Below are 57671 nucleotides of genomic sequence, written 5' to 3'. Positions count from 1 at the left end.
CAATGTTGCGGTCGTTGAATTAATATTTTCAACACGCTCAGATAGCTCTTTAGCAAATGTGATTAATGACCGAACACTGGATTCGCTGGTGTAATTTGCTTGCTGAACTTGCCTAATTAAATCGGTTAGCGCATCGACGAGCTCATCAACGCTTCTGGAGATTGCACCAATTTCATCACTCGAATCATCGTTAATTCTCACCGCTAAATCATGGCTGGTAGCAATAGTGCTAATCACATCTCTAACCCTAGTTACTTTTCTCGCCAGCGACTTAATAACGAATAACCCAAACGCAAAGAACAAACCTATAAGAATAATGACAAAGGCACTTGTGGCATAAACCTTAGCATTTGCACTGCTGCGACTTTGCTCAATCAGCGACTCTAAAACTTGCTGCTTTTTTAGAATGTGCTTACGAACCTTGCCAATTAACTCAGTGGACTGAGCAAACCAATCTGATGGTGTTGGGTAGCTTAAAGATAGCTCTCCACTTTCTTGATTAAGCTTTTCAACAATGCTTTTTACATCTTGATAAGTTTGCGAGTTGGTCAATTCTGCTAGCCATTTTTTATCAGCTTCATCTGTAAGTGTTAAAGAAAGCAAAAACAAGGTCTCTTCAATATTGTGAAAGTAGCTACTGACTAAGACTTGATTACTCTCAGAAATCGATTTTGAAGATAAGACACCATTCACTTTACCTCGCACTTGTCCAAGCCTTTCCTTCAATAAAGACATTTCGACTATTGCAAGACCTGAAGCGATTGCCTCACTTTGTTTGACCTGTGAGACTCGTCTGTTGGCAACATCGAGCATAAACTTGTTTGAATCAGAATAAACCACAAACGCTTGCTTACCTTGCTTCTTGTCAACATTTTCTCTCAGCTCTGTGATTTTCTTATGTTTTGCTAACACCGCATTGAATAGTGTTGATGAAACCTTATGCTGTTGAGTGTAAAGGGCAAATTTATCAAATGCTTTGTCGACCACTACACGCTGCTGTGCAACACGTTCTTTATTTTGACTATAGCCAGAGCCAATTAGACCTGCCGTTAATCCTCGTTCAACAGCCGTTTCGTGAGCTATCTCATCAACCATTAAAGCTTCACGTATATATACGGCATCTTTCTCAACAGTGCTTTTTCTAACAAGCGACTCTTTGAGCACAGTATAAGACGCTGCAAACATCACAACCAAAGCAAAAGCGATAACCGCTGCAAGCGCCTGTTGAAAACTTATCTTCCTTAAAAGCTGCATAGTTAATAATAAAGTTGTGGAATTAAGGTTCTATAAACTTAGACTAGGTTTTGAATATAGCCAATTCGGCCTATCAAATTGCTTTTATACCAATCCGCTTAATTAAGTAGTCTATTTTGAGGCAATAAAACCTCGTTGATAACAAGGCAAAAAATTCGTTATTTAGTTGTTCTAAATGAGAAATTTTTAACGCAGTTAGCGACAGGTTTAATCCCTCAAAATGATTAAGTATTATTGCGGGTTGGTATTAGGTTAAGCATTAACTCTCACACATAAAAAAGCCGCTTAATAGCGGCTTTCAAGATTTCTTTTCAACATTTTTATTTTTGTCTTTGTCTAGAACGGAATATCGTCATCAAAGTCGATTGGTGGTTCCATTGGGTTTGATGCGCCGCCTTGTGGTGCATTTTGTGGTTTAGGAGCAAAACCGCCTTGTTGAGGTGCGCTGCTTTGCTGCTGACCATAACCGCCACCATATTGGTTATTGCTTTGTTGTTGTGGTGCAGATTGCTGTTGTGGACGCTGTTGTTGCTGTGCTGGCGCAGACTGTTGCTGTGGAGCATAGCTACTATTACTTTGTGATTGCTGCGCACCACCGCCGTAGCCGCCACCTTGTTGTTGACCACCTTGGTAACCGCTTTGTGATTGACCACCTTGATAGCCACCACCTTGCTGCTCACCACGACCGCCTAACATTTGCATTTGACCGCCCATGTCTACCACGATTTCTGTGGTGTATTTTTCTTGGCCTGATTGATCAGTCCATTTACGCGTTTGTAAACGACCTTCAATGTACACTTGTGAACCTTTACGAAGGTACTCACCAGCAACTTCTGCTAGTTTGCCAAACAACACGACACGGTGCCATTCAGTACGCTCTTGCATTTGCCCTGTGTTTTTATCTTTCCAGCTATCTGTCGTAGCAATGCTGATATTCGCTACGCCATTGCCATTAGGCATATAACGTACTTCTGGATCTTGGCCTAAATTACCAACCAAGATAACTTTGTTCACACCGCGTGCCATGGAACTTCTCCTATAAAACGTTAGATTAAACCAGCCACTTTGCGTGCTTGGTCTAGGTCAAATTCTTTATCATTAATCTTTAAATAGCTGCGATTTTCATCACAGACAACCGTTGCTTCAATTACGCCCGGTAAAGCAACAAGACGAGAAGCAAGCGCTTGTGCCTGCTGCTCTGAACTTAATTCAGTCATTAAGCTAATTATTTTACTTCTTGGTGGGACTTGCATATTCCAAGCAAGGATAAGCCATATTACCCCAACAAGTGCCGCCGCCGCAAACACTGCTTGCGCACTTAATGCTTGAGCAACGTAACCCCCTAATAAACCACCTAAAAAGGCACCAAAAAACTGCGTAGATGAAAATACTCCCATCGCAGAACCTTTCTGGTTTGCAGGGGCAATACGCGAAACAAGTGCAGGCATGGTTGCTTCTAAAAAGTTAAAAGCAATAAAGTAAACCAACATACAAATACCGATGCCAATCACCGAATCAACCCATGACGACATCGCGAGCATACTTAAAACAAGCAGCGCGATTGAGCCAATAAAGGCTTGTTTTTCTTTTTCTTTACGGATCGCCACAATCATCATTGGTGCCATCAAGAAAAACGCTAAAAACAGTACAGGTATATATAAATACCAATGGTGGTCTGCAACTAAGCCATCTTTTATAAGCTGGCCAGGTAAGGCTACAAATACGGTAGTTAATGTAAGATGAAGCAGCATCACGCCAAAATCAAGGCGTGCTAATTGTGGGTGTTTAATCAGTTGTTTAATATCATCAAGGGTAGCAAGTGTGTCACCTTTTGGCGCCTTATTGACAGCATTTGGCACCAAAAACAACACAATTAAAATACCTAAAATGGCCAGTCCTGCGGTAAGCCAAAATACCCCAGCAACTCCCCACGATGCAGCAACAATTGGCCCAAGTAGCATAGCAATGGCAAAGCTCATACCAATACACATACCAATCACGGCCATAACTTTCGGACGTTGTTCATCACGGCTTAAATCAGAAGCAAGCGCCAATAAGGCACTGGCAATCGCCCCCATGCCTTGTAGTGCACGCCCAAGCGTAACCATTTGCACAGACTCAGCGGTTGCAGCAATAACAGAGCCAAGAGCAAACACACAAAGGCCACCAATAATCACTTTTTTACGACCAATTTTATCAGACAACCAACCCATAGGGATTTGCAGCACGGCTTGTGTTAAACCATAAGCACCAATAGCAAAGCCAATCCAAAGCGGCGAAAACCCTTCCAATTGCTGACCATAAATCGCCAATACTGGCATCAGCATAAATAGGCCAAGCATACGGAATGCAAAGACGCTCGCCAACGAAACGGCAGCGCGTTTTTCTCGAGAGTTGAGTGAAGATGCTGTCATGAATTACTGATCTTGCTGTCTATTAAAATTTGAGCGTGGATTCTACCACAAGCGAAAACTAAATAATCACCTGTAAGTGATGATTTTTTCTTTGATCAAGGATTAATCTTATCGCGTATTATGAGATACTGAAAAAATAATTAGGTAATAAAACGAGATAGCATGGAAAACATTGAAGTCCGAGGCGCCCGTACGCACAATTTAAAAGACATCAGCCTAACCATTCCCCGTGATAAGCTGATAGTTATCACTGGCCTATCTGGTTCAGGGAAATCGTCTTTAGCGTTTGATACTTTGTATGCAGAAGGGCAACGTCGTTATGTTGAATCACTGTCAGCGTATGCAAGACAGTTCTTATCGCTAATGGAAAAACCCGATGTTGATCACATCGAAGGTTTATCGCCAGCTATCTCTATCGAACAGAAATCAACGTCACATAACCCGCGTTCAACGGTCGGTACTATTACCGAGATTTACGATTACCTTCGTTTATTATTTGCCCGTGTAGGTGAGCCACGCTGTCCTACTCACGACTTACCGCTAGCAGCACAAACTATCAGCCAAATGGTCGACACGGTTTTAGCTCTACCAGAAGGTAGTAAGCTAATGCTATTAGCACCTGTGGTAAAAGATCGTAAAGGTGAGCATGTTAAGCTGCTTGAGCAACTCGCAAGCCAAGGTTTTATTCGCGCCCGTATCGATGGCGAAGTATGTGACTTATCAGATCCACCGACCCTTGAGCTTCATAAAAAGCATACTATTGAGGTAGTGGTTGACCGCTTTAAAGTAAAAGATGGCCAGCAACAGCGCTTGGCTGAATCATTCGAAACAGCCCTTGAGCTATCAGGTGGTATTGCCCATGTAGCAGCAATGGACGATTCACTCAGCGAAGACATGCTGTTTTCTGCTAATTTTGCCTGCCCTACTTGTGGCTATGCCATGAGTGAACTTGAGCCGCGCTTATTCTCGTTCAATAACCCGGCGGGTGCGTGTCAAAGCTGTGATGGTTTAGGTGTGCGTCAGTATTTTGATCCAAACCGTGTTGTGCAAAATCCTGAGCTAAGCTTATCGGGTGGTGCAATTAAAGGCTGGGACAAACGCAGCTTTTATTATTTCCAAATGCTGCAAGCTGTCGCAGAGCATTATAAGTTTGACCTAGAAGTGCCTTTCCAAGAACTTAGTAAAGATGCGCAAAAGGTGATTCTTGAAGGTTCAGGTAAAACTAAAATTGCCTTTAATTACCGCAATGACCGTGGCGACTTAATTACGCGTAACCATGAGTTTGAAGGCGTTTTAAATAATATGAATCGCCGCTATCGCGAAACTGAGTCAAACTCAGTGCGCGAAGAGCTTGCTAAATACCAAACAAGCCAAGCGTGTCCGAGCTGCCATGGCTCGCGCCTACGTGAAGAAGCTCGCCACGTATTTATTGGCCAAACAAACCTACCAGCTATCACCACGATGAGTATTGGCGAAAGCATGGCATTTTTTGATAGCTTGAATCTAACCGGTCAACGCGCACAAATTGCCGAAAAAATTCTTAAAGAAATACGTGACCGTTTATCTTTCTTAATTAATGTTGGCCTTAATTATTTATCACTTGAGCGAAGTGCCGACACCCTGTCAGGTGGTGAAGCGCAGCGTATTCGTTTAGCAAGCCAGATTGGTGCAGGTCTTGTTGGTGTTATGTACGTATTGGATGAACCATCTATTGGTTTGCACCAACGCGATAACGACCGCCTACTAAAAACCCTTATTCACTTACGCGATTTAGGTAACACCGTCATTGTGGTTGAGCATGACGAAGATGCTATTCGCGCTGCAGACCATATTATCGATATCGGCCCAGGTGCCGGTGTTCATGGCGGCCATGTTATTGCACAAGGTACTCATGACGATATTCTAGCTAGCAAAGATTCAATCACGGGTCAGTACCTCTCTGGCGAAAAGAAAATCGAAGTACCAGAGGCTCGCCATCAAACTACTGACAAATGGCTTGAGTTATTTGGTGCCACAGGTAACAACTTAAAGAACGTTGATTTACGTATTCCATTTGGCTTAATGACCTGTATCACAGGTGTATCAGGCTCAGGTAAATCGACGCTTATCAATGACACTTTATTTAAGCTGGCTCATACAGAATTAAATGGCGCAACTACCGCAGAAGCGGCTCCGTATAAATCAATTCAAGGCCTAGATCATTTTGATAAAGTGATTGATATTGACCAAAGCCCGATTGGCCGTACTCCGCGTTCAAACCCTGCAACTTACACTGGCATTTTTACCGGTATTCGAGAGCTATTTGCGGGTACTCAAGAAGCCCGTTCACGTGGCTATAAGGTCGGTCGCTTTAGCTTTAACGTTAAAGGTGGTCGTTGTGAGGCTTGCCAAGGTGATGGCGTAATCAAGGTAGAAATGCACTTTTTACCTGATGTATATGTACCTTGTGATGTATGTAAAGGTCAGCGCTACAACCGTGAAACCCTCGAAGTACAATACAAAGGTAAAAACATTCACCAAGTACTCGAAATGACCGTAGAAGATGCCCGTGACTACTTTGATAAAATTCCGGCTATTGCACGTAAACTGCAAACCTTAATGGATGTAGGCTTGTCGTATATTCGCTTAGGTCAGGCTGCTACTACCCTCTCCGGTGGTGAAGCACAGCGTGTGAAACTAGCTCGTGAACTTTCAAAACGCGATACCGGTAAAACCTTATATATCCTTGATGAACCAACTACGGGTTTACACTTTGCTGATATTCAGCAATTATTAGTAGTACTTCACCGCTTACGCGATCACGGTAATACCATAGTTGTTATTGAGCATAACCTTGATGTGATCAAAACCGCAGACTGGATTGTCGATTTAGGCCCAGAAGGTGGCTCAGGCGGTGGTGAAATTTTAATTTCAGGTACACCTGAAGACGTTGCCGAGTGTGAGCGCTCGCACACAGGAAGGTACTTAAAACCACTACTATAAAAAGGATATTGCGTGCGTAGGTATTTAAAAATTGCAAAATGGCGCGCTAATAAACAGTTTCAACAACAGCAACGTAGCTGGCAGCCTCATAAAACGAGGCTGGTTGAACGATTACAAGCCATTTGGTTTAACTTAAGTACCGCACAAAAGCTCTATCTTTTAGCATTAAGCAGCCTGATTGTTCTGCAATCGGGCTGGTTAAGTGCCACCATCACCATTATTGCGCTTGTTATTGAGTTTTGGCCCAAGTTTAATCAACTTTGGCACTCGCTTGCCGGCAAAGCACTGATCTTAATCTTCTACGCCAGTATCGCTAATTTTGTGTTGGCCGGTGCAAGCGGCATTGTTAATGATGTAACCCATGTCTCAGCTAGTCATTTTAACTACACTCATAACTTTGCCACCCTGTTATATTTACCACCTTGGGCAATGGGAATAACACTAGGTACTTTACTGTTATTTCAACTTTTTTTACCCTTCTATATCTTTGTTTTATTACTGATAAAACCCTTTGGCTCTGAGCGAATTAAATTTATAAGCCAAAGCTACTCTCCTCTATTAACTGCCATCGTACGCTTTGTTTTAGCATCAGTGGTATTTATTAACCTGATTTCGTTTATCGACGATCAGCCTCCTGAAGAAGTACTCGACAATATGGTTAGCACCTTTTTGGATAGCAAAGTTATTGCCAAAGAATCTGGTGAAGAACAGCAAAAAGCAGTCGAACAACTCGGTGAGAAGCTCGAGCAACAACTTCCTAGTAGTGAAGAAAGCTCAGCCCCAAGCCAAGACGTCAATATAGAAGGTGACAGCGAAACCGCCGAAAACCTTCGTCAGTTTCTAGATACCAAAGGTTACTTTGAGCGTAGCAAACGTTTAATTGCGATGTTTGCTTACAGCTTTGAAGCCGATAGCTATTCACGCTGTTTAAAAGCAAAAAATAGTAAAGCCGTTGAGCTGAATGATTATGAAATAGTGCAAGTGACCCCAGATCACCATGCCGAATATGGCTATCGATTTGAAGTCATTGCGTGTGACTCGCCAGGTGTTACCCCAGTAGAAAAATAGCGTAGCAATCGATACTACTGAATTGGCTTACTGCGTTTTTCTCTTATGAAATGAAATACCGAAAGCCCAATAAAACCAAAGCAAACTAAGGCGATTACTAAATTAGGTATAAAAATAAGTAACATAGCAGCATCATAGCCGATCTTTGCGAATGCAGCACAAAGGCTACCAATAATCAGTTCGGTTAAAATTAGCTCCCATTCCAATGAGCTATTCGCAGCCACTGTTTTAGCCGCATAATGTTTTACTTTAAAGCCCATAACAAAACCTCCAAGTTCCTATTTGCTACATTCAAATTATCATCAATAGGCAAAAACACAAAAATAAAATGATTTAAAACCTTATTTCCTCTCATAAGGATTACACTTAAGGCATTGAAAATAAATAAATTAATATTTTAAAACCTTATATATAAATCGCTTAGAACTAGATAAGCGACTCTATCAACTTTCCTCGCTATTGTAGTTTCCATCAACGGGCTACCAACCAACTTTGCTTCGTTGATATAACCAATAAACCAATTAAGGGAATTACATTATGAGCAATTCAGTTTTAAAAATGATGTCGATACTAGCAGTAAGTGCAATCGTTATTACTGCACCTAATACCTTGCTTAATAGCGAAGAAGGTAATCAAAAACTAAACCAGCAATTAGAGACATCTATCGAAGCCTCTATTGAGCAAATGAACAATAAAATAGATCACCAAATTGAGCTTAAGCTCAACAAGTAATGCTCTGCTTGCCCAGAACATTGGGCAAGCTTTTTCAATTAACTGGCTAAAAGAATGAAACAACTAACTCAATTACTGCTCTCAACAATTGCTGCATCATGCTTGTTAACAACGAGTATTTGTACTGCAAAAAGTGCCGTTTGGCAGGTAAGTAAAGGTGATGAATTTATATACATTGCGGGGTCAATTCATGTTTTACCGCCCAAGGAACTACCGCTACCGGCCGAATTTAATCAAGCTTATAAACAAGCCGATACCCTAGTACTTGAAGCCGATATGCCAGCGCCAAGTAATAGCTCAGCACAACTTACTATGCTTAAAGCACTGAGTTACGAAACTGGTGAAACATTAAGTAGTAAGCTCTCTGCAACAGTAAAAAAACAATTAGAAGCACAGCTTACTCAATACGATATGCAACTTAGCGAACTCGACAGCTTTCGCCCTTTTATGGTGAGCTTGCTGATGATGTCGCTAGAGCTACAAAAACAACAGCTTTTCGGTGAAGGAGTTGATAGCTATTTCGCAAAGCGAGCCCAACAAGACAGCAAAGAATTAGCTTATCTTGAGACCTTGGCATTTCAATTACACCTTTTTAAGCAATTAGGCAGCCAAGACGAAGATGCCTTTATTCAGTCACAGTTAGCTCAAGTATCAAGTTACCAAGCGCTTTACAGTGCAATGCTTGATGCATGGCGCAACGGCGATATGCACGCAATGAATGAGCTAACTATCATGCCATTAAAACAACATGATCCCCTCACCTACCAAATACTCATTAAGCAACGTAATTTGAATTGGCTTAATCATATTGAGGATTACTTTACTGATCAGCAAAAAGAATTGGTACTTGTTGGCGCTGCTCATTTGGCCGGTGAAGATAGCCTATTAGCCTTGTTAGAAAGTAAAGGCTACGTGATTGCACAGTTGAGCGCTGATGAGGAGTAAAAAAATGGAAAAAACAGACAAAACCGCTGCCGCACTTATCTGCTTGTTTACTGTTTTAATTGTGCTGAGTTTTTAATAAAAAAATACCGCTTTATAGCGGTATTTTTATTTCAATAATTTGTGCAAGCTTACGGGCGAGGAATAAAACCTACCGCATCGTAGACTGCTTTTAATGTTTTTCCAGCGCGAATACTCGCCTTTTCAGCACCTGACTTCATAATGCTATCAAGTAGTGACTGATCTTCGCGAATTTCTTTAAAGCGCGTTTGGATTGGCTCAATCATATTAACGACCGCTGCTGCAGTGTCTTTTTTCAGGTGACCATACATTTTGTCTTCATATTCAGGCACTAAGTCTTCAATTGAGCGCTTAGTTGCGACTGATAATAAAGTAAGTAGGTTTGATACACCTGGTTTTTCTTCACGATCAAAGTAGATACGAGCTTGCTCGTCTGAATCGGTTACTGCTTTCTTCAGTTTCTTTTCAATCTTCTTCGGCTCATCTAATAACATGATGTAACCGTTTGGATTTTCATCTGATTTAGACATTTTCTTGAGCGGATCTTGTAAGCTCATTACACGCGCGCCAAACTCAGGAATGTAAGGCTCAGGTAATTTGAACACGTCACCGTATAGGTTGTTAAAACGTGTTGCAATATCACGTGTTAATTCAAGGTGTTGCTTTTGATCTTCACCCACTGGCACTTGATCTGCTTGGTATAACAAGATGTCTGCAGCTTGCAGTACAGGGTAAGAGAATAAGCCCACATTAACATTATTAGCATGCTTAGAAGACTTATCTTTAAACTGCGTCATACGGTTAAGCTCACCCATTTGCGCGTAACAGTTTAAAACCCAACTAAGCTGTGCATGTTCTGGCACTTGAGATTGTACGAATAACGCAGCTTTCTCAGGGTCGATACCGCATGCAGCATAAAGCGCAATACCGTCCAGCACGCGCGAGCGTAGCTGCTCAGGATCTTGGCGTACAGTAATGGCGTGTAAATCTACTAACATAAAGAAACTTTCGTGGTCTTCCTGTAGCTTAAGCCACTGGTTAATAGCGCCAACATAGTTGCCTATTGTCATACCACCGGTTGGCTGAATGCCACTTAACACTACTGGTTTACTCATGATGTTCCTTTATATTTTTACTAAACTAAAAAGACGAAATTAAAATGCACTTACCTTTGGGTAAGAACGGGTATTATATCTAAGAAATTCTCGCAGAGGTACTCTGGATTGAAATCAGCGAGGTTTTCACCTTGGTTATAGCCATAACCGAGTGCGACAACGTCAACCTTAGCAGCTTTTGCTGCCAAAATATCACTTTTTGAGTCGCCTATCATAACCGCTTTGGCTGGGCTGACATCTAATTGCTGACAAGCAAATAGTAAAGGCTCAGGTGATGGTTTCTTTGCCATATCATCACCACATACAATCAACTGAAAATGACTAGTCAGTGAAAGCTTATCAAGTAACTTTTCGGTAAAACGACGTGCCTTATTGGTGATCACCACTTTAGGAATACCAGCAAGTGCAGCAAGCCCAGTTTCTACATGTTGATAAAGCGCACTGTAGTCACCTACAACTTGGTCATAGTGCTGATAAAACAAATTAATTGCACGCTCAGCAAGGGCTTCATCTAAATGCTCACTGATTTGCATATCGCCACTCAAACCACGCTTTACAAGTGTTTCTATGCCATTACCTACCCAGCTCTCAACTAGCTTTTGTGTAACAACCGGAAATGCGAGGTCAGTTAGAGTCAGATTCATCGCAATGTATAAATCGTAAACACTGTCGACTAAGGTGCCATCTAAATCGAAAAATGCCGCATCGTATTTCATGACTCAACCTTTGCAAGCTCGCTGCGCATCGCATCGATAACAGCTTTGTAATCTGGTTGATTGAAAATCGCTGAGCCTGAAACAAACATATCAGCGCCCGCTTCTGCAATTTCAGCAATGTTATCAACACCAACGCCACCATCAACTTCTAAACGAATATTGCGACCTGAGGCATCTATAATTTTACGCGCTTGACGAAGCTTTTCGAGGGTATGAGGAATAAAGCTTTGGCCGCCAAAGCCTGGGTTAACCGACATTAATAGCACTACATCAACTTTATCGAGCACGTGCTCAAGGTAGCTAAGGCTGGTTGCAGGATTAAATACAAGCCCTGCTTGGCAACCACTGTCTTTTATAAGTTGCAAGGTACGGTCAATATGTTCGCTAGCTTCTGGATGAAAGCTAATAATAGAAGCGCCTGCTTCAGCAAAGTCGGGAATTAGGCGATCGACAGGCTTAACCATAAGATGCACATCTATCGGGGCTGTAATACCGTAATCGCGCAGTGCTTTACAAATCATTGGGCCAAAGGTTAGGTTTGGCACATAATGGTTATCCATCACATCAAAATGTACAACATCTGCCCCACTTGCGAGTACACGATCAACATCTTCACCTAAACGGGCAAAGTCAGCTGATAAAATAGAAGGGGCTATTAAATACTTTTGTAATGTTTCCAACATGAGAGATTCCATCATAATTTGCGACTGCAAGAAGAGCGCATAATGTAACTCAATCGACAGCTGATTAAAACACCACAGCTAACTGTTAAAACGCTATTACTCAAGGCTAATCCTTTTAGCTTATTGAATTAATGTAAATTTAATCAAAAATTGAACAATCGTTCTATTCAGCTGCTTGCATAAATGCATTTAAATGAAACAAATTATAAACATAAAATTTACTTTAAAAGACTAATTTTATTAAATTTTTATTTAATTCAGCCGTAATTAAGTTTGTTATTTGAGCAATTGTTATGTATGCTTGTCTAAATAACACAAACAAGGGTTATTCTCATGCGTGCTTTTAAAATAGGGATCTTAATCGCGTCCGCACTTACGGTTGCTGCGTTTGTATCTTTTTCATCTGCTGATGAAGACGACTTTTTAGCAGCGGCGTCTGGCTGCTCATGCAATACGCTTAACGTATCATCATCTTCTGCTCAATGTATGAAAGCAGAACAAGAAACAGGATGGTTTTCTTGGTTAACGGGTGATAGCCGCAGCGCTCAGTTCCATTATCTTGATTTACTTGAGTTATTAACAAGTAGTGAAGAGTCAAAGAAAGTTAGCGGTTTAGGTTCTAAGTTCTAAATCGCATGAACAAATTCATTAGTGCATTACAAAGTGTCTTTGCGGCATTTTTTGGTGTGCAATCAGAAAGTAAGCGTCAAGCTGACTTTAAAGAGCATTCGCTCAGTACTATTATCGTCATTGCCCTCGTTTTATTCAGCCTGTTTGTAGCAGCGATTTATTTCACCGTTTCTTTGGTGCTAAATACATAGCCATTAGCTCATTCACTTTATTGCGTGAACCGCCCTTCGGGCTAATCGTGCGCTTTACCTGAATTTCATCCAGTGATGCTTGGCTGTAGATCTTACGAGTCCACACCGTATCGTGGTTAGAAATAAGTACCGGCGTGTTATTTTCGAATGCAGCCTGCTCAGCTAAATTCGCCAAGTTAGCTTGATCATCTAAATTGAAACCGCCTTTAGCGTAAGAAGTAAATGAAGCTGTTTTACTCAAAGGCACATAAGGTGGATCGCAATACACAACCGCATTATTAGGAATAAGCTTAAAGACTTCGTCATAACCTAAACACGTAAAGGTGGCTTGCTGGGCTTTTTCAGCAAAGAAGTGCATTTCTTTTTCAGGAAAATACGGGCGCTTATATTTACCAAAAGGAACGTTAAAAATACCTTTAAGATTGTAGCGGCACAAACCGTTATAACCATGACGATTCATGTATAAAAATAAAATCGCGCGCTCATACACATCACTGCTCTGATTAAACTGAACACGGTACTCATAATAGGCTTCAGGATGGTTATTGAGCTCTACAAATAGTTTTTTTGCATCGCTAATAAATTCGTCAGGCGTACGCTTTAGCTCGGTGTACAGGTTGATCAGATCAGCATTAATATCATTTAAAATATAATGCTTAAAATCAGTATTGAGAAATACAGAGCCAGCACCAACGAAAGGTTCAACTAAGGTGTCAGCATCCATACTCGCTTGCTTTAAGCGGGTACGAATATCTTCAACTAGGCTGTATTTTCCACCCGCCCATTTAAGGAAGGCTCTGGTCTTTTGCTGCATCTGCTCTTTACTTCAATTCGGTGTTGCGCGATTTTACACTAATCAGTTTTAATTTACTGATTTAGTGAAGCGATTTCTTGTTTAATTTTACTTATTTTTTTATAGAACGGCTGATTTTTACGCACATTATCAGAAAGTGTTGTTACGCCCTTCTTAGCATCATTCAGTGTGGCATAACTGCCATAAGTGACAATCCACCACGGCTTACCGCTCCGTAAGCTTTGGTAAGTATTTACCTGCCCTTGCAAGCCATTTTCATTAATAAACTTATCACTGATCTCTTGCTTAGTGACCGCTAGTAATTGGATTACAAAATTGTCGTCTGGCTGAGACAAATACCACGCATTCCCTGCTAATGGCTGCTCTGCTTCAATTGCAGACTCAGCTTGCTCAGCATCGCTGATAATGGCTGCTACAACTTCATCTGTCGTTGGTTGCTCAGTCTCTTGTATAACTGGCTCTACTGGCAAAAGGCTATTAACAATCGCAGCCACGTTATTGTTATGGTTTTCATTTTCAGGTTTTTTATTGTCAGAGCTATCAACTGGCATCTCGGCAGCCTGAGTCGTGTTGTCATCATTATTAGTAGCAACTGGCTGCTGAACTTGAGGCTCATCTTGAGCTTGCTCTGTAACGAGCTCTTTACTCTCTACAGGGCCATTAACTACTGCTTCTGCAGGTAATGCCGTTGCCACAGAGCTTGTTGTATCTTGTTGGTAATGTGCTTTCCACCACTCGGTCATATCAGCTTTATATAAAAAGCCAATGATCAGCAGCATGGTTGTGATTAAGAGCAAAATTAAATAAAGCAGTTTATAGCTTTTCTCGGGTGCGCGAATATCCGCAGTTTGCTGTTCTGGTTGCCATGCAAGTAATAAGGCTGGGTTACCATGGGCTTCTTGTAAAAAGGTGCGAAAAACTGGGTCTTCTTCAACTGGCAGGTTGTCGAAAAACCAACGCATAAGTTGCTTACTTTCGCTCAAGTTAAGCGCTTCAAGGTGAATTTCGACCGCTTGGCTAAACTGGCCGACCGATTGTGATGCAATTAGTATGTATAACGTGCTCGGGCTTTGCTTGGCAATAATTTCTAATTGCTGAATTAACTCTTCAGATAAATGACGTCCTCCATCAATCACCCATAAACAATCACCACAAGGCTGTTGCTTGTAGAGTTGATAGAAGTTTTCAGACAAACTTAAAGAATGATCAATTAGCGGGTTGCTAAAGCTTTGTTCTAACAGTTCAGTCATAAACTGTTGGTCGGTCATTTTTCCAGACAACTGAACAAACGCTTTATTAAAGTCGAGGTATTTATCAGTAATGAAGGTTTCTAATAAATAGCTTTTACCAAGGCCTGACGGGCCAAGTAAGCAAATTAGATTTTGCCCATATTCAAACTGCAGAGCGATTCGATCAACTAGCGCAGCACGGCTAGGCAATATTTGCGATTGCATTAGCGCGCTATTAAATCACAAACCTGCTGATCAGTAACATCACTTACCAGCGCACATTGACCAAATTGGGTAGGAAGAATAAAGCGAATCGTGCCTTTTTTGTTTTTCTTATCTTTACGCATATGCGTTAAAAACTGCTCGCTTGTCATTTCTGCAGGAATATCGACTGGTAAATCATACTCAGCAATCAATTTAACAATGCGTTCAACTTCTGCAGCAGTTAAGTCATCACGGGTATTTGCAAGGCGTGCTGCCAGCACCATACCTGCGGCAACGGCTTCGCCGTGTAGCCAATTACCGTAACCCATTTGTGCTTCGATAGCATGACCAAAGGTATGCCCTAGGTTAAGTAAAGCGCGTAGACCTGCTTCTTTTTCATCTTGCGCAACAATCAAGGCTTTGATTTCACAACAACGGTAAATCACATGCTGCAATGTTTGCTCATCAAGTGATTTAAGATTAGCGATATTTTGCTCTAGGTAAGCAAATAGCTCTGTGTCGTAAATGAGGCCGTATTTAATTACTTCAGCCATACCTGCTGCGAATTCACGCTCAGGTAAAGTATGCAACGATTGCGTATCGATAAATACTGCTTGTGGTTGGTAAAACGCACCAATCATGTTTTTACCAAGTGGATGGTTTACTGCCGTTTTGCCACCAACCGATGAATCCACTTGCGAAAGCAAGGTAGTTGGTACTTGAATAAAAGGCACGCCACGTTGATAACATGCAGCAACAAAACCAGTTAAGTCACCTACAACACCGCCACCTAAGGCAATAAGGCAAGTATCACGACCACAGTTATGTTCAAGTAAGAACGCCGATATCTTTTCAAACCACTCAAGTGATTTATATTGTTCGCCATCAGGGATGGTAAAAGATAACGGGTTAAGATCAGCCAACGACGTCATTACATCATCAAGATATAAAGGTGCAATGGTGTCGTTGGTGATAATGATAGGTCGACAATCGCCGATGTGCTCGCGTAGCCGACCAGTCTCTTTAAGAGCAGATTGACCAATATAAATAGGATAACTTCGCTCGTCCAAATTAACTGTTAATTCAAGCATAGCTAGTTTCCTTTTTATTATTGGTTTTTAAAAATCTAATTTCTCGATGATTTGATTAGCAACAACTTTCGCGCTTTGCTCATCAGTGCGGACAACAAAATCAGCAACTTCTTTGTATAACGGTTCGCGTTCTTCAGCTAAGCGTTCTAATACATCACGCGGTGCTTCTTCTGTTTGCAATAATGGGCGACGCTTGTCGCGCTGCGTGCGTGCAACTTGCTTTTCGATTGGTGTCTCTAGGTATACAACGATACCGCGAGCAGATAGCTTGTTACGCACTTCTTTACTGATCACAGAACCACCACCAGTTGCAAGAACAATACCTTGCATCTCAGTTAGGTCTGAAATTACAGTTTCTTCACGAAGTCGAAAGCCCTCTTCACCCTCAAGATCGAATACCCAAGCAATGTCTGCTCCAGTACGACGCTCGATCTCTTGATCTGAATCGAAAAATTCAAGGTGTAATTGGTCAGCAATGTGACGACCAATTGTGCTTTTGCCAGCCCCCATAGGGCCCACTAGAAATATATTACGTTTCTCAGCCATATCTTTTTAGTACAAACGAACTCTAAAATTTGAAATAAAACCCCGCCTAACGACCTGGCCCCAAAATTAAGGAGGGGATTATCTCAGTAATTGCTTGGGTATTTCAAGTCAATTAGCATAAAAAGCTAGATAACGAGCAATTAAACATGCTAATTGCTCGTTGCTTAAGAAAAAATCACTTAATCGATTTGAATTTTTGGTGTTACAAAGATTAACAGCTCTTTCTTCTCGTTAAATTCACTCGTACTTTTGAACAATACGCCTAAGTAAGGAATATCGCCTAACAGAGGTACTTTCTTAGTTGAGTTAACGATTTGCTGTTGGAAGATACCACCAAGCACCACAGTTTGGCCGTTTTCTACTAATACCTGAGTTTGAATTTCTTGGGTATTAATTGCTACAGCAGAACCTGTTGGTGTTTGTACTGTATCACCACGCGTATCTTGTGTGATAACGAGATCTAAAATCACTTTGTTATCAGGGGTGATATGTGGCGTTACTTCTAAGCTCAATACTGCTTTTTTAAAGGTTACTGTAGTTGCACCACTTGATGCTGCTTCAACGTAAGGGATCTCAGTACCTTGCTCAATACGGGCTTTTTGTTGGTTAGCCGTCGTAATACGAGGACTTGCGATAATCTCACCACGGTTTTCTTCTTCAAGGGCACTTAGCTCTAAATCTAATATTGTGCCGTTAGCTAATTTAGCTACTTGAACACCAATACTACCCGCAGGGCTAGAAACCGGTAAGTTAACATTTAAGCGGTCAGAAATACTTGGGATATTATCGTAAGAGCCAGCACCAAACATGCCACCAGCGCCCTCTAATGTGCCAGAGATAGCACCGTCGCTACCTACATCGCTGATACCCCAGCGCACACCTAAGTCTTCTTGCACATTATCATTCACTGTTACCATACGTGATTCAATCACCACTTGCTTAACAGGAATATCTAAAGTTTCTACCATACGGCGCACGCTTTCGATGCTTTTCGCTGTATCTTTGATAAGTAAGGTATTAGTACGTTTATCAACAGACACACTGCCTCGCGCAGAAATAATGCTGTTGGTATCTGTTTTCAATAAGTCAGCAAACTCTTCTGCTTTAGCATAGTTAAGGCGGATATATTCACTGTAAAGTGGCTCTAAATCCTCAACTTGCTGTTTTGCCTTAAGCTCTTTTGCTTCACGTGCGGCAAGTTCTTCTGATGGTGCAACCATCAAAATAGTACCGTCCATGCGCTTATCAAGACCTTTAATTTTAAGCACAACATCAAGTGCCTGATCCCAAGGAACTCCATCTAAACGCAATGTGATATTACCTGTAACTGAGTCACTGGTTACTAAGTTAAACTCGTTATAGCCTGCAATAATCTGTAGCACAGAGCGAATTGGAATATCTTGGAAATTAAGGCTCATTGGGCGACCTTGATATTCAATACCGCCTTCGAGGTAGGCACGCTGTGTATCATCTTTTTCAACAGTTAGCGTAAAGATATTTTCAATTTGTTGGTGAGTAAACTTAAATGCTGCATTTGGCTCAACCACAATGCGCGTCATATTACCTTCTTTGAAGGTTTCGATGTTACTTACAACCGTACCAAAATCCATCACATCTAATTGATACAATAAGTCGTCTAAAATATCAGTGTGGTGGAACTCAGCAATAATTTTGCCGCCACTCTCATGAACATCAATTGCTGCTTGCGTATCTTGTAAAAAAACTAACAGGCGAGCTTCGCCTTTCTCACCACGGCGAAAATCAATCGACTGTACTGTATTAATAAAGTTGCTAGACGCTGTCAGTCCATTCGCTGAATCATCCGTTGCGATTGGGTTATCTGAAACATGCAAAGTAACGATATTGTCTTTCGCCATTGTTTTATAAATTTTTAGCTTATCTAACGTTACAACAACTTTTAAACCGTCTGCGGTCAAAGTACTGGTTACATGCTGAATACCTGCTTGGTTAACAGGCACATCACGTACTTCATTATCAACACCTACATTACTGAAAAGCATTTCAATACGAGCTGGGGCGTTATATACCTGAACTTTAGGTTCAAATGTTAGCGCTTCATCAAATACTAGCTGTAATTGTGTTTCACCTTTCATTAGCGGGTTATAACGTACGTCATACAGTAAAGGGGCAGCGATTGCTGTCTGCGTCAAAATTAAGGCTAATGCAGCTAACATGAATTTATGCATGTGTTTTAACCAAGCCATTCCTTTATGCATCTTCTTTTTACCTTTCATAAGATTAACTTGCACCATTTGTTTCCGCCTCTAACATTTCTAGCTTAGTCAGGCGCTCTTTCCAACAACCAGCCCCATCCGGGATTAATTCTAATAATTCTATATAATTGTCGTGCACTTGTTTAATTTCACCGTGATACAAACCAATATAATTACCTACAGTAACTCGATAAAGCGTATCGTCTGCAGCTTTTATCAGCGCCCACGTATTACCAACACGGCCAATAGTTCCTTGCATAACAAGGTTATCTAGCGGGTACTTTTCAAGTGGTTGACGAACACGATCAGGGTCTGGGTGTAAGCAGTTTTTAACTTGCACTAAATTGCTCTGAATAATTTCCGGTTTAGGCGCCACAAATGGACTACGTAATTTTCCGGCATTATAAGCAAAGTGCTCGAATTTAGTGATCTCAGGAATCGGCTCAACTTTAGGTGTTGTACTTGCTTTAACTTGATCAATAAACTCTTTTTGTTCTGAAGTATCATCATTACACGCGCTAAGTACAAGTGTCATCGCAATAATTAAGGGAAGCTTTTTCATTTTTTAGTGCCCCCTTCATAACGATAAGTCTTAGCAACAACACTAAAAGTGAGTTCATTATTGCCGAGAGTTTGAATAGTAAAGTCATGCAAACTTACAATTCGCGGTAACTGAGCAACTTTACCAACAAATTCACCAAATTCATGGTACGTCCCGACGACTTCTATTTTAATTGGCAGCTCTGTATAAAACTCTTTTTCAACTTCAGGTAACCAGCCAATTTTCAAAAACGTCAAACCACTAGTAGTGCCAACGTAAGATAAGTCGTCTAACAAACCCGGTGTCTCGTTCGAGGTTGGTAAGCGCTTTAATAGCTGCGAGAACTTATCTTCCATCTCAACCATTTGCTGGCGATAAATCTCTAAATTACTCGCAATAGCATATTTTGCTTTGTATGTTTGGCGTAGCTCAGTTTCTTTGGCTACGGCACTGTGATAACTGGCGATTTCGTCAGAAACTAATAAGCTGTAACTAAAGTATAAAACCAGCGCAGCCACAAACGCACAGCACAGAGCTTTAACAGCAATAGGCCAATCGCCCATGTTTTCAAGCTCAATTTCATTCCAATCTATGTCTGTTAACGCTTTGATATCAAGGTTCATTGCGTGCCTCACCTATCTGATCAAATGGTTTAACGTAAAAATCCATATTAAAGTCACTCAATAATCTTGAGGTTTGTTCACCTGCGACAATACCTTGCATAATAGGTCGTTCTAATAAATATGAGCTCTGAACTTGACGCAGCATGGTAGATAAACGGTTATTTGATTCACTGCGACCAATTACATGAATGCGGTCATCACGACGTTCAAGTTTCGTTAAATAAACCCCAGCAGGAACAATCTTGGCGACTTCATCCATGATTTGTGTACCTAGGTTACGGTTACTTTGTAGCTCTTCGATTAGACGCATACGCTGTTGTAAGTTTTCTTTTTTCTTATCAAGTTCGTTAATTTCACGGATACGTTGGTTCAATAAAGCTATTTCTGTATTCAAAAAGTTATTTTTTACATTTTGCCCATCGCGTAATCCGCCATAAAAAGAGCTGAGTAAATACATACTTAAGAAGCTAATAACAACAACACCAAACAACACAGTGACGAACTTATTTTGTGAGTCTTTTCTTTGTTGTTCGCGCCAAGGCAGCAGATTTATATGTGGCATGATGAAAAGCTCCTTAATGCCAATCCTGTGGCTATCGCAAATTGAGTGCGGTGACGCTGCAGCATATTGCGATCAATCTTTGGCGAAATTTCAATGTTAGCAAATGGTTCAGCAACAACAGTGTGAATGCCTAGCTCTTCAATTAGGAGCCTATCTAAGCCTTCGATCATAGCTGTGCCGCCAGTCAGAACAATGTAATCAACTTGATCTTTACCACTGGTTGTTAAGAACATCTGCACTGCTCGACGAACTTGTTGTAACAATGAAGTTTGGAATGGGGCTAAAACTTCGAAGGTATAATTTGGTGGTAAGTCACCTGTAGTTTTACCAATTTCAGCTTCATCAAAGCTTTTGTTGTAATACGCAACAATGCTATTGGTATACTGGTCGCCACCAAATACTTGGTCACGGGTGTAAATTGTTTCACCTTCTTGTACAACGCTAACCAGCATCAGCACAGCACCAATATCAACCACAGCGACACATTTATTGTATGCATCACTAGGTAATTGTTGATAATACACATCCATTGCTCGACTTAGCGCATAAGTTTCTACATCGACAACCGCAGCTTTTAAATTGGCTGTTTCAAGAGCACCAACTCGCGCTTGCACACTTTCAGTTCGCGCAGCAGAGAGAAGAACATTCACTTTACTTGGATCAGCTTCATTGATGGCAAGTTTTTCAAAATCGATATTTACTTCATCAAGTGGATATGGGATTAAACTATCAGCTTCGATGGCAATTTGTGACTCTAATTCAGCATCTGTTAATGATACATCCATAAAAATCACTTTCGTAATTACAGTTTGACCTGAAACAGCTACTGCTGCGGTTTGCACTGATTTAGGAATTTTTCTTTTTAGTTTAGCGATAACATTACCTATCGCTTCTATGTCTTGAATAGAACGCTCAGACATAGCGCCTTTAGGCATAGGTTCAATAGCTAACGCTTCAAGCCGCAAACCTGCGTCTGTCTCTTGCAACAACACTGCTTTTATACAGTGCGATCCGATGTCGATTCCTACCATCATAGATGAAGGCTTTTTAAATAGCTGACTTAGCATGTTTGCAACTTGGCCTTTGTTTTAATAATAAACAAGTTATAATTTTTATCTGAAAAAATATTATTCATTTTTTAATCAATATATACTAGCAGTCTCCGATTCTAATTGGGAGTCCATTTAGGGAAAATATAAGTGATTTTATTAAAGCGAACTTTACAATTTATTATCATCTGCTCATTTTTAGGACTAATCACTTTAGTTGGTCTATACTATTACGTTAAACCTGATATTCCTAGCGTACAGGTTCTAAAAGACGTTCAATTACAGACACCTATGCAGGTATTCTCACGTGATGGATTATTGATTAACCAATTCGGTGAAAAACGCCGCATTCCCGTTACAATAGATCAAATCCCCCAACCATTAATCGATGCAATTTTAGCAACAGAAGATAACCGTTTTTACGAGCATATCGGTATCGATCCAATTGGTATCGTACGTTCAGCCATTGTACTCATATCTACAGGCGAAAAGAAACAAGGCGCAAGTACTATAACCATGCAGCTTGCCCGTAACTTCTTCTTAACTAGAGAAAAAGCATACATTCGTAAGGTCAAAGAGATCTTCATCGCTTTACATATCGAAAGTATATTAACTAAAGACGAAATCCTCGAATTATATTTAAATAAAATTGAATTAGGTAACCGCGCTTTTGGTATTGGTGCAGCAGCACAAGTTTACTACGGCAAAGACCTCAATGAGCTTAATTTAGCGCAAATGGCGATGATCGCTGGCTTACCTAAGGCCCCTTCAGCCCTTAACCCTATTCGCAACCCTGTACGCGCAAAGGCACGTCGCAACGTTGTACTAGGCCGTATGTATACCGAAAAGTATATTACACAGGGTGAATACGAAGAGGCTATCAATGCGCCAATTACAGCTAAATTCCATGGTGCAGAAATTGAAGTATATGCCCCTTATATCTCTGAGATGGTGCGTGCTGAAATGGTTGAACGCTATGGTCATGAGCGTGCTTACAATACTGGTTTCAAAGTTTACACCAGTGTTGATTCAAATATTCAGCAAGCTGCACAAGATGCCATTGTTGATAACCTACACGCTTACGACATGCGTCATGGCTACCGTGGTGCGACGGCTCAGTTATGGGACAGTGAAAACGAAAGTCCACTTAGCCAAGAAGAGATCTTATCTAAATTAAAAGATGTCAAAGAGTTTGGTCCACTATTAGCTGGTGTTGTGACGAATGTTGCTGAGCAGTCAATCAATGTATTATTAAAAAGCGGCGAACAAGTGACGGTTGAGTGGGATGGTCTAAAATGGGCACGCAAATATATTACCCGTTACCGTCAAAGTTTCGCACCAAAAACGGCTACTGAAATTTTATCAGCGGGAGCGCAAATTTGGCTTCGTAAAAATGCAGATGAAAGCTACATTCTTAGCCAAGTGCCAGAAGCATCTAGCGCTCTTGTTTCACTCGACCCACAAGATGGTCGTATTAAAGCCATTGTCGGTGGTTACAGCTTTGAACAAAGCCAATACAATCGCGCAGTTCAAGCAAAGCGCCAAGTTGGTTCAAACATCAAGCCATTTATTTATTCAGCAGCACTTGAAAACGGCTACACACTCGCTTCAATTCTTAACGATGCACCAATTAATCAATGGGATAAAAGCCAAGGTGTGGCATGGCGACCTAAGAACAGCCCTGCTGTTTATAATGGCCCAATCCGTATTCGCCGTGCACTCGCTCAATCGAAAAACGTAATTTCTGTGCGTCTGTTACGGGGTGTTGGCCTTGAACGCACTGCAGATCACTTACTTAAGTTTGGCTTTTCAAATAGCGATATTAATCGTAGCGAGTCATTAGCCCTAGGTAGTGCCTCAATCACTCCTCTTGAACTAGCTCGCGGGATGAGTACTTTCGCCAATGGCGGCCACTTAATTACCCCTTACTTTATTTCTGAAATTCAGGATTCTGCTGGTAACGTGTTATTCAAAACAGAGCCTGAACTTGCCTGTGATGAGCCTGAGCAAGTTGTTACACCAGAGTTTGCATCATTAGATGATAACCAATTGGATCAAGCACAAAGTGTGAGCACGCCACGTTGTGCTCCGCGTATCATTTCAAAGCAAAATGCATTCTTAATTTCACAAGCTATGCATAGCGCAATTTGGGGTGGTGGCAGCTGGACTCACAAAACAGGCTGGAGTGGAACAGGCTGGCGTGCACAGGCGCTTGACCGTCGTGATCTAGCAGGTAAAACAGGTACCACCAATGACTCGGTTGATACGTGGTTCAGTGGCTTTAACCGCAATGTGATGACCTCGGTATGGGTTGGTTTTGATAACCCAGGAAAAGCCCTTGGCCGCTCGACCTACAATAGTAACCTTGATAAGTCACAAATCTCTGGTGCAGAATCTGGTGCTAAAACCGCGCAACCTGCATGGGTCGACTTTATGCGTGCAGCCCTTGATGGCATGCCTGAATCACCTATTGAGCCTCCTGAAGGTTTGGTATCGGTTCGTATCGACTTAGCAACAGGTCTTTTAAGCCATAAGAATGACTATACCAGTCGTTTTGAGTACTTCATTAAAGGAACAGCACCAACCAAGTACGTACTTGATCAACCAACAGACGTATTTGAAGAAAAGCTCAGCACAGAGGAAGAGTTGTTCTAAATAAGTGAATTGCTATTTTGAAACAATAAAAAAGCGCCCTTGGGGCGCTTTTTGCTTAGCTATTTAAACTAAGATCAGCAAAATTACTTTAGGTTATTTACCAGCCAATATAGGTCTGAGTGCACCCCAGCGGCAGTGACTTCTTTACCCGCTCCCGGGCCTTGGATCACTAATGCATTATCTGTATACCACTGCGAATTGATCACAAAGATGTTATCGCCCGGTTTAAGGCTTGCTAATACATCATCTTTGCCAACATTGACTAAACCAACTTGAGCCTGAATCTTACCATCAACGAGTGTGATAGCACCGGTGTAGCGCACCACTTTGTCTTCTGCCGCAGCTTGGGCTGCTTTTTCTGTCATAAATTCATCGAGTAGCTGTTTGTTTGCAAGAAAATCTTGCCAGCTTCCTACTGCAAGCTGTTCAGGCATCAGAGGTGTTAAAGCAATATCATCTAGCTCTAAATCAAGGCCTAGATCACGCGCTAAAATTAGCAGTTTACGCTGCATATCACGGCCAGATAAATCTTCACGAGGATCTGGCTCTGTATAGCCCATTTGCTGAGCTTGAAGCACTAAATCTGAAAACGGCACGCTACCATCGTAACTGCTACATAACCACGATAAAGTACCCGAGAATACCCCTTCAATACGGTTAATACTGTCACCACTATTTTGTAAATCAGCTAAAGCAAAGTTAATCGGTAAACCTGCGCCCACACTGGTGTTATAACGCCACAACAAGTTTCGCTCAGCCAAATTAGTGCGTAGGTTTTTATACCAGCTATGCGCGGCAGTACCCGCATATTTGTTTGCACTGATCAAATGACAGTTAAGCTCTACAAAATCAGGATACAACTGACTAAAAGCCTCACTGGCAGTGATATCAATCACCACTTTGTGCTCATAATCTAGCTCATTGATACGTGCTAATAATTCAGCTTTATCGTAGCTTTGCGCTTCATTGTGCCACTGCTCTTGCCATGTTTCGGTATTTAAACCACTGGCACTAAAAAGCATTTGTTTAGAGCGAAAAAGAGCTACTACTTTTACTTTGTACTGAGCAGATAAACGAGCAAACTGAGCTTGTAGTTGCGATAAGAACATTTCGCCTACATTACCTAGGCCAGCAACAATAATAGCCAGCTCTTGACCTTTGTTTACCAGCTTGTCATGTAGAAGGGTTAAAACATCACTATCAATTGCCTGATCGTTTAAGATCAACACATAGTTATCGTCTTGTTGTACAAAACGCGGATGAATGCTTTGCTCTTTTAAAAGCGCTGTTGCTTGCTCTGTCAACGCAATTACATCAGCCGTCGGTGCAACCACTGCACAACCACTTAAATTAGACTCGACAATATTTGCACGGCCCGCTAAATGGCTGACAACTTGGTGAGTGCTTTGACCTGGCACTAACAAGTAAGTATCGCCATCTTTAGTAAAGTGGTGCAGGCTGTGTTGAATTAACTGACTAAGTTCACCAACTTCACCACCGCTTAGTTTATCAACCCGTAATAAATCGATGTTATTTAAAGTAGTAATAAAACGCTTTGCTTTACTGTAGCCTTCTTTTACTACTTCGGTTGGCGTTGCATCACAATCAAAACTACTTCTTACCACCAATTTAATTTCTGTGTCTTTTAACGGCGACAAGGTTTTTGCATGCAATACTGGGTTACCCAAACGCGCTAATAAGTTAGCTTGCTCGCGGCACACCTTGGCATACTTAACTGCATTTTTAACTTTACGAGGGTCTGTACTAAATACACCTTGTGTGTCTGTCCAGATAGACACTTGCTTAGCAAAAGTATAACTCGCTAACAAGGTGGCACTGTAATCACTGCCATTGCGGCCTAATGTCACCGTATTACCTTGGCAATCTGCAGCTATAAAACCCGTTACTACGTTGATATGCGTTCTGCTAATCGCATCACTGCATTGCTGTTGGTTTTTTTGATGTAAAAGCTGACCATCATTTAGAGTAAACAGCTGTCTTGCATCAACATCTTGCGCATCAACACCTAACTGATTTAGGTAAGCGGCCAATAACCGCGCCGACCACACTTCACCATGAGCAAGTAAAGGTGCTTCAAGTAACTGATGCTGACTAATTAATTCATTTAATACGGCAAGTTCATCTTTTAACTGTGCCAAGGCCTGTTGTTTATTCTGACCTGTAAGTAGCTGCTCAATTAAAGCCCGTTGATTGTTATCAATAAGCAATAGAATATCGCTAACAGCCTGGCTATCTTGCTGCTGGTAACTTTGCCAAAGCTTTACTAGGGTATCGGTTGTTTTACCCGATGCCGACACAACTACGCAATCGCCCTGCTCAGTATTCGCAAGAACGATGTTCGCTACCGCATGGTAACGATCTGCCGAGCTTAAGCTTGAACCACCAAATTTATGAACAATATTTACCATTTCTTCTACCACAATGCCGTATGTGCTGGCGTTAACTTAAATGACGCGTTTTGCTGTGTATCTTGCTGTGTTTGCTTAGCTTCAGCGTTTGTAACTTGCTGGCCTTGACCTGGTTTTACTAAATTGAAAACACGGTCTAAATCTGCAATGAGATCTTTTACGTCTTCAATACCTACAGAAATACGGATCAGCGTATCGCCCACACCGGCTTCAAGGCGCGCTTTAGGCTCCATTCCTGCGTGGGTCATTGTTGCAGGGTGACAAATCAAGCTTTCTACCCCACCTAGCGACTCAGCAAGGCTAAAATCTTTAAGACTAGTTAAAAACGCAGCAGCATCGTTAATGTCGCCTTTAATATCAAAGCTCACCATGCCACCAAAACCACGTTGCTGTGCTTTAGCAAGCTCATGTTGTGGGTGAGAAGCAAGGCCTGGGTAGTAAACTTGGCTTACATAAGGTGAACTTTCTAAATACTCAGCAATGGCAAAGGCATTTTCTTGGTGCTGCTTTAGGCGTACATTTAAAGTACGTAAACCACGAAGCGTTAAGTAGCTGTCAAATGGTGCACCAGTAATACCGATATTATTCGCCCACCAAGCAAGCTCATCGCCTAGCTCTTGCGTTGCAGCAATCACTGCACCGCCCACTACATCAGAGTGACCATTGATGTATTTAGTGGTTGAGTGCACAACAATATCAACACCAAACTCAATTGGGTTTTGTAATGCAGGTGATAAGAAGGTGTTGTCAGCCGCAACCAAAGCACCGCACTGCTTAGCAATGCTCGTGATTGCTTTAATATCTGTTAAACGCAAGATTGGATTACTTGGCGTTTCAATCCAAATCAACTTAGGTTTAATCGTTAAAATTTCTTGGAGATTTTCAGTTTTAGTTAAATCCAAAACTTTTAGTTTTAACAGGCCACGTTTTTCAAGCGAGGTGAATAAACGGTAACTACCGCCATAACAGTCATGTGGGATCACTAACGTATCGTCACTGTTTAATAGCTGAGTGGCTAAATGCACTGCAGACATACCTGTTGCAGTTATAATACCTCTAGCACCACCTTCAAGCTCTGCTAAGGTTTCAGCTAAGATATCGCGATTTGGATTACCGCTGCGACCATAGTCATACTGGCGCTTAGTATCAAAATCAGCAAACGAATAGGTGGTTGATAAGTAAATTGGTGGTACAACCGCACCATGATGTTTATCGGCTTCGATGCCGTGACGAACAGCAATCGTCGCTTTATTTTTTTCGCTCATTTCATCACCTATTCTTAAGTTGGATGTTTAGACGTCTAAAAGGTTAGATGATCAAATATGAGAAGTCAAAGCATTTATGGCTTACACATAGAAGTTTATACATTTACACCACTAGATGGCTAAATAACTAGTATTTGACTATCTTTTTTAAAGAGATAGAATTTCCGCATCTTGCGCTGTGAATAAGGCGTAAATCACTGACAACCGAGGCAACGAAACAACTTATGGCTAAATGGAACGGTGAATACATTCACCCATATGCAGAACACGGTAAAAAATCAGAACAAGTAAAAAAGATTACCGTATCGATCCCACTCAACGTATTAAAAGTATTAACTGACGAGCGTACACGCCGCCAGATCAATAACCTGCGTCATGCGACGAACAGTGAGTTATTGTGTGAAGCTTTCTTACATGCTTTTACAGGTCAACCATTACCAAATGATGACGACCTACGTAAAGACAACCCTGAAAAGGTACCTGAAGAAGTTAAAAAAATTATGCAAGAAATGGGATTAGATATCCCAGTGCTTGATTCAGAATAAGTATTTCGGCCATCGGATCACCGCCGATAATCGCAGATATAAAAAAACTCAGCCTAGGCTGAGTTTTTTATTGCGCGATATACCTAATAGCTAATTAAGCTTAACGCATGTAATCTTCTGGCATGTCGATTTGCGCCACACCCGACTCAACTGCTGCTTCAGCAACAGCACGTGCAATACGTGGTAATAAACGCGGGTCCATTGGCTTAGGAATGATGTACTCAGCACCAAACTCAAGTGACTCAACACCAGCCGCTTTTAATACTTCACTTGGTACAGGCTCTTTCGCGATACCACGAATCGCGTGAACTGCAGCAATTTTCATTTCATCATTAATTGCCGTTGCACGAACATCTAACGCACCACGGAAAATAAATGGGAAACAAAGCACGTTATTTACTTGGTTAGGGAAATCAGAACGACCCGTTGCCATAATTAAATCGTTACGTGCACTGTGTGCAACTTCTGGAGCAATCTCAGGATCTGGGTTTGAGCACGCAAACACGACAGGCTTATCTGCCATCAGTTTAAGATCATCTGCTGCTAATAGGTTAGGACCTGATACACCAACAAATACATCAGCATCAGCAATTACATCTTGTAGTGTGCGCTTGTCAGTATTGTTAGCAAATAATTGCTTATACTCGTTTAAGTCATCACGACGTGTATGGATCACACCTTTACGGTCAAGCATATAGATATGCTCACGTAGTGCGCCACACTTAATTAAAAGCTCCATACAAGCAACAGCAGCAGCACCGGCACCTAAACATACAATGATAGCATCTTCGATGTCTTTACCTTGCACTTCAAGGGCATTAAGCATACCAGCAGCAGTAACAATAGCTGTACCATGCTGGTCATCGTGGAAAACTGGAATATCACAACGCTCGATAAGTGCTTTTTCGATTTCAAAACACTCTGGCGCTTTAATATCTTCTAGGTTGATTCCACCAAAGGTATCAGCGATGTTAGCAACCGTATTAATGAAATCTTCTGTTGTGCGGTGTTTAACTTCAATATCAATTGAATCAAGGCCAGCAAAACGTTTGAATAGTAAGGCTTTACCTTCCATTACAGGTTTAGATGCAAGCGGACCTAGATTACCTAAACCTAAAATTGCGGTACCGTTTGAAATAACCGCAACCATGTTACCTTTACCTGTGTACTTATAGGCATTTGCTGGATCAGCAGCAATTTCGCGGACCGGTTCAGCCACACCTGGGCTATAAGCTAAAGCGAGATCGTTAACCGTTTCCGCTGGTTTAGTTAGTTCAACACTAATTTTACCTGGAACGGGGTGAGCGTGGTAATGTAATGCTTGTTCACGAAAATCTGACATAACGCGATAGTATCCTGCAAAAAGTTAAAAAGTGAGAGAGCTTGCATCAGTACGATACCTGTAATGTATAAAAATTCCAAGTATTATCAGGTCTATCCTGTTATATGCTATATCGCTTAATTTTAAAGGATTTCCCAACAATTTCTGCGCATAGTTGCGATTAATCAGACATTAAAATTCACCTATTTATGACCTTTTAAGCACGTGTTTTTGTATTTTATACGCACGAACACTGCAAATAGCCGAAATTAGCCCAAAATAGCCATTTCAACGAAGTTCACAGCATTTACTCACAAAGTTATTTAAATTTATTATTTCTAATAACTTTTAGATACCAATACGCTTAATTAAGTAGTCTATTTTGAGGCAATGAAACCTTGTTGATAGCAAGGCAAAAATTTCGTTATTTAGTTGTGTTCTAAATCAGAAATTTTTAACGCAGGTAGCGACAGGTTTAATCCCTCAAAATGATTAAGTATTATTGCGGATTGGTATACTCATTTATACAAAAGAGAATATAGCCAAGGGGTGGCGCTTTGTCTGCAAAATTAGCGACATAATGGGCATAACAACCAGAAATAGTTATGCAAGATACATAAGTGAAGATGATAAGTAAGTGGCAGTGTTAATAATGAGTTTTGTGAATTTTAGGCATAAAAAAAGCACCCTAAGGTGCTTTTTTTAACTAAACAGCAGAGATTACTTCTTGCTGCTAAGTGCACCGAAGCGCTTGTTGAAACGATCAACACGGCCGCCAGTGTCTAAAATCTTTTGCTTACCAGTGTAAAACGGGTGACACTCAGAACATACGTCTAAGTGGATGTCTTTACAAAGAGTTGAGCTAGTTTCGAATTTGTTACCACATGAACAAGTTGCAGTGATAGCTTCGTACTTAGGGTGAATACCTTCTTTCATAGGGAACCTCTAGTTAAGGCCGTATCGCTCTCCAAACCCGAAGTCTGGCACCATACGCAGTTAATACAATTAATAGGCCGCGTATTTTATAGCTCAAGTGACCTTGCGACAAGCTTTAAATGCATCTTTCGCTAAAAAAATAATCAAGTGGGCTGTTGTTCAGTATTTGTTGGTAGGTTTTTAACAGTAATTTTAGTACATTATCTTTCTATCTTTGTTTCAGTTGAGTTGTTATGCACTTTGTAGAAGTTGCCATAAAAGTCCCTTTACAGCGTACCTTCGATTATAAAGTTGAACAGCTGCTGCATAGCCCTGAGTTAAAGCCAGGTATGCGCGTTCGCGTACCATTTGGTAGTCAAAAAAAGGTTGCCGTGGTCTTGGCTCTTAAAACATCAACCGATGTTCCTGCTGACAAAATCAAGCCGATTATTGATGTTATAGACGACACGCCAGTTTTATCTGAGCAACATTTAGCATTACTCAAATTCACAGCACGCTACTACTGTTACCCATTGGGCGAGACCATTCATACCGCACTTCCGGCTGCATTAAGGCAAGGCGAATGCCCAGATAAAACCAGCATTAACATGGTTGAGCTGACCGATAAAGGTGCAAAGCTGCCGTCGCTGAAAGCAAAAACCCAGTTAAGTTTATTAAAACAGCTAGCTGAATCAGGCAAATCATCGGTTACAGAATTAAAAGCACTCGGGTTTACCAAAAAAACCATCGACAGTCTGCTCGATAAAGAACTGATCACTCAGTTTATTGAACATGATAACCAATGGCAGCAACGCGCGCCGACTGTTGGTAGCAAGCCGGTGCTTAATAAAGAGCAAGCTGTTGCCTGCACCAGCATTAACCAAGCTCGTGGCTTTACCAGCTTTTTGCTTGAAGGAGTTACCGGAAGTGGTAAAACCGAAGTGTATTTGCAATGCCTAGAAGAAGTGCTAAAAAAAGGTCAGCAAGCCTTAGTATTAGTGCCTGAAATTGGCTTAACACCACAAACCGTTAATCGTTTTCGTCGTCGCTTTCCTGATACACCAATTATGCTATGGCACTCAGCACTGACAGATAACGAACGCTTACAGACCTGGCGTTTTTGTGAAAAAGGCAGCTGCGCTATAGTGATCGGCACACGTTCGAGTATTTTCTTACCCTTTTTATCTCTTGGCATGATCATCGTTGATGAAGAGCACGACAGCTCGTTTAAACAACAAGATACACTACGCTATCATGCTAGAGATTTAGCCGCTTATAGGGCATACCAGCATAATATTCCTCTGGTTTTAGGTAGTGCCACACCAGCACTTGAGACCTTACATAAAGCAATTAATAACAAATATCATCTGTTGAGCCTCACTGAACGCGCCCAAACCAGTACTGATAACCAGTTCCAATTAATGGATATGAAAGGTCAGCCTGAGCAAGCAGGGATTGCCCATGCCAGCCTTGCCTATATGCGCCAGCATTTAGAACGTGGTAAGCAAGTGATGGTGTTTTTAAACCGTCGCGGTTTTTCGCCTACCCTTATATGCCATGAGTGCGGTTGGCTAAGTGAGTGCTCACGTTGCAGCACCAGTGCAACCTTTCATAAAGCCATTGGCCAGATGATTTGTCACCACTGTGGTGAACAACATCAGGTGCCCCATCAATGCCCCGATTGCGGCAGCACGCAGATTTTTCCAAATGGCAAAGGCACTGAACAAATCGAAGAGTTTTTAACACAAACCTTCCCTGACATTCCGATTAGTCGTATCGACCGAGATTCAACTCGTCGTAAAGGCAGCTTAGAAAAAGCCCTTGATGATATTAATCAGGGCGGTGCGCGCATCTTAGTTGGCACGCAAATGTTGGCAAAAGGCCACCACTTTGCCGATGTTAGCCTTGTTTTAATCCTAGATGTCGACAGTGGATTATATTCTTGTGACTTTCGTGCCACAGAGCATTTAGCGCAACTTGTTACGCAAGTGGCAGGCCGTGCTGGTCGCAGTGGTGAACCTGGGCAAGTATTATTGCAAACTCACTTTCCTGAGCACCCGCTACTGCAAGACTTAGTTAATAATGGTTACCAAGATTTTGCCCGTTACGCACTGACAGAGCGAGAAGACGCGCAGCTTCCGCCAATCACAAATATGGCTATGGTTCGTGCCGAAGGACATAACATAAATCAAGTGATGGATTTTTTAACTGATTTGGTTCCTGTCCAGAACGTATCTGGTATACAATTGCTCGGTCCGATACCTGCACCACTGGAACGTGTAGCAGGTAAATATCGCTTTCAGTTACATATTCAGGCGCAGGAACGCTCCCACTTACACCAATATTTAGCGCAAATGGTCGACTATATAAGTACCAGTAAATTAGCGCAAAAGGTGCGTTGGAGCTTAGATGTTGATCCTATAGATATGATTTAAAGGCCAATTAAGAGTCATGGCACAACACGATTACATAAATAAAAAACCAGCAAATCGAAATAATAAAAAACAAGCCCCGGCGAAAAAGCCCTTCCCTATTATTCTTGTTTTAATTGCGCTTATCTTAGTAGGCGGGTTTGGTTACGGCCTATGGTATATCAAGCATAATGCTGATCCTGAGTTAGTAGAGCAGCAAGCAAACCCGACTAAAAAAGAAGAAGTAGTTATTCCACCACCTAAGACACCTGAATTTATCAAAGAGATTAAAGAGCACGAAGTTCAGGTTGAAGTAAAAGAGATTGAACAAAAAGGTCCATATGTAATGCAATGCGGCTCTTTTAGAACATTAGAGCAAGCACAAACATTAAAAGCTAAAATCGCTTTTGCCGGCTTAGTGGCCGAAGTTAAGAAAACACAAGGCAGCAATGGTATTTGGTATAAAGTGCGCTTAGGCCCATACGAAACCAAACGTTTAGCCGAAAGTGACAAGAATAAACTTAAACGCATCAAGATAATGGGCTGCGGAATTTGGCTTTGGACTTGATTTTAGTTCATTCACCCATATAAACACCTCATCAATCGCTTTTTACGAGCGGCCTTGCCGCTCGATGATGAGGAATAATCATGACCACTATTGTAAGTGTACGCCGCGACGACAAGGTCGTTATTGGTGGCGACGGCCAAGTTTCACTTGGTAACACCGTAATGAAGGGCAATGCCCGCAAAGTTCGACGTCTTTATAATGGCAAAGTAATCGCTGGTTTCGCTGGCGGTACTGCTGATGCCTTCACCCTTTTCGAACGATTTGAAAGCAAACTAGAAATGCACCAAGGCAACTTAACCAAAGCTGCCGTAGAAATGGCCAAAGATTGGCGTAGTGATCGCGCACTTAGAAAGCTCGAAGCACTATTAGCAGTTGCAGACGAAACTGCTTCATTAATTATCACAGGTAACGGTGATGTTGTGCAGCCAGAAAACGACCTAATTGCGATTGGCAGTGGTGGTAACTTCGCGCAATCAGCAGCCACAGCGCTACTAGAAAACACCGACCTAAGTGCACGTGACATTGTAGAGAAAAGCCTTACTATTGCAGGCAACATCTGCGTATTCACGAATAATTTCCAAACTATTGAAGAATTGTAATAGGAACTGCCATGTCTGAGATGACGCCAAGAGAAATCGTTCACGAGCTTGATCAACATATTATTGGCCAAGCTAAAGCTAAAAAAGCAGTTTCAATCGCGCTACGTAACCGCTGGCGCCGTATGCAACTGAGCGATGATTTACGTAGTGAAGTAACACCAAAAAACATTTTAATGATTGGCCCAACAGGTGTGGGTAAAACTGAAATTGCTCGCCGCCTAGCCAAACTTGCTAATGCGCCTTTTATTAAAGTTGAAGCAACAAAATTCACCGAAGTGGGCTATGTTGGTAAAGAAGTTGAAACGATCATTCGTGATTTAGTTGATATCTCAATTAAAATGACGCGTGAAGAGCAAACCAAAAAATTCAAACATCGCGCTGAAGAAGCGGCAGAAGAGCGTATTTTAGATGCCCTTTTACCACCAGCACGCGATACCTTTGGTGAGTCAAAAACAGAAGAGAATTCTTCTACTCGTCAATCTTTCCGTAAAAAATTACGTGAAGGTCAGTTAGACGATAAAGAAATTGATATCGATGTTGCACAAGCTCAGCCAAATGTTGAGATCATGGCTCCTCCTGGTATGGAAGAAATGACCAACCAGCTTCAGAGCATGTTCCAAAACATGGGTGGCGATAAGCGCAGCAACCGTAAGCTAAAAATCAAAGAAGCGTTTAAGCTATTAGTTGAAGAAGAAGCAGCAAAACTTGTTAACCCTGAAGAGTTAAAAGAGCAAGCTATCTTCGCGGTAGAACAAAACGGTATCGTGTTTATCGATGAGATCGATAAAATCTGTAAACGTGGTGAAGCGTCTGGCCCAGATGTTAGCCGCGAAGGTGTACAGCGCGACTTACTACCACTAATCGAAGGTTCAACAGTAAGCACTAAACATGGCATGGTTAAAACTGACCACATGTTGTTTATCGCATCTGGCGCATTCCAAATGTCTAAACCATCAGACATGATCCCAGAGCTGCAAGGTCGTTTACCAATTCGCGTTGAGCTTGAAGCACTAAGTGCTGATGACTTTAAACGTATCTTAACTGAGCCCCATGCTTCGTTAACTGAGCAACAACGTGAGCTGTTAAAAACAGAGCAAGTTGACGTTGAGTTTACTGATGATGCCCTTGAACGTATCGCGAAAGCGGCTTGGCAAGTAAATGAGAAAACTGAAAACATTGGTGCCCGTCGCTTGCACACAGTGATGGAAAAACTAATGGAAGAAATTTCATTTGATGCCTCAGAAAAAGCAGGTTCAACACTAACAATTGATGCCAATTACGTTGAGCAGCATTTAGGTGCACTTGTTGAAGATGAAGACTTAAGTCGCTTCATTCTTTAATCAACAAATTAGCGTTATAATCAAAAGCCTCCAGTTGGAGGCTTTTTAGTTTATATAAGGTAAGGCTCACATGAAAGAAGTCACTAAAGTGCATTATCACAGCATTAGCAAAGTATTAGATGTTCATTTTGATGATCAGACTATTGCTCAATTTAGTGCTGAATTTTTGCGTGTTCACTCACCTTCTGCTGAAGTACAAGGTCATGGCAATGAACCAATGAAACTCGTACTTGGTAAGCAACAAGTAGGAATTAGCAAAATTGAGCCGGTTGGTCATTATGCGATTCGACTGGTGTTTAGCGATAATCATAATAGCGGTTTATTCAGCTGGCACTATTTAAGTGAGCTGCAAGCTAACCATGATGAGCTTTGGCAGCAATACCAAACAAGAGTCTCTGAACACGAAGCAAGCAAAGACAGCGTGCCTATTAAGTTTGTGCCTTAATACCAACCCGCAATAATACTTAATCATTTTGAGGGATTAAACCTGTCGCTAACTGCTTTAAAAATTTCTCATTTAGAACAACTAAATAACGAAATTTTTGCCTTGTTATCAACGAGGTTTTATTGCCTCAAAATAGACTACTTAATTAAGCGGACTGGTATTAAACCTTGTCGCGGTATACACACCCAAACAACAAAAAAGCGCGATGACGACACCGTCACCGCGCTTTTATTTTTCAACAGACTAATTTATTAAACTTTAAACTTATCGATTGCCTCATTAAACTTTAAACTTATCGATTGCCTGATAGAGCACACGTGCTTGCTCAGATACTTCTTCGCTGGTTTGTGCATTGGTAGCCGCGTGACCCGATGCTTCTTGGGCGATATCACGAATACGTACCACGTTTTTATTCACCTCAGAAGCCACTTGGCTTTGCTCATCAATTGCGGTGGCAATGTGAGTACTCATATCCATAATGGTTTGTACATCTTCGGTGATTGAGCGAAGTAACTCACCGGCTTTACTTGCCTGTGCTGCACTTTCGCCACCTTGCGTACGGCATTGCTGCATAATGCTCACCACTTCTTGCGTACGCCCTTGTAAGGTTGAAATGATGCTCTCGATCTCTTGCGTTGAATCTTGGGTACGCTGCGCAAGTGAGCGAACTTCATCTGCAACTACCGCAAAGCCACGACCTTGTTCACCGGCACGCGCCGCTTCAATAGCCGCATTAAGTGCCAATAAGTTTGTTTGCTCAGCAATGCCACGAATAACATCAAGTACAGAGCCAATGGTTTCAGCGTCTTTTTCTAACTGCGACACCACGCTTGACGCATTACCGAGTGAATCTGATAAGTGGTTTATTTGCACCACAGTAGATTCAACCTCAGAGCGGCCTTGCTGCGCACTTAAGTTAGTCGACTCAGCTTTTTTCGCTGCAGCTTCAGTATTGTGTGAGATATCTTGAATCGTCGCCTGCATTTCGGTGGCAGCTGTGGCAACCATATCAGCTTCGTGAAGCTGCTCTTGCATACCTGAGCTAGTTGCTGCAGTCGTTTCAGATAAATGTTCTGTTGCCACGTTAAGAGTACTTAGCGCTGTATTTACCTCGTAAATCAGCTTTTTAAAATCACTGATCAAGCTATTAAAATCAACCGTCATTGTGGTGATTTCATCTTTACCTAATTGAGTAATCGACATGCTTAAGTCGTTATTGCGACGAATCTCGTTAATCGTGTGGTAAACACGTTCGATAGGCTGAATAATTGAGCGGCTAGTAAAGTAAACTAATAACATCACTAAAATGCTCGCAATTATAAACACAAGAATGGCAATCAACTGTGCACTAGCAGCACTCGATTCTACAAACTCTTTAGTTTGAGTAGTTAACTGATTAACAATAGCATCACTAAGCTCAACACTGCGTTTCATCTCACCGAGAGCCCCTGATTCTAAATCAAGGCCCAAAGCAACTTGTGCATCAACTAAGGCTTTAAATTTACTTTGATAAGTCGCAAGCAAACTAAGCAATTGGTTTTCGTAATTTGCATCGAACCCTGCGTTTTTAATCTCTGATCTAAAGCTAGCAACTAAATCATCAAACTTGCCCATATACTTTAAATCAAAGCGCAGCATAAAGTCTTTTTCTGCACGGCGAAGCTGTAGCATTAAAGTTAGTAATTTATAGTTTTCTCGCTCACTTAATAATGTTTCTACTTGATGCACCGCACCACGTAAATCACCATAAAGTGCATCTTTAGGGTGTAAACCTATTTTCTTTTGTAGTACCACAACTTCATTGAAGTCATCGTAATAAGTTTTCGCAAGACGTCTAAATTCATTTAGCTTAGATGAGTCCATCGACAAATCTTTCACTAACTCATCTAGTCGCGCCATTTTATTTTTTAGCTGCGAATACTCTTTTTCAAAAAGCTCGAGGCTATCGACATCTTTGTAAAACAAAAAGTTTTTTTCATGTTTACGCATCGCAAGTTCATGAATGTCGAGCTCCTCCGCATTTTGAATTGTTTCGTTGAGCTTTAGCATCATGCGCGACTCAAAGATAATTACACACAGCATCACAATCATTGCAAGACCAACAACGAGCGCGTTTAACTGTAAACGACGCTTAATAGTTAAGTTTTGTAATACATTCATTCAAAGTGCCTTATAGAAACATGCATTTAAAGTATAGCTAAACTATTTAAAGCAGCTAATAAAAAGTGGTTAAACTTGCCGCGCATTTTCCAATATAAGGTACTTTTAAACAATCAGTTTTTGTTCTAAATCAACCTGTTGCCATAGATGTTTATGCAATTTATCCAGCTTTTCCCATTGTTTTTTTTGCAACCAATCAACCAAAGGTGCTGGATCACTCGGAAAATTCAGTTTTTTATTCTGTGGCGATTGCAACCAATCATCCATCGCATTGGGGTTTAAATAGCTCATCACATGGGCTGCACCCATCGACAATAGCGTCTGTGCATTAATCCCCTGCTCAAATTGTTTTCCAAGTGGTTTTAGCAATAGCTTTTTACCTAATTGTAACGCTTCACTTGCAAGTTCAAATCCGGCGTTGCCAATTACACCACCAGCATTAGCGAGATCATTTAAAAAGCCAACGCGTGAAGGCGCTCGCAGGTGAATATTTCCGATTGAACAGTCCTGGGCATCTGGGTGATAACAGTAAAACTCACGCTCAGGAAAGTCTTTAAGGTAGTCGACCACACTATCTAGGTTCTCAAAAGGCAAATACACCAACACCTTATTCTCGACCATCACCGGGTTATCATGATGATGACTTGCAATAAATGGCGGAATGATGTTTTCTGCATAAGGCTGCCAATGCACCCCTAAATAAACACTCGCAGGCGCATAATTACGGATTAGGGCACGGCGAAAAAAAGCTCGGCCAAACATCGGCACTTTATCAGATAAAAACGCCGCTTGATGGCTCATGCCTATAACTGGGATACCTTGCTGTTTAGCAGCCCATGCTGTAATTGGCTCAAAGTCATTAAACACCAAGTCATAATGATGTAAATCAAGATTTTTTATATCTTTAATAAGCTGCAATGGGCGCGCATTTTTTAATGTTTTAAAGCTATCAACTTGCCCCGATTTGCTGGTAAACGACAAACCTCGAAAAGCTCGGTAGTCGGCAAAGTCATCCATATCAAAGTAGTCTTGCTCTTTACGACCCGAAAACACATAGTCAACATCGACTCCTAATGCTTTAAAGGTCGTTGCCATAACTCGTGCTCGAGTAATATGGCCGTTACCCGTGCCTTGAATACCGTACAAAATTCTCATATAGATCCCACCACCATTACAGCTAATACTGCACAACTTGAACCCATCACTGCACCAATCACCACATCAGCGGGGTAATGCACACCAATAATCACTCTTGAAGCCGCAACCCCTGATGCCCACATTAGCCACAGCACTGCAAATTCTGGAAAATAGATAGTCAAAATCGTCGCTACCACGAATGCCCCTGCACTATGCCCCGACGGTAAGCTAAATTGGTCGCTCGGCACTAAATAAGCACCTTGCACTAAACAGTCGCAGGGTCTAACCCGCGCGATGCGCTTTTTAGCTAAAAAGTAAATAGGCCGCTCAATGGCAAAGCCCACCAATATACTCATCGCCAGTTGTTGAAAGTGCAGCTGCTCGGTGAACCACCAAAAACCAAGAAACAACACCACGTAAAGTCCGCCATCGCCGCTTTTCGAAAACCCGAGCGCTGATCTTCTAAGCCAAATTGGCGAAGCGTCATTGAATACACTTAAAAACAGCTGTTCATCCACTTTAGCCAATTTAGTAAGTATGTTGTTTGCCATGGTGAGCTCCTTGTCATACTTTGCGTCTAATTTTTATACTCATCTCAGCTTAGGCGCTAAAAATAACAATTAGGTGACGCTTTTGAGACACTAATGTTGCGATGGCGAAATTCCTTTGATTTAAACCAATAATCCGCTATTAAGTCGTTGTTATTGAGTTGTATCAGGGTATACTGAGTACTAAACAGACAGTCTCTTTAGAGGATGAAAAAATGGATTACAGCACTTCTGATTTATGCGACCACTTTGCAGATGTGGTTGATGTGCTCGAACCAATGTTTATCAATTTTGGTGGACGCCCAAGCTTTAGTGGTCGAGTAAAAACCGTTAAATGCTTTGAAAATAACGAGCTGATCCGCGAAATTTTATCAACCGATGGCACCGATAGCGTGTTATTGATTGATGGCGGTGGTTCTACCCGACGCGCCCTTATTGATATTGAGCTGGCTGAAATCGCATTAGAAAACAACTGGCAAGGAATTATCGTTTACGGTGCCATTCGTCATGTTGATGAACTCGAAGAGCTAGACTTAGGCATTCAAGCAATTGCCTCTATTCCTGTTGCTGCCGATAGCGAAGGCGCAGGTGAAGATGGCATTGGCGTTAACTTCGCAGGCGTTTCTTTCTTTGATGACGACTTTGTTTACGCTGATAGCACCGGTATTATATTATCTGCTGAAGAATTAGAGTTAGAAATAATAGAAGACTAATCTCGGTGACAAACTACCTTAAAATTTATGATGAAGCGGCGGTAAAGCACTTATGTGCTCGCCGCGCTAACGAACTCAAAGCTTGGCAAGCCCTTGCCCTTCTCGACACTCAAGTTAACGCCCCACAAGCACTGATCGATGCAAAACACTTCGGTATTCGCTATGTTTTAGTTGGCGTATGTGAAGATATTGGCCCTCGCGCTAACTTAGGTAACGGTGGCTCAGGGCAAGCGTGGCAGGCGTTTTTAAAACGCTTTTTAAACCAAACGCATAACCAATTTTTAAATCACGAGCGTGTGTTGCTACTCGGCGAAGTTGCCCTTGATGACTTAAACCAACAAGCTGCTGACCTTGATAATAAAAACGACGCTGACTTAGGCAAACTACGTGAATTATGCGCTGATATAGATACCCGCGTTGAGCAAGTGCTTGCGATGATTTTTGCAGCTGGCCTTGAGCCAATTGTAATCGGTGGCGGCCATAACAACTGCTTAGGTATTTTACGCGCCCTTAGTAAGCAACATGGCAAACCAGTCAACGCTATCAACTTAGACCCTCATGCTGACTTCAGAGAGTGTGAAGGTCGCCATAGCGGTAATGGTTTTAGATATGCCTACAGTGAAAACCACCTTGCTGACTACCATGTGATGGGTTTACACGAATTTAAAAATAACCAAGCGATTATGGATGCCCTGACAAGCGCAAACTTCACGTTTGATAGTTACCAAGACATTCAAGTACGTCGCAAAGTTGATTTATCTTCAGCGTGTAAACACGCATTAGCACAGTTCGATAATGCACCGCTTGGAGTCGAAGTCGACCTAGACAGCATTTCGTTAATGCCGGTTAGTGCATACACTAACTGTGGCTTTAGTGTAAGTGATGCAGAACATTTTGTGCATTTAGCAGCTAGCCAAACAACAGCTCGCTACCTTCACTTATGCGAAGGCGCCCCGTCGCAACACCCGGTTAGTTTAGAAGCAGGCATGAACGACGCTGGCCAAATAATCACCGCCCTTGTGAATGCGTATTTACAGGCGAGAGAGGCAAGTTAGAAAGTTAGAAAGTTAGAAAGTTAGAAAGTTAGAAAGTTAGAAAGTTAGAAAGTTAGAAAGTTAGAAAGTTAGAAACTCTAAAATACCTAGTATCTAAGTCAAGGAGCTCGCCAACTTTACTCTTGAGACTCGCTAACTTTCCCCCTGAAAGCTGAAAGCTCTAACTTTACTCTTTCCCCTAGTAACTTGCTAACTTTCCCCCTGATGCTCTAACCGCCACTGTTTTAACCACGACATCATGCCTACGCTGCTAAGCGGGTAATTAAAGTAATAACCCTGGGCGGCGTAGGTATTCAACGACTTAACAAATTTAAGTTGCTCTAGGGTTTCGACCCCTTCACAAATCACCTTGGCATTATTTTGATTATGCATATCCACCATGCCAGAAACTAGGCTACGAACTTGGCTTTGATGGGCAAAATCAGCGGTTAGCGATGCAGCTACTTTAATATACTCAACATTAAGATTAGGCAGCTTTGCGAGCCAAATTGGCGTGTCGCCAAAGCCATCAATACACAGCTTAATACCAATGCTATTTAGCCTTGCGACCATGGCTTTACCTTGGTCGTCTAGGCTCATAAATAGATCGAGCGGGCATTCAATGATTAAATCACCCGGCTCTAAACGGTGTTCAGTCATAATGCGGTCAACAAATTCAATGAACTCTTCGTGCAGCATTTCTGGGCCAAACACGTTAATACTGAGTGGTAGTTCAATGCCTTCCATACGCAGTGCCATAGCAAGCTCTGCAGCACGTTCAATAACATACGCTGCTACAGGGTAACTTAGGCCAGCGACACGAATATCATCAATAAATTTGTTAGCCGAAAGAATGCCTTGTTTTGGATGCTGCCAACGTAGCAGCAATTCTAAAAACTCAATTTGCTCGTCGCTATTACGAATAACCGGCTGAAAATAAAGTTCAAGTTCGCTGGCAAAATCTAAGTGAGCTAATTCGCGTAGACGTGCTTGTTGCTCTAGTTGCTCAATCATCATTTGTGGGTGATAAGGCACAATTTCTCGCTCAGGGTTTGAATCAAGGGCAAGGTTGGCAAATGAAATTAAGTTTTCGAAGCTGTATTCTGGTTCGTCACAGTTCACGTAACTGGCACGCACTTTAACTTCAATTGTACAATTAGCAACATTAAATGGCTTTAATGTGACTTGCCTAATTTGACTGATCAGCTGCTCATGAAGATGTTTTTGCTCTTCGAGTGAGCAAATAAACGCAAAGTTTAAGCCCCCCAAATGCGCTAATTTTTCAGCATGTGCGGTGTTACCTGTCATACTCAGCACAGCATCAACACTGAGCTGCTGTTTAATACGCGTAGCCGATTGCGCTAATAATAAATCACCAAAGTCACGACCAATATGCTGGTTAACATCGTTAAAACCTTCAAGGCGGACCATCACTAATGCACAGTTTGTTGAGTGCTCTTCAGTCCATGCAACAAAGCTATTTCTGAGTGCATTACGGTCTGGTAAACCAGTCAGTGGAGCAGCATCTAAATCATCGTTATGGAGCGGTTCTACTTCAACCTGCTCATCTTCTTCAGGCTCTTCGTAATTAAAAAAGCCTGAAATAGATAAAATAACTACCGAGAAAACAAGCCAATATAAGGCTGTGTCGAGTAATAGGTGGGCAGAGTATAAAACCGCGAACGAAATTGCGGCAGAGACACTCAATATTATGGCAAGCCAATTAGTGGTGCGAAATGCTTGCCATAAATGAAAACATAAAGCTAAAGCAAGTAAGATCACCAGCCAAGGTAATCCTAAGCTTAAAATAGCTAAACCTAGTACGCCATTAACGACTAGGCTTAGTCTTAAAATAGGGTTTTGGGTTACGCATAGGGCACAGATCATTGCCATAAAAACGCTACCAGCTAAAAACACTGGCACTACATCACTTGTTAAATTTACGAGTTGCGTGCTACTACTCGCTAAACTAAAAATCAATGACATGTAATCCAAACTGCGTAATAAAACTTATCTAACTAAGTCTACCCAAAATCCACAGATTTAACAGTTTATTTACGCCGAATTGGTAACTTAATTGTGCTGGGTGGGATATTTGCCAATGAGCAATATCAGCACGAGCCCCCACTTTTAACACACCACGATCGTCAAGACCTAACGCACCCGCGGCGTTTCGTGTTACGCCAGCTAATGCTTGCTCTGGTGTCATACGGAAAATAGTGCACGCCATATTCATCATTAAGTGCAATGAACATAATGGTGAAGTTCCAGGGTTGAAGTCAGTTGAAATGGCGATCGGAACTTGGTACTGCTGCAGTAGTTCGATTGGCGGATACTTTGTTTCGCGTAAAAAGTAAAATGCACCAGGCAACAATACCGCTGCAGTGCCCGCTTTGGCCATTGCTTGAATGCCAGCTTCATCTAAGTGTTCAATATGATCTGCCGATAAGCCATTAAATTCTGCAACAAGCTCTGCACCATGTTGATTAGATAACTGCTCAGCATGCAACTTAACTGGTAAGTTGTGCTTTTTAGCCGCTTCAAAAACGCGACGAGTTTGCTCATTGCTAAAGCCTACGTTCTCACAAAATGCATCAACCGCATCAGCTAAATCAGCTTCTACAACACGGTCAAGCATCTCACCGCAAACAAGCTCTATGTATTCATCACTACGGCCTTTATATTCAGGCGGTAATGCATGAGCACCTAAAAACGTGGTTTTAACATCAACCGGGTGGTTCTCACCGAGTAAACGAGCCACTTCGAGTAGTTTAATTTCGTTTTCGCAATCAAGACCATAGCCAGATTTAACCTCTACCGTCGTCACGCCTTCTGCGTATAACGCATTTAAGCGCTCTTTAGCACTAACAAACAGTGTTTCGTGGTCGGCTTCGCGAGTTGCGCGTACGGTGCTTGCAATACCGCCACCGTTTGCAGCGATTTGTTCGTAGCTAACACCTTGCAAACGCTGCTCGAACTCTTCTGCGCGGCTACCGGCAAACACTAAGTGAGTGTGACAATCAATCAACCCAGGTGTTAACCACTGCCCTTTTGCAGATACAGTTGGCGTTGCTAACGCGTCAAATTTAGGTAAATCGTTTTGTGCACCTAACCAGGCAATTTTGCCATCTTTAACGGCAATCGCTGCATTTTCAATGGCGCCGTAGGGTGCATCAACAGCAGGATCCATTGTGGCGATATTGGCATCTGTGATCAGTAAATCCCAGAGCGCTTGATCATTGTTGGTTGTGTGCATTTTTCACCTATCTTGATGCTTGCTAAAGGCTCAGTATGAGCCTAAATTTAAATTTGCTTAAAGTTTATCAACTCACCTTGTATATACAAGGGAATTATGTCACCTTCAAACATACTATTTACTTACTACATATACATCCCAAAATGAGTGTCCCTAAGTTTGCGCAAATTAAAGAGTTTATTCTGAAAAACATTCAATCGGGAGAATGGCAAGAAAACGACCGTGTCCCTTCAGAAAACGCACTCACCAGTCAATTTCAAGTTAGCCGTATGACGGCTAGGCGTGCACTCAGTGAGTTAACCGATGCCGGTATCTTAACCCGCAGCCAAGGCCAAGGTACTTTTGTTGCCAGCTTCAAATCACAATCTTCGTTACTAGAAATCAAAAACATTGCCGATGAAGTTAAAGCGCGAAACAGCAATTATAGTTGTACGATTTTAGTGATGGAATCAATCAGCGCTATTGCCCCCATCGCGATTGCTTTGGGTGTCGAGGTCGACAGCCATGTCTATCGAAGTGTGATTGTGCACAATGAAAACGAGCAACCTCTGCAAGTTGAAGAGCGCTTTGTGAACCCCGCTCTTGCTAAAGACTACTTACAACAAGATTTTCACAGCCTGACACCCCACGAATACTTATCGAAAAACGCTCCGCTCACCGAGGCTCGCCACACGGTCGAAGCGATTATGCCCAATCAAGAAATGTGTGAATGGCTAAACCTTTACAACGAAGAGCCATGCTTACAAGTGATCCGCCGAACCTGGTCATCGCAAGGTATTGTTAGTTTTGCGCGCTTAGTCTCACCGGGCAGTAAATACCGACTAGGCGGCCACCTAACTTTTAAAAAATAGCTAAATAGGCGCTTGATAACGAAAATTCAGTGACTCAATCGCCGAGCCATCAATGATACGCTCGCCTTTATCATGGCTAGTAAATGTCGGTGGCTGATTGCCTTTCTCAGTGCATTTTTGTTGGTAGTAATCCGTTTTTGTTGGATGCGCTGGATTGACCACATTATAAATGCTGCTCGCGCTTGACCAGTTTTCAATTACAGAAAAAATCGCCGTTATCACATCTTGCTGCTGTACCATGTTTACCACTTGCTGACTTGAGCTAGACAGCTCTTTACCTGCAACAAACTTACCTGGGTCGCGCCCAGGGCCAACAAGGCCCGCTAAACGCAATACTTTACCACCGGCATTTAGCACTAACTGCTCAGCATCAAATAGCAGTTGCTGGCGCGCTGATTGGCAATTAATTACTGCACTTTCGTCATAATGACCATTGTCAGTTGGGTAAACACCCGTCGAAGAACATAAAATAAAGCCTTTACAATTTAGTTGCTTAGCAAGCTCAAGTCCTGCTTGCAAAGTGGCTAAATAATTACTTTCTGAGCTGCGACTACGCGGTGGAATTGCACACACCCACCATGCATCTTCAAGTGAAACATCGTGCTTAAGCACTGTACCTTCAAGCGCAAACTGGCGCTGAAAGTCATGTTCGTGTTCGCTACTACGGTGTGTTCCCTGCACTTGCCATGCTAATTCTTTTGCCTCAACACAAAGCGCACTACCAAGCCAACCTGCACCTAAAACAACCAGTTTACAATTTTCAGAACTCATTTATTCAACTACCTCTTAGAATTTATTATTAACGTTCGCTTAACGGTGTAGCGATTTGGGTGCAAATATGATTAGATAGATAACTCTACCCGATAATAAAAACACGTGCATCTATGTTAAATAACCTCTCTTTACGTAAAAAAATATTACTACTCATCGGCGGGACGATAAGTGTACTACTGATCATCGCGTCTAGTTTTTTTGTTAGCCATATTGCTGACCTATCGCGCCAAGCTATTCAACGCGAAGCCGACAGCTATTTACAGAGTGAACGACTTTCAATGCAAGGTTACTTTGCCAAATACGGTAAAGTGGTTCAAACCTTCATTACAAATCCGCATTTAGTGAATTGGTTCGACAATTGGACTGAACGTGACCAAAGCCTTGATAACCAACCTGGATACGACAGCGTTAATCAAGATTTTGTGCGTATCAGTGGCAACGATGACAACATCTTATCTGCCTTCTTTGCATCTGCAACAACAGGTGAGTACTTTAAAGAAAACGAGCGAACCACTCATTATAACGGCCAACCTTACTACGCTTACAAACGTGGTTGGTGGAAAGATGCTTTAAAGATTAACAAACTCTATGTAGGCCCCATTTCTGTAGATTTAACCACAGGTAATGCCTCTGCAGTTGTACAACAGCCTGTTTATAACAAACAAAATAAACTTGTTGGTTTTGGTGGTGTTGATTTACAGCTAAACAACATCAACGACATGGTTGAAGAAATTCGCTTTAATGGCCAAGGCTTTGGTTTCTTACTTGATGGCAATCAAAAGGTTGTGCACTTATCTAAGCGCACTGGCCACAAGCTATCTGTGACTGACGAAGGTCCGAATGGCAAAGAAGGCTTAGATGCCCTCGAAAAACAATTTAGCGACACATCAGGCTTTAGCGAATTAAACCGCGCGATGAAAAGCCAAAAAGATGGCAGCAGCTTTGTTACTTTCAAAGGTGAGCAATATTACGTTGTATATAACCGCCTTGAGCTAGAAACCCCTTATCTTGATTGGTACGTGGGTATTTTAATTCCGACCAGCATGATTGATGAACCAGTAAATGATGCAGTGATGACAACCACAACCTCTGTGATCATCATTCTTGCGATTATCATAGCGATGATCTTCTGGGCCACGCAAATGATCACCAAGCCGCTGACTAAGCTAACTTACATCATGCGTGATATCGCATCAGGTGATGGCGATTTAACACAAAAAATCGAAATCAAGAGTAATGATGAAGTGGGTCAACTTGCTCATCACATGAATACCTTCATCGATAAACTTCGTGCAATGATGCTTAATACTGCTGCGCAGGCTGAGCAACTAAGCCAAGCTGCGAGCCAGTTAAAAATTGTATCGCAAAAAACCAACGATGAAATTCAGCAAGAAAAGCAACAAGTTGATAGTGTAAGTGCGGCAGTAACCGAAATGGCGTCTACTGTAATGGAAATCTCGCGTAATGCCCAGCACACCAATAATGCCGCTGAAGAAGTGCAAACCATTACCGTTGATGGTACAAAACGTTCTACTCAAGCTCAGTCAGTCATGACCGCCCTTGCAAGCCATATTGGTGAAGCATCTAAAGTGGTTGCGGGTCTTGAGCAAGAAAGTGGCAATATCGGTGCGGTAGTTGATGTAATCAACTCAATTGCTGAGCAAACTAACTTACTAGCACTGAATGCGGCAATTGAAGCAGCCCGTGCTGGTGAGCAAGGTCGCGGCTTCGCAGTTGTTGCTGATGAAGTTCGTTCACTGGCAAGCAGAACGCAAGAATCTACTGATGATATTCGCAATATGGTCAGCCGCTTACAGCAAATTGCCCAGCAAGCATCGACTATGATGCAACAAGGTCAAGAGCGTGCTGAAGGCTCAGTAGAGCAAACACAAATTGTATTGCAAGCTCTACAAGATATCGCCCAATCTGTGACAAATGTGCAAGATCAAAGTCATCAAATTGCGACGTCGACAGAGCAGCAAACTGTGGTTGCAGAAGATATCAACAATAGCTTGGCAGCAATTAATCACTTAGTGAATAGCACTGCAGATCATGCCCATGAATTGGCGGATGAAGCACGTGATTTGAATGAATTGGCAGCCGCTTTAAATAAGACGGTGAATCAATTTAAGTTATAAAGGTAAATTGCTGAAGTAGTTAAAAACCCGATGTCACCTGAAGATGACATCGGGTTTTTATCGTCAGCCTTCCCTGTTAGTCGTGGCGCAACCGCTTTCGCGTGTTCCATAAATTCGTGCCACTGTTGCTTGTTCCATAAAGCAACTCCTTTGTCGGTCAATCCTTGTGTTGGTTGCGTTTGTACTTGTTCCATATAGTCTCCTCCTTACGCTAGCTTCATCCTGTTTGGCTCCTGCCTAAGCTTATTCCTTGCTATCATCTCCATTCGCTTTATCCATAAAGCGTTGCCATTGTGCGCTACTCCATAACGCCTTGTTACTTCCTTGTTGTCCTTTGTGCGTAGTTACATTATCCATACTGTAAACTCCTTGCGGTTTATCGTCCGTTACTCCTACAGCAACTCCTTGCTGTGCTCCATTAGCCATCCTTGTAGATTAATGCGGTGATTATCGCTTAGCGATGATATACACAGCATGAATCAAACCTGGAATGTACCCTAATAAGGTCAAAAGAATATTAATCCAGAACTGCGCACCTAAACCTACCTGTAAAAATACGCCAAGAGGTGGAATTAAAACCGATAAAATAATACGTATTAAATCCATGACTCACTCCTTGAAAAAGATAAGCCCAGCCAAAGCTGGGCTATATAGGGCTTGCTATTATTCAGCAACAATCGTTAATTCATCGATTACTTTGCGAACATCTTCAGCATTTTCAGCAATGCTCACTGCTAGTTGCTTTTCTGCATCAGACTCAACAGTACCATTAAGTGTTACTACACCCATGTCAGTATCAACATCGATGTCTGTACCACCTACTTCTGAGTTAAATAAATAACGTGTTGTGATTACAGTACTGATTTTAGCGTCGGTTAAGTCGCTTTCTGCTGAATCATCTTTGTCTGATTTCATGTGCTTAGCTTTCATGTTTTTAACAACAGTTAGTTCGTTATCAACAGAGCTAACACCGTCTAGGCTAAGAACTAGCTCTTCAGCAAGCTCTTTGTCTAATTCGCTATCAACTTTACCTGTAAGTACAACCTTGCCATTCGTTACATCAGTGTTGATGTCAAAGTTGTTAAGGTTTGTGTTCATAAGAAGCACAGTTTCTGCCTTACCATCAATCCAAGCATCTTTACTTTCATTTTCCCAGTTGCTGGCCTGAGCTGACATGCTAGTTGCACCAATTACTAAAGCGGCAATCATTGATTTGTTAAAAGTATTCATAATCTTCTCCTTTTGATTTAAGACACTTTAACTAATGCGACTATGATGCCAACTATTTATTCTTTATTTATCATAAAGTTAAATACTTATTCAGCGACCATTTATATTCATTTAGGTAAAGATTTACAAGCTGCTCGGTAAGAAGTTCACGATGTTGCAAAAATGGCCACTTAGTTGCTGATTTTATTAATCTGTGGTTAATTTAACGAAGTTGTTTATTAGCACAAAAACACAAGCTGTTGATTTATATAAAAATAAACTTTGGCCTAAGCTTTGCTAAGTAATTAATAACTAAAAAATCACCTTTAAAATCACAACAGGGAACTACCATGACCGTTAAACTTGAAGATCGCCCAATCGATCAAGTAAGAGAAGAAGTCATTGATCAACTCATTTATAACTACAGTCATGCTGTTATTTCAGCCGAAGCATTTGAACGCCGACTAGACCAGGCAATGGCAGCCACCAGCAACGAAGTATTGGTTGAACTGGTTGCTGATTTAGATCTGAAGGCGGATATTGATTACAAATCGCATAAGCATGCGCAATTTAAACCTCACTATAGCCACAGCAGCGACAACGAGAGCCTGCAGCTTAGGAGTATTTTGGGTTCAAATGAGCGCAGCGGCCAATGGGTAGTTCCAAAAGAAATTCACCTAACAAACTGCCTAGGTTCAATCGAACTCGACTTTAGCGAAGCAATTTTCCAACATCAGCACGTCACCATTTACGTGAACTGTATTTTAGGTAACGACGAAATCTACGTACCAGAACATGTTAATGTGGTATCTAAATTGTTTAGCGTAATTGGCAGTGTAGAGAATAAATCTGTAGCCTTAAATAAAGGCCAAGGCCCAACCATCACTATTGAAGGTAATGTATGGCTAGGCTCAGTCGAGATTTCAGTTAAACGTACCATGAAAGAAAAGTTCATCAGCTTTGCCAACAGCCTAAAAGCCAGTTGGAAAGAAATGAATAAAGTGCAGTAAAGGTGCGAGTTGCGAGTTGCGAGTTGCGAGTTGCGAGTTGCTAGGTGCTAGGTGCTAGGTGCTAGGTGCTAGGTGCTAGGTGCTAGGTGCTAGTTATCGTAGCCGCAGTTTTACATCGCGCAATATAATAAGATAACGCGCGAAATAAATTTCACGCCTACATCACCGTAGGCGTCACGCTTGCTTGGCGCGTCTTACATACAACGCTATTCCATCAATCAATGCCTGACCAACAAACAACATAATTCTGCTGAAAGCTGATGACTCACTAAACTTCACACCTACATCAAAGACATTTAATCGCACAAAGAGGATATGAGGCGCTTCGCTTTAGAGATAACAAAAATATTATTATCACTTCCTCATTCTTTTCTCATTCACTTCTCTTTGTGAATATATTTTCGCGCGAAATAAATTTCACGCCTACACCGTAGGCGTCACGCTTGCTTGGCGCGTCTTACATACAACACAATTCCATCAATCAATGCCTGACCAACAAACAACACAATTCGGCTCAAAACTGAAAGCTGACAGCTGACAGCTGATGACTCTAGCTACAAGTCATTATTCCTCTCACTCGGGATATCACTAAAATACTCTACAAACTCAACTTCAAAACCTGCGGGGTCGATGAAATATACATTTTTACGATATGGGTTTTCAGGGCCATGTTTATCAATTTCATAACCAGCCGAAACAAGACGCTCAACTACGGCATTAATATCGTTTGTCACATAAGCAAAATGGGCAAGGCCTACTTGGTGGCCTGCTAAATCACGGTTTTCAGCTTCACCGTTATCACTCAGTGCAAGATATTGGTAATCATCACCAAAGTGCAGCCACTTGCGCGGTTTGCCAGACCATTTGCTGTCGCCTTGACTACGCACACGCCAGTGCGGGAATGCCGCTTTATAAAAGTGCAGCATGGCATCAACATTACTAACAACAAGGTTTACGTGCTCTAAATACATGGTAGTTTTCCTTTTTATTTTTAAACTGCCACCAAGATAAAACCTCAAGTTAAGTTTAGGTAAAGTACTTTTTCAAATAAAAAAGCCCCACTAAAGTGAGGCTTTTAAAAAATGATTCGTTATTTATGAATTAACTACCAGCAACCTGCATTTGTTCAATCAATACAGAGCCTGTTTGAATACCGCCACGGCGCTCGATGTCTCCACCTAAGCCAACAACGGCCTTAAACATATCTTTTAAGTTACCAGCAATCGTGATTTCACTTACTGGGTATTGGATTTCGCCATTCTCAACCCAAAAACCCGCCGCACCACGTGAGTAATCACCCGTTACCGTGTTCACACCTTGACCCATAAGTTCAGTTACTAATAAGCCTGTGCCCATGGTTTTTAAAAGTGCTTTTAGATCAGCATGGGTTTGTTCAACTAGCCAGTTATGAATACCACCAGCATGACCCGTTGGTGCCATAGACAGTTTGCGTGCTGCATAGCTTGCTAATAGGTAAGTTTGTAGCTCACCGCCTTGAATAATTTCACGATCTACGGTTTTTAAACCTTCAGCATCAAACGGCGAAGACGCTAAACCCTTTAATAAATGTGGGCGCTCAGAGATATTCACACAATCGCTAAATACTTTTGTACCTAAGCTATCAAGCAAGAAGCTCGACTTACGATAAAGCGCGCCGCCACCAATCGCTGACACTAAATGGCCGAATAATGAGTTAGCAATATCTGCTCTAAAGATCACTGGCACTTTCATGGTACCGAGCTTTTGGCTGTTAAGCTTAGCCAGGGTTTCGGTTGCCGCTTCGAGGCCTACTTTCGTAGCGTCATTTAAGTCATCTTTATGGCGCGCGATGGTATAAGCCGAGTCGCGCTGCATTTGCTCGCCTTCTTTACCAATCACCATCGTACTAATGCTATGACGCGTACGCGGGTAACCTGCAATCATGCCATGGCTGTTACCATAAACACGTAAACCTTGGTGAGATGAAAAACTCGCACCATCTGAATTAACAATGCGCTCATCGGCATTCAGCGCCGCTTGTTCTGCTTGATGACAAAACTCCACACCTTGCTCAGGGCTAACTTCCCACGGGTGGTATAAATCTAAATCTTGCGGTGCAAATTCAAGTAACTCTTTATCGGCGATACCATTAAATGGGTCGTCAGAAGTGAACTTTGCAATATCAATGGCTTTTTCGACCACTGTACGTAATGTTTTAGGGTTTAAATCGGCTGTTGAAGCAGAGCCTTTGTTGTTACCCACATAAACACTGATACCTAAGCCACCGTCTTGGTTAAACTCTATTGTTTCAACTTCGCCCATGCGCGTGCTAACAGACAAACCTGACGTGCTCGACATCGCCGCTTCTGCTGCTGTTGCACCCAATTTTTTTGCATGCTCCAGTACTTCGCTTACAGCGTCTTTCACTTCAGAAATGTGTTGATAAATAGGATCTTTCATCTTGTGTGTCCTAGGTTCTGATATTTTTTATAGTGTAACGAATGCTAACACACTGCGAGACCTGCATCAGCTAATATTAATCATTAACTAAATGGCGTATAATAGCGAATAGTTAAGTTTACTGAATGAGCATCCTTATGGCGAAGAAGAAAAAGCCACTTATCGAAGAAGAAATTATTTACGTATCAAAAAGCGAATTAAAACGTGAAGCCATGCAATATCATGGTCTGGGTGCTGAAATTGCAAAAATGCCGAAAAAGCAGCGCGATCGTTTACCGCTTAATCACGATTTAAAAGAAGCCCTTGTTGTTTCTGATAAAGTAAGTGATAAGAGCGATGCTTACCGTCGTAACTTAAACTACATCGCAAAAGTATTACGTACCACAGAAAACGTTGATGAAATCCAAGCGATGATCGACATCATGCTTAACAAAAACAATCAAGCCGACGTTTTGATGAACAAAATCGAAACCCTGCGCGATGATTTGATTAAACAAGGTGACGACCTGATCAATTCAACAATTGATCAATACCCGTCTCTTGAGCGCCAAAAAATGCGCCAATTAGTGCGCAGCGCCGCAAAAGAAGTAAAAGCAGAAAAGCCAGCCAAGAATTACAAAGAGTTATTCCAGTATCTAAAAGATGCGATTATGCTTTGATTTCCTTCGCGCGAAATAAATTTCACGCCTACATCACCGTAGGCGTCCCCCTTGCTTGGCGCGCCTTGAACATCACACAATACTCAACTATCGCGCGAAATAAATTTCACGCCTACAACCAAATACAATTCCAAAACGGGTAATCGCCAACGTGCTTAACTAATTTTGCGCGTAGAGGGTTTGCAACTACATATCGAGCTTGTTGTATTAGGTCGTTTTCATCTCTGATTTGATGATCATAAAAATTACTTTGCCAGACTACGACTTTGCGTCCCTTTCTCTTGCGAATAGACATAGTCACCATGCTTTTATACAGCTTAATTACTGCTGATAAGTTTTGCTGAGGGCGAAGTTGAAATATCCAATGTAAATGGTCAGGCATGAGGACAAAGCAGATTGTCTCTACTTTATCTTCTAAATAGTATATTGCTTTGGCAGCATCAACTGCATATAAGTAGTTGGCAAATATAGGTACTCGATTCTCACAACAAAGAGTTACTGAATAATAGCAATTTGAATGTGAGTTACGCCCTTTAAGTCTCTTCCTTGACGAAAACATAAACCTATCAATCCTGAAGGTAAAACCTGATCTTAGAACTTAAAAACACACCTAGCCAATTTACACCAAAAATGTTTGAACCTCGCAATACAAAAACATCGCGCGAAATAAATTTCATGCCTACATCACCGTAGGCGTCAGCTTGCTTGGTGCGTCTTGAACACCACACAACACACAACCATCGCGCGAAATAAATTTCACGCCTACCTCTAACGTAGGCGTCACGCTTGCTTGGCGCGTCTTAAACATCACACAACACACAACCACCGCGCGAAATAAATTTCACGCCGACATCAAACGTAGGCGTCACGCTTGCTTGGCGCGTTTTAAACATCACGCAATACTCGACCATCGCGCGAAATAGATTTCACGCCTACATCAAGCCGTAGGTGTCACGCTTGCTTGGCGCGCCTTAAACACCACACAACACGCAACTAACGCGCGAAATAAATTTCACGCCTACATCAAACCGTAGGCGTCACGCTTGCTTGGCGCGTTTTAAACATCACGCAATACTCGACCATCGCGCGAAATAGATTTCACGCCTACATCAAACCGTAGGCGTCACGCTTGCTTGGCGCGTCTTAAACATCACACAACACACAACTATCGCGCGAAATAAATTGCACGTCTACATCAAATGTCGGCTGAAAGCTTACGGCTCTCCAAACAAAAAAGGCTCTGAGCGTTCACTCAGAGCCTTTTTTAAAATCGATAATCAATTACCAGATTTTTACGCGATCTTCTGGTTTGATATACATCTTGTCGCCCTCTTTCACATCAAATGCCTGATAGAATTCTGGCATATTTGAAAGAATACCGATTACACGGTAGTGGCTTGGTGAATGAGGGTCTGTCATTAGGCGGTTACGTAACTCTTCGTCACGATATTTACGACGCCAAATTTGCGACCAACCCATGAAGAAACGCTGATCACCTGTGTAACCATCAATGATTGGCGCTTTTTCATCACCAAGTGATAACTGGTATGCAGTATAAGCAACTGTTAAGCCGCCTAAGTCACCAATGTTCTCACCTAATGTAAGCTGACCATTAACGCTTGCATCTTCAAATGGTTTGTACTCGTTATACTGAGCAACTAGCTGACCTGTGCGCTCTTCAAACTGTTTAAGGTCTGATTCGCTCCACCAGTTACGTAAGTTACCATCACCATCGTACTTCGCACCTTGGTCATCAAAGCCGTGACCTAATTCGTGGCCGATTACCGCACCGATTGCACCGTAGTTAACAGCGTCATCAGCTTCTAGGTTGAAGAATGGCGGTTGTAAGATAGCCGCTGGGAATACAATTTCGTTGTTCACAGGGTTGTAGTAAGCGTTTACTGTTTGTGGTGTCATGTGCCACTCAGAACGGTCAACTGGCTTACCTAGTTTTGCAGTCATATCTGCATATTCCCACTCGCTGTGGCGAATGTAGTTACCCACTAAGTCATCACCTTTAACTTCAAGTGAAGAATAGTCTTTCCATTTATCTGGGTAACCAATTTTTGGTGTGAACTTATCAAGCTTTTCTTTAGCAGCAATTTTTGTTTCTGGGCTCATCCACTCAAGGCTTTCAATCGCAACTGCATAACCTTTGATTACGTTATCAACTAACTCTTCCATGCGCGCTTTCGCTTCAGGCGGGAAGTTTTCTTTAACGTATACTTTACCTAGAATTTCGCCTAATACACCGTTTGATGCATCAACCGCTTTTTTCCAAAGTGGAGATTGCTCTGTTACACCGCGAAGTGTTGTGCTGTAAAAATTAAAGTTAAGGTCTACTAACTCTTTATCTAATAGGCGAGCATAGTTACTAACAAAGTGGAACTTAAGGTAATTTTGCCACGTTGCTAAGTCTGTATCGTTGTAGATACCAGCAAATTTTTCTAGGTAGCTAGGCTGGCGAATAATTACATCTTCAGTTTTGATACCTGATGCATCAAGGTAAGCTGCAAAGTCAAAGTCGCCAGTAAGTTTGTTAGCATCTGCAACGCTCATCTTATTGTAAGATTTAGTTGCATCACGGCTTTCAACACGGCTCCACTGCGCATCAGCAATGCTTGTTTCAAGATCAATAATTGCTTTAGCCGCAGATTCTGCATCAGCTACACCGGCTTTGCTTAAGATAGCTGTTACGTATGCTTGGTAAGCTTCACGAATTTTTGTGAATTTTTCTTCATCTTTTAGGTAGTAATCGCGATCTGGTAAACCTAAACCTGACTGATAAACATACATCGCGTTTTCGCTAGAATTTTTCGCGTCGTTGTTTACGTACCAACCAAACGGTAAGCTACCGCCTTTAATGCGAAGATCAGCCATTAAAGCAACAAGATCTGACTTGTTCTTAACTGCATCAACGCTTTCTAGCACTGGTGTTAATGGCTTGATACCTGCCGCTTCACGGCCTGCTTCGTCCATGTAGCTGTTGTAGAATGCAGCTAGTTTAGCTTCATCAGAGCCTGGCTTAACGTCTTTATTTGCAGCTGCTTTTTCTAATACTTCTTTCATCGCTTTTTGCGAATCATCGTAAAGCTGAGTGAATGAACCGTAGTTTGATTTATCACCTGGAATTTCTGTTTTCTCTAACCATTCGCCGTTTACGTGATAGTAAAAGTCATCTTGTGCGCGAACAGACTTGTCCATGTTCGCCAATTCAATACCTGAATTTAAAGGAGCTTTTGCTTCAGTTACGGCCGCAGTTGCTGGTGCTTTAGTTTCTTGTTCTTTTTCACCACAACCAACAAGACCGAGGGCTAGTGCAATACTTGCCGCGGTAAGTGTTACTTTTTTCATGGGAGTCCCGTACTAATTATTTTTTGATGTATTTATCGAAAAACTAGCAAACATAATTAATCATTAGTTTTTCGCTTTCACCATAATAAACCGCTCAAGCAAAACAATAAAACCGAATATGTAACAATTCTTATCAAAACAAGATAAGCCGCATTTTTGAGCGATGGGAAGGGGAGGTTAAGTAGTTAGTGGTTAGTGGTTAGTGGTTAGTGGTTAGTGGTTAGTGGTTAGTGGTTAGTGGTTAGTGGTTAGTGG

At 41.8% G+C, this 57671-nt stretch carries 54 protein-coding genes (1 of these 54 running past the window's edge); 19 read left to right on the top strand and 35 right to left on the bottom strand.

Annotated features, from left to right (window positions below; translation table 11 throughout):
* From MTF66_RS32635 to MTF66_RS32625, 3 genes are all read right to left on the bottom strand, one after another.
* A protein-coding gene (locus tag MTF66_RS32635; protein ID WP_248529756.1) for a methyl-accepting chemotaxis protein crosses the window boundary here: on the bottom strand, window positions 1-1254 show its 5' portion. The gene continues 726 nt to the left of window position 1, outside the view; only the first 1254 of its 1980 coding nucleotides appear in the window; its start codon is at window positions 1252-1254; its stop codon lies off the left edge, out of view.
* Between the two features lie 336 nt (window positions 1255-1590).
* Window positions 1591-2280, bottom strand: coding sequence for a single-stranded DNA-binding protein (gene ssb / locus MTF66_RS32630; protein WP_248529755.1), 690 nt, complete (start codon window positions 2278-2280; stop codon window positions 1591-1593).
* A gap of 20 nt (window positions 2281-2300) precedes the next feature.
* On the bottom strand, window positions 2301-3668 hold the full coding sequence (locus MTF66_RS32625; protein ID WP_248529753.1) for an MFS transporter: 1368 nt from the start codon (window positions 3666-3668) through the stop codon (window positions 2301-2303).
* Window positions 3669-3830: 162 nt separating this feature from the next.
* Here MTF66_RS32625 and uvrA point away from each other — a divergent pair, with 162 nt between their 5' ends.
* Both uvrA and MTF66_RS32615 read left to right on the top strand, forming a co-directional pair.
* On the top strand, window positions 3831-6650 hold the full coding sequence (uvrA, locus tag MTF66_RS32620; RefSeq protein WP_248529751.1) for an excinuclease ABC subunit UvrA: 2820 nt from the start codon (window positions 3831-3833) through the stop codon (window positions 6648-6650).
* 12 nt (window positions 6651-6662) lie between these two features.
* Complete coding sequence (locus tag MTF66_RS32615; RefSeq protein ID WP_248529749.1) at window positions 6663-7718, top strand: hypothetical protein; 1056 nt, start codon at window positions 6663-6665, stop codon at window positions 7716-7718.
* 14 nt (window positions 7719-7732) lie between these two features.
* On the opposite strand, the gene MTF66_RS32610 is transcribed toward MTF66_RS32615, so the two are convergent.
* Complete coding sequence (locus MTF66_RS32610) at window positions 7733-7978, bottom strand: hypothetical protein (protein ID WP_248529748.1); 246 nt, start codon at window positions 7976-7978, stop codon at window positions 7733-7735.
* Window positions 7979-8255: 277 nt separating this feature from the next.
* Here MTF66_RS32610 and MTF66_RS32605 point away from each other — a divergent pair, with 277 nt between their 5' ends.
* Window positions 8256-8450 (top strand): hypothetical protein, encoded by a 195-nt coding sequence (locus MTF66_RS32605; RefSeq protein ID WP_058583842.1) that lies wholly within the window; start codon window positions 8256-8258, stop codon window positions 8448-8450.
* Between the two features lie 54 nt (window positions 8451-8504).
* A complete protein-coding gene (locus MTF66_RS32600; RefSeq protein WP_248529746.1) occupies window positions 8505-9395 on the top strand; it encodes a TraB/GumN family protein in 891 nt (296 codons plus the stop codon).
* Window positions 9396-9523: 128 nt separating this feature from the next.
* Here the strand turns inward: MTF66_RS32600 and trpS are convergent, their stop codons facing one another.
* The 3 genes from trpS to rpe are packed head-to-tail and all read right to left on the bottom strand — an operon-like array spanning window position 9524 to window position 11927.
* A complete protein-coding gene (trpS, locus tag MTF66_RS32595; protein WP_248529744.1) occupies window positions 9524-10528 on the bottom strand; it encodes a tryptophan--tRNA ligase in 1005 nt (334 codons plus the stop codon).
* Between the two features lie 50 nt (window positions 10529-10578).
* Window positions 10579-11244, bottom strand: coding sequence for a phosphoglycolate phosphatase (locus MTF66_RS32590; RefSeq protein WP_063527519.1), 666 nt, complete (start codon window positions 11242-11244; stop codon window positions 10579-10581).
* A complete protein-coding gene (gene rpe / locus MTF66_RS32585; RefSeq protein ID WP_248529742.1) occupies window positions 11241-11927 on the bottom strand; it encodes a ribulose-phosphate 3-epimerase in 687 nt (228 codons plus the stop codon). The genes MTF66_RS32590 and rpe overlap by 4 nt, the downstream gene beginning before the upstream one ends.
* Before the next feature lie 333 nt (window positions 11928-12260).
* On the opposite strand from rpe, the gene MTF66_RS32580 reads away from it, so the two are divergent.
* A complete protein-coding gene (locus tag MTF66_RS32580) occupies window positions 12261-12557 on the top strand; it encodes a hypothetical protein (protein ID WP_062565999.1) in 297 nt (98 codons plus the stop codon).
* Between the two features lie 5 nt (window positions 12558-12562).
* Window positions 12563-12748 carry a DUF2970 domain-containing protein gene (locus tag MTF66_RS32575; RefSeq protein ID WP_248529741.1) on the top strand — a complete coding sequence of 62 codons (186 nt, stop codon included), beginning with the start codon at window positions 12563-12565 and terminating at the stop codon, window positions 12746-12748.
* Here the strand turns inward: MTF66_RS32575 and MTF66_RS32570 are convergent.
* The 9 genes from MTF66_RS32570 to MTF66_RS32530 all read right to left on the bottom strand — a co-directional run bounded on the left by MTF66_RS32570 (window position 12720) and on the right by MTF66_RS32530 (window position 21659).
* On the bottom strand, window positions 12720-13562 hold the full coding sequence (locus MTF66_RS32570; RefSeq protein WP_054563340.1) for a Dam family site-specific DNA-(adenine-N6)-methyltransferase: 843 nt from the start codon (window positions 13560-13562) through the stop codon (window positions 12720-12722). The two genes, MTF66_RS32575 and MTF66_RS32570, sit on opposite strands and share 29 nt — an antisense overlap.
* A gap of 53 nt (window positions 13563-13615) precedes the next feature.
* On the bottom strand, window positions 13616-15016 hold the full coding sequence (locus MTF66_RS32565) for an AAA family ATPase (RefSeq protein ID WP_248529739.1): 1401 nt from the start codon (window positions 15014-15016) through the stop codon (window positions 13616-13618).
* Window positions 15016-16086: a 3-dehydroquinate synthase gene (gene aroB, locus MTF66_RS32560; RefSeq protein ID WP_248529737.1), complete on the bottom strand. Its 1071-nt coding sequence runs from the start codon at window positions 16084-16086 to the stop codon at window positions 15016-15018. Before aroB ends, MTF66_RS32565 begins: the two co-directional genes overlap by 1 nt.
* A 27-nt stretch (window positions 16087-16113) precedes the next feature.
* Window positions 16114-16632 (bottom strand): shikimate kinase AroK, encoded by a 519-nt coding sequence (gene aroK, locus MTF66_RS32555; protein WP_036973192.1) that lies wholly within the window; start codon window positions 16630-16632, stop codon window positions 16114-16116.
* Window positions 16633-16811: 179 nt separating this feature from the next.
* A complete protein-coding gene (locus MTF66_RS32550) occupies window positions 16812-18905 on the bottom strand; it encodes a type IV pilus secretin PilQ (RefSeq protein WP_248529736.1) in 2094 nt (697 codons plus the stop codon).
* Window positions 18892-19428, bottom strand: a complete 537-nt coding sequence (locus MTF66_RS32545; protein WP_054563337.1) for a pilus assembly protein PilP — start codon at window positions 19426-19428, stop codon at window positions 18892-18894. The genes MTF66_RS32550 and MTF66_RS32545 overlap by 14 nt, the downstream gene beginning before the upstream one ends.
* Entirely contained in the window at window positions 19425-20030 is a 606-nt protein-coding gene (locus MTF66_RS32540) for a type 4a pilus biogenesis protein PilO (RefSeq protein ID WP_054563336.1), read from the bottom strand. Before MTF66_RS32540 ends, MTF66_RS32545 begins: the two co-directional genes overlap by 4 nt.
* Window positions 20020-20592 (bottom strand): PilN domain-containing protein, encoded by a 573-nt coding sequence (locus tag MTF66_RS32535; RefSeq protein WP_055021382.1) that lies wholly within the window; start codon window positions 20590-20592, stop codon window positions 20020-20022. The genes MTF66_RS32540 and MTF66_RS32535 overlap by 11 nt, the downstream gene beginning before the upstream one ends.
* Window positions 20580-21659, bottom strand: coding sequence for a pilus assembly protein PilM (locus tag MTF66_RS32530; protein ID WP_054563334.1), 1080 nt, complete (start codon window positions 21657-21659; stop codon window positions 20580-20582). The genes MTF66_RS32535 and MTF66_RS32530 overlap by 13 nt, the downstream gene beginning before the upstream one ends.
* A gap of 132 nt (window positions 21660-21791) precedes the next feature.
* Between MTF66_RS32530 and MTF66_RS32525 the strand changes: the two genes are divergently transcribed.
* Window positions 21792-24296 (top strand): PBP1A family penicillin-binding protein, encoded by a 2505-nt coding sequence (locus tag MTF66_RS32525; protein WP_248529735.1) that lies wholly within the window; start codon window positions 21792-21794, stop codon window positions 24294-24296.
* 83 nt (window positions 24297-24379) lie between these two features.
* On the opposite strand, the gene metL is transcribed toward MTF66_RS32525, so the two are convergent.
* Complete coding sequence (gene metL, locus MTF66_RS32520; protein ID WP_248529734.1) at window positions 24380-26725, bottom strand: bifunctional aspartate kinase/homoserine dehydrogenase II; 2346 nt, start codon at window positions 26723-26725, stop codon at window positions 24380-24382.
* A 5-nt stretch (window positions 26726-26730) separates the two neighbouring features.
* Entirely contained in the window at window positions 26731-27990 is a 1260-nt protein-coding gene (metB, locus tag MTF66_RS32515; RefSeq protein WP_248529733.1) for a cystathionine gamma-synthase, read from the bottom strand.
* A gap of 224 nt (window positions 27991-28214) precedes the next feature.
* On the opposite strand from metB, the gene metJ reads away from it, so the two are divergent.
* Window positions 28215-28535, top strand: coding sequence for a met regulon transcriptional regulator MetJ (gene metJ, locus MTF66_RS32510; protein WP_054563330.1), 321 nt, complete (start codon window positions 28215-28217; stop codon window positions 28533-28535).
* A 100-nt stretch (window positions 28536-28635) separates the two neighbouring features.
* On the opposite strand, the gene MTF66_RS32505 is transcribed toward metJ, so the two are convergent.
* Both MTF66_RS32505 and rpmE read right to left on the bottom strand, forming a co-directional pair.
* Window positions 28636-29877, bottom strand: coding sequence for a malic enzyme-like NAD(P)-binding protein (locus MTF66_RS32505; RefSeq protein ID WP_248529731.1), 1242 nt, complete (start codon window positions 29875-29877; stop codon window positions 28636-28638).
* Window positions 29878-30576: 699 nt separating this feature from the next.
* A complete protein-coding gene (rpmE, locus tag MTF66_RS32500) occupies window positions 30577-30792 on the bottom strand; it encodes a 50S ribosomal protein L31 (protein ID WP_036973208.1) in 216 nt (71 codons plus the stop codon).
* Between the two features lie 233 nt (window positions 30793-31025).
* Here rpmE and priA point away from each other — a divergent pair, with 233 nt between their 5' ends.
* From priA to MTF66_RS32475, 5 genes are all read left to right on the top strand, one after another.
* Window positions 31026-33206, top strand: coding sequence for a primosomal protein N' (priA, locus tag MTF66_RS32495; RefSeq protein WP_248529729.1), 2181 nt, complete (start codon window positions 31026-31028; stop codon window positions 33204-33206).
* Window positions 33207-33222: 16 nt separating this feature from the next.
* Window positions 33223-33750 carry an SPOR domain-containing protein gene (locus MTF66_RS32490; protein WP_054552815.1) on the top strand — a complete coding sequence of 176 codons (528 nt, stop codon included), beginning with the start codon at window positions 33223-33225 and terminating at the stop codon, window positions 33748-33750.
* A gap of 80 nt (window positions 33751-33830) precedes the next feature.
* The gene (hslV, locus tag MTF66_RS32485; RefSeq protein ID WP_054552816.1) at window positions 33831-34349 is read left to right on the top strand and encodes an ATP-dependent protease subunit HslV; all 519 of its coding nucleotides are present in this window, start codon (window positions 33831-33833) and stop codon (window positions 34347-34349) included.
* An 11-nt stretch (window positions 34350-34360) separates the two neighbouring features.
* Window positions 34361-35689 carry an HslU--HslV peptidase ATPase subunit gene (gene hslU / locus MTF66_RS32480; RefSeq protein WP_248529727.1) on the top strand — a complete coding sequence of 443 codons (1329 nt, stop codon included), beginning with the start codon at window positions 34361-34363 and terminating at the stop codon, window positions 35687-35689.
* Between the two features lie 70 nt (window positions 35690-35759).
* Window positions 35760-36134 (top strand): gamma-butyrobetaine hydroxylase-like domain-containing protein, encoded by a 375-nt coding sequence (locus MTF66_RS32475; protein ID WP_248529725.1) that lies wholly within the window; start codon window positions 35760-35762, stop codon window positions 36132-36134.
* A 279-nt stretch (window positions 36135-36413) separates the two neighbouring features.
* On the opposite strand, the gene MTF66_RS32470 is transcribed toward MTF66_RS32475, so the two are convergent.
* The 3 genes from MTF66_RS32470 to MTF66_RS32460 all read right to left on the bottom strand — a co-directional run bounded on the left by MTF66_RS32470 (window position 36414) and on the right by MTF66_RS32460 (window position 39982).
* Window positions 36414-38294, bottom strand: a complete 1881-nt coding sequence (locus MTF66_RS32470; RefSeq protein WP_248529723.1) for a methyl-accepting chemotaxis protein — start codon at window positions 38292-38294, stop codon at window positions 36414-36416.
* A 105-nt stretch (window positions 38295-38399) separates the two neighbouring features.
* Window positions 38400-39449 carry an MJ1255/VC2487 family glycosyltransferase gene (locus MTF66_RS32465; protein WP_248529721.1) on the bottom strand — a complete coding sequence of 350 codons (1050 nt, stop codon included), beginning with the start codon at window positions 39447-39449 and terminating at the stop codon, window positions 38400-38402.
* A complete protein-coding gene (locus MTF66_RS32460) occupies window positions 39446-39982 on the bottom strand; it encodes a phosphatase PAP2 family protein (RefSeq protein ID WP_058583858.1) in 537 nt (178 codons plus the stop codon). The genes MTF66_RS32465 and MTF66_RS32460 overlap by 4 nt, the downstream gene beginning before the upstream one ends.
* Window positions 39983-40194: 212 nt before the next feature.
* Here MTF66_RS32460 and rraA point away from each other — a divergent pair, with 212 nt between their 5' ends.
* Both rraA and MTF66_RS32450 read left to right on the top strand, forming a co-directional pair.
* Complete coding sequence (rraA, locus tag MTF66_RS32455; protein ID WP_054552822.1) at window positions 40195-40692, top strand: ribonuclease E activity regulator RraA; 498 nt, start codon at window positions 40195-40197, stop codon at window positions 40690-40692.
* Window positions 40693-40697: 5 nt separating this feature from the next.
* Window positions 40698-41747, top strand: coding sequence for a formimidoylglutamase (locus tag MTF66_RS32450; protein WP_248529719.1), 1050 nt, complete (start codon window positions 40698-40700; stop codon window positions 41745-41747).
* Window positions 41748-41936: 189 nt separating this feature from the next.
* Here the strand turns inward: MTF66_RS32450 and MTF66_RS32445 are convergent, their stop codons facing one another.
* Both MTF66_RS32445 and hutI read right to left on the bottom strand, forming a co-directional pair.
* The gene (locus tag MTF66_RS32445) at window positions 41937-43619 is read right to left on the bottom strand and encodes a GGDEF domain-containing phosphodiesterase (RefSeq protein ID WP_248529795.1); all 1683 of its coding nucleotides are present in this window, start codon (window positions 43617-43619) and stop codon (window positions 41937-41939) included.
* Window positions 43620-43740: 121 nt separating this feature from the next.
* Window positions 43741-44982, bottom strand: coding sequence for an imidazolonepropionase (gene hutI / locus MTF66_RS32440; RefSeq protein WP_248529717.1), 1242 nt, complete (start codon window positions 44980-44982; stop codon window positions 43741-43743).
* Between the two features lie 143 nt (window positions 44983-45125).
* Between hutI and hutC the strand changes: the two genes are divergently transcribed.
* Window positions 45126-45833, top strand: a complete 708-nt coding sequence (gene hutC, locus MTF66_RS32435; protein ID WP_248529793.1) for a histidine utilization repressor — start codon at window positions 45126-45128, stop codon at window positions 45831-45833.
* Here hutC and MTF66_RS32430 read toward each other — a convergent pair whose 3' ends face one another.
* Entirely contained in the window at window positions 45834-46604 is a 771-nt protein-coding gene (locus MTF66_RS32430) for an NADP-binding protein (protein WP_248529715.1), read from the bottom strand. It lies immediately after the preceding gene.
* 113 nt (window positions 46605-46717) lie between these two features.
* On the opposite strand from MTF66_RS32430, the gene MTF66_RS32425 reads away from it, so the two are divergent.
* Window positions 46718-48745: a methyl-accepting chemotaxis protein gene (locus MTF66_RS32425; protein WP_248529714.1), complete on the top strand. Its 2028-nt coding sequence runs from the start codon at window positions 46718-46720 to the stop codon at window positions 48743-48745.
* Here the strand turns inward: MTF66_RS32425 and MTF66_RS32420 are convergent.
* Genes MTF66_RS32420 through MTF66_RS32405 form a run of 4 tightly spaced genes read right to left on the bottom strand, consistent with a single transcriptional unit; the run spans window position 48730 to window position 49975 of the window.
* Window positions 48730-48939 carry a hypothetical protein gene (locus tag MTF66_RS32420; protein ID WP_058583864.1) on the bottom strand — a complete coding sequence of 70 codons (210 nt, stop codon included), beginning with the start codon at window positions 48937-48939 and terminating at the stop codon, window positions 48730-48732. The genes MTF66_RS32425 and MTF66_RS32420 overlap by 16 nt on opposite strands.
* 49 nt (window positions 48940-48988) lie before the next feature.
* The gene (locus MTF66_RS32415; protein ID WP_248529712.1) at window positions 48989-49171 is read right to left on the bottom strand and encodes a hypothetical protein; all 183 of its coding nucleotides are present in this window, start codon (window positions 49169-49171) and stop codon (window positions 48989-48991) included.
* Window positions 49172-49192: 21 nt separating this feature from the next.
* Window positions 49193-49351 (bottom strand): YqaE/Pmp3 family membrane protein, encoded by a 159-nt coding sequence (locus MTF66_RS32410; RefSeq protein WP_064971745.1) that lies wholly within the window; start codon window positions 49349-49351, stop codon window positions 49193-49195.
* Window positions 49352-49408: 57 nt separating this feature from the next.
* Window positions 49409-49975 carry a BON domain-containing protein gene (locus MTF66_RS32405; protein ID WP_248529711.1) on the bottom strand — a complete coding sequence of 189 codons (567 nt, stop codon included), beginning with the start codon at window positions 49973-49975 and terminating at the stop codon, window positions 49409-49411.
* Between the two features lie 329 nt (window positions 49976-50304).
* On the opposite strand from MTF66_RS32405, the gene MTF66_RS32400 reads away from it, so the two are divergent.
* On the top strand, window positions 50305-50964 hold the full coding sequence (locus MTF66_RS32400; RefSeq protein WP_248529710.1) for a LiaF domain-containing protein: 660 nt from the start codon (window positions 50305-50307) through the stop codon (window positions 50962-50964).
* A 554-nt stretch (window positions 50965-51518) separates the two neighbouring features.
* Here MTF66_RS32400 and MTF66_RS32395 read toward each other — a convergent pair.
* Together MTF66_RS32395 and pmbA are read right to left on the bottom strand one after the other, a co-directional pair.
* Window positions 51519-51935 carry a VOC family protein gene (locus MTF66_RS32395; protein WP_054563313.1) on the bottom strand — a complete coding sequence of 139 codons (417 nt, stop codon included), beginning with the start codon at window positions 51933-51935 and terminating at the stop codon, window positions 51519-51521.
* Between the two features lie 130 nt (window positions 51936-52065).
* Window positions 52066-53403, bottom strand: a complete 1338-nt coding sequence (pmbA, locus tag MTF66_RS32390) for a metalloprotease PmbA (RefSeq protein ID WP_248529708.1) — start codon at window positions 53401-53403, stop codon at window positions 52066-52068.
* Window positions 53404-53540: 137 nt separating this feature from the next.
* On the opposite strand from pmbA, the gene yjgA reads away from it, so the two are divergent.
* Entirely contained in the window at window positions 53541-54062 is a 522-nt protein-coding gene (yjgA, locus tag MTF66_RS32385) for a ribosome biogenesis factor YjgA (RefSeq protein ID WP_058583884.1), read from the top strand.
* Window positions 54063-54174: 112 nt separating this feature from the next.
* On the opposite strand, the gene MTF66_RS32380 is transcribed toward yjgA, so the two are convergent.
* From MTF66_RS32380 to MTF66_RS32375, 3 genes are all read right to left on the bottom strand, one after another.
* Window positions 54175-54621, bottom strand: a complete 447-nt coding sequence (locus MTF66_RS32380) for a transposase (protein ID WP_248529707.1) — start codon at window positions 54619-54621, stop codon at window positions 54175-54177.
* Window positions 54622-54741: 120 nt separating this feature from the next.
* Window positions 54742-54873, bottom strand: coding sequence for a hypothetical protein (locus MTF66_RS38555; protein ID WP_282454227.1), 132 nt, complete (start codon window positions 54871-54873; stop codon window positions 54742-54744).
* 470 nt (window positions 54874-55343) lie between these two features.
* Entirely contained in the window at window positions 55344-57416 is a 2073-nt protein-coding gene (locus MTF66_RS32375) for a M13 family metallopeptidase (RefSeq protein ID WP_248529705.1), read from the bottom strand.
* Window positions 57417-57671 lie beyond the last annotated feature (255 nt).

Source organism: Pseudoalteromonas sp. 2CM39R (genome assembly GCF_023161845.1).
Note: the sequence above shows the minus strand (reverse complement) of the source record. Positions and strands in the feature narration are given on the sequence as shown.

What these genes read in the sequence shown, in the direction of transcription:
- ssb (WP_248529755.1), bottom strand. Translation starts at nt 2,280, where the DNA reads ATGGCACGCGGTGTGAACAAAGTTATCTTGGTTGGTAATTTAGGCCAA.
- MTF66_RS32625 (WP_248529753.1), bottom strand. Translation starts at nt 3,668, where the DNA reads ATGACAGCATCTTCACTCAACTCTCGAGAAAAACGCGCTGCCGTTTCG.
- uvrA (WP_248529751.1), top strand. Translation starts at nt 3,831, where the DNA reads ATGGAAAACATTGAAGTCCGAGGCGCCCGTACGCACAATTTAAAAGAC.
- MTF66_RS32610 (WP_248529748.1), bottom strand. Translation starts at nt 7,978, where the DNA reads ATGGGCTTTAAAGTAAAACATTATGCGGCTAAAACAGTGGCTGCGAAT.
- MTF66_RS32605 (WP_058583842.1), top strand. Translation starts at nt 8,256, where the DNA reads ATGAGCAATTCAGTTTTAAAAATGATGTCGATACTAGCAGTAAGTGCA.
- MTF66_RS32600 (WP_248529746.1), top strand. Translation starts at nt 8,505, where the DNA reads ATGAAACAACTAACTCAATTACTGCTCTCAACAATTGCTGCATCATGC.
- trpS (WP_248529744.1), bottom strand. Translation starts at nt 10,528, where the DNA reads ATGAGTAAACCAGTAGTGTTAAGTGGCATTCAGCCAACCGGTGGTATG.
- MTF66_RS32590 (WP_063527519.1), bottom strand. Translation starts at nt 11,244, where the DNA reads ATGAAATACGATGCGGCATTTTTCGATTTAGATGGCACCTTAGTCGAC.
- rpe (WP_248529742.1), bottom strand. Translation starts at nt 11,927, where the DNA reads ATGTTGGAAACATTACAAAAGTATTTAATAGCCCCTTCTATTTTATCA.
- MTF66_RS32580 (WP_062565999.1), top strand. Translation starts at nt 12,261, where the DNA reads ATGCGTGCTTTTAAAATAGGGATCTTAATCGCGTCCGCACTTACGGTT.
- MTF66_RS32575 (WP_248529741.1), top strand. Translation starts at nt 12,563, where the DNA reads ATGAACAAATTCATTAGTGCATTACAAAGTGTCTTTGCGGCATTTTTT.
- MTF66_RS32570 (WP_054563340.1), bottom strand. Translation starts at nt 13,562, where the DNA reads ATGCAGCAAAAGACCAGAGCCTTCCTTAAATGGGCGGGTGGAAAATAC.
- MTF66_RS32565 (WP_248529739.1), bottom strand. Translation starts at nt 15,016, where the DNA reads ATGCAATCGCAAATATTGCCTAGCCGTGCTGCGCTAGTTGATCGAATC.
- aroB (WP_248529737.1), bottom strand. Translation starts at nt 16,086, where the DNA reads ATGCTTGAATTAACAGTTAATTTGGACGAGCGAAGTTATCCTATTTAT.
- aroK (WP_036973192.1), bottom strand. Translation starts at nt 16,632, where the DNA reads ATGGCTGAGAAACGTAATATATTTCTAGTGGGCCCTATGGGGGCTGGC.
- MTF66_RS32550 (WP_248529736.1), bottom strand. Translation starts at nt 18,905, where the DNA reads ATGGTGCAAGTTAATCTTATGAAAGGTAAAAAGAAGATGCATAAAGGA.
- MTF66_RS32545 (WP_054563337.1), bottom strand. Translation starts at nt 19,428, where the DNA reads ATGAAAAAGCTTCCCTTAATTATTGCGATGACACTTGTACTTAGCGCG.
- MTF66_RS32540 (WP_054563336.1), bottom strand. Translation starts at nt 20,030, where the DNA reads ATGAACCTTGATATCAAAGCGTTAACAGACATAGATTGGAATGAAATT.
- MTF66_RS32535 (WP_055021382.1), bottom strand. Translation starts at nt 20,592, where the DNA reads ATGCCACATATAAATCTGCTGCCTTGGCGCGAACAACAAAGAAAAGAC.
- MTF66_RS32530 (WP_054563334.1), bottom strand. Translation starts at nt 21,659, where the DNA reads ATGCTAAGTCAGCTATTTAAAAAGCCTTCATCTATGATGGTAGGAATC.
- metL (WP_248529734.1), bottom strand. Translation starts at nt 26,725, where the DNA reads ATGGTAAATATTGTTCATAAATTTGGTGGTTCAAGCTTAAGCTCGGCA.
- metB (WP_248529733.1), bottom strand. Translation starts at nt 27,990, where the DNA reads ATGAGCGAAAAAAATAAAGCGACGATTGCTGTTCGTCACGGCATCGAA.
- metJ (WP_054563330.1), top strand. Translation starts at nt 28,215, where the DNA reads ATGGCTAAATGGAACGGTGAATACATTCACCCATATGCAGAACACGGT.
- MTF66_RS32505 (WP_248529731.1), bottom strand. Translation starts at nt 29,877, where the DNA reads ATGTCAGATTTTCGTGAACAAGCATTACATTACCACGCTCACCCCGTT.
- rpmE (WP_036973208.1), bottom strand. Translation starts at nt 30,792, where the DNA reads ATGAAAGAAGGTATTCACCCTAAGTACGAAGCTATCACTGCAACTTGT.
- priA (WP_248529729.1), top strand. Translation starts at nt 31,026, where the DNA reads ATGCACTTTGTAGAAGTTGCCATAAAAGTCCCTTTACAGCGTACCTTC.
- MTF66_RS32490 (WP_054552815.1), top strand. Translation starts at nt 33,223, where the DNA reads ATGGCACAACACGATTACATAAATAAAAAACCAGCAAATCGAAATAAT.
- hslV (WP_054552816.1), top strand. Translation starts at nt 33,831, where the DNA reads ATGACCACTATTGTAAGTGTACGCCGCGACGACAAGGTCGTTATTGGT.
- hslU (WP_248529727.1), top strand. Translation starts at nt 34,361, where the DNA reads ATGTCTGAGATGACGCCAAGAGAAATCGTTCACGAGCTTGATCAACAT.
- MTF66_RS32475 (WP_248529725.1), top strand. Translation starts at nt 35,760, where the DNA reads ATGAAAGAAGTCACTAAAGTGCATTATCACAGCATTAGCAAAGTATTA.
- MTF66_RS32470 (WP_248529723.1), bottom strand. Translation starts at nt 38,294, where the DNA reads ATGAATGTATTACAAAACTTAACTATTAAGCGTCGTTTACAGTTAAAC.
- MTF66_RS32465 (WP_248529721.1), bottom strand. Translation starts at nt 39,449, where the DNA reads ATGAGAATTTTGTACGGTATTCAAGGCACGGGTAACGGCCATATTACT.
- MTF66_RS32460 (WP_058583858.1), bottom strand. Translation starts at nt 39,982, where the DNA reads ATGGCAAACAACATACTTACTAAATTGGCTAAAGTGGATGAACAGCTG.
- rraA (WP_054552822.1), top strand. Translation starts at nt 40,195, where the DNA reads ATGGATTACAGCACTTCTGATTTATGCGACCACTTTGCAGATGTGGTT.
- MTF66_RS32445 (WP_248529795.1), bottom strand. Translation starts at nt 43,619, where the DNA reads ATGGCAATGATCTGTGCCCTATGCGTAACCCAAAACCCTATTTTAAGA.
- hutI (WP_248529717.1), bottom strand. Translation starts at nt 44,982, where the DNA reads ATGCACACAACCAACAATGATCAAGCGCTCTGGGATTTACTGATCACA.
- hutC (WP_248529793.1), top strand. Translation starts at nt 45,126, where the DNA reads ATGAGTGTCCCTAAGTTTGCGCAAATTAAAGAGTTTATTCTGAAAAAC.
- MTF66_RS32430 (WP_248529715.1), bottom strand. Translation starts at nt 46,604, where the DNA reads ATGAGTTCTGAAAATTGTAAACTGGTTGTTTTAGGTGCAGGTTGGCTT.
- MTF66_RS32425 (WP_248529714.1), top strand. Translation starts at nt 46,718, where the DNA reads ATGTTAAATAACCTCTCTTTACGTAAAAAAATATTACTACTCATCGGC.
- MTF66_RS32420 (WP_058583864.1), bottom strand. Translation starts at nt 48,939, where the DNA reads ATGGAACAAGTACAAACGCAACCAACACAAGGATTGACCGACAAAGGA.
- MTF66_RS32415 (WP_248529712.1), bottom strand. Translation starts at nt 49,171, where the DNA reads ATGGCTAATGGAGCACAGCAAGGAGTTGCTGTAGGAGTAACGGACGAT.
- MTF66_RS32410 (WP_064971745.1), bottom strand. Translation starts at nt 49,351, where the DNA reads ATGGATTTAATACGTATTATTTTATCGGTTTTAATTCCACCTCTTGGC.
- MTF66_RS32405 (WP_248529711.1), bottom strand. Translation starts at nt 49,975, where the DNA reads ATGAATACTTTTAACAAATCAATGATTGCCGCTTTAGTAATTGGTGCA.
- MTF66_RS32400 (WP_248529710.1), top strand. Translation starts at nt 50,305, where the DNA reads ATGACCGTTAAACTTGAAGATCGCCCAATCGATCAAGTAAGAGAAGAA.
- MTF66_RS32395 (WP_054563313.1), bottom strand. Translation starts at nt 51,935, where the DNA reads ATGTATTTAGAGCACGTAAACCTTGTTGTTAGTAATGTTGATGCCATG.
- pmbA (WP_248529708.1), bottom strand. Translation starts at nt 53,403, where the DNA reads ATGAAAGATCCTATTTATCAACACATTTCTGAAGTGAAAGACGCTGTA.
- yjgA (WP_058583884.1), top strand. Translation starts at nt 53,541, where the DNA reads ATGGCGAAGAAGAAAAAGCCACTTATCGAAGAAGAAATTATTTACGTA.
- MTF66_RS32380 (WP_248529707.1), bottom strand. Translation starts at nt 54,621, where the DNA reads ATGTTTTCGTCAAGGAAGAGACTTAAAGGGCGTAACTCACATTCAAAT.
- MTF66_RS32375 (WP_248529705.1), bottom strand. Translation starts at nt 57,416, where the DNA reads ATGAAAAAAGTAACACTTACCGCGGCAAGTATTGCACTAGCCCTCGGT.